General features: G+C 61.8%; 63 protein-coding genes and 2 pseudogenes (1 of these 65 cut by a window edge). 29 read left to right on the top strand and 36 right to left on the bottom strand.

Going from position 1 to position 54,098, the window contains the following annotated elements; genetic code table 11:
• From I6F21_RS06015 to I6F21_RS05990, 6 genes are all read right to left on the bottom strand, one after another.
• A protein-coding gene (locus I6F21_RS06015; protein ID WP_036028939.1) for a peptidase M29 crosses the window boundary here: on the bottom strand, positions 1-801 show its 5' portion. Its footprint begins 246 nt before the window's first position; only the first 801 of its 1,047 coding nucleotides appear in the window; its start codon is at positions 799-801; its stop codon lies beyond the left edge, outside the window.
• 32 nt (positions 802-833) lie between these two features.
• On the bottom strand, positions 834-1,601 hold the full coding sequence (locus tag I6F21_RS06010) for an ABC transporter permease subunit (protein ID WP_225111951.1): 768 nt from the start codon (positions 1,599-1,601) through the stop codon (positions 834-836).
• On the bottom strand, positions 1,598-2,383 hold the full coding sequence (locus I6F21_RS06005; protein WP_225182894.1) for an ABC transporter permease: 786 nt from the start codon (positions 2,381-2,383) through the stop codon (positions 1,598-1,600). Before I6F21_RS06005 ends, I6F21_RS06010 begins: the two co-directional genes overlap by 4 nt.
• A complete protein-coding gene (locus I6F21_RS06000; RefSeq protein WP_050996053.1) occupies positions 2,380-3,225 on the bottom strand; it encodes an ABC transporter ATP-binding protein in 846 nt (281 codons plus the stop codon). Before I6F21_RS06000 ends, I6F21_RS06005 begins: the two co-directional genes overlap by 4 nt.
• Before the next feature lie 94 nt (positions 3,226-3,319).
• Complete coding sequence (gene ilvD / locus I6F21_RS05995) at positions 3,320-5,014, bottom strand: dihydroxy-acid dehydratase (RefSeq protein WP_036007591.1); 1,695 nt, start codon at positions 5,012-5,014, stop codon at positions 3,320-3,322.
• A 74-nt stretch (positions 5,015-5,088) separates the two neighbouring features.
• A complete protein-coding gene (locus I6F21_RS05990; RefSeq protein WP_036007594.1) occupies positions 5,089-6,072 on the bottom strand; it encodes an ABC transporter substrate-binding protein in 984 nt (327 codons plus the stop codon).
• Positions 6,073-6,232: 160 nt separating this feature from the next.
• Here I6F21_RS05990 and I6F21_RS05985 point away from each other — a divergent pair, with 160 nt between their 5' ends.
• Positions 6,233-7,141, top strand: coding sequence for an NAD(P)-dependent oxidoreductase (locus I6F21_RS05985; protein WP_225130356.1), 909 nt, complete (start codon positions 6,233-6,235; stop codon positions 7,139-7,141).
• Positions 7,142-7,148: 7 nt separating this feature from the next.
• Here I6F21_RS05985 and I6F21_RS05980 read toward each other — a convergent pair whose 3' ends face one another.
• The 4 genes from I6F21_RS05980 to I6F21_RS05965 all read right to left on the bottom strand — a co-directional run bounded on the left by I6F21_RS05980 (position 7,149) and on the right by I6F21_RS05965 (position 10,926).
• Positions 7,149-7,712 (bottom strand): flavin reductase family protein, encoded by a 564-nt coding sequence (locus I6F21_RS05980; protein WP_225130355.1) that lies wholly within the window; start codon positions 7,710-7,712, stop codon positions 7,149-7,151.
• Between the two features lie 9 nt (positions 7,713-7,721).
• Positions 7,722-8,927, bottom strand: coding sequence for an acyl-CoA dehydrogenase family protein (locus I6F21_RS05975; protein ID WP_192893130.1), 1,206 nt, complete (start codon positions 8,925-8,927; stop codon positions 7,722-7,724).
• Between the two features lie 89 nt (positions 8,928-9,016).
• Positions 9,017-10,285 (bottom strand): CoA transferase, encoded by a 1,269-nt coding sequence (locus I6F21_RS05970; protein WP_225182893.1) that lies wholly within the window; start codon positions 10,283-10,285, stop codon positions 9,017-9,019.
• Between the two features lie 212 nt (positions 10,286-10,497).
• Positions 10,498-10,926, bottom strand: a complete 429-nt coding sequence (locus I6F21_RS05965) for a GNAT family N-acetyltransferase (RefSeq protein ID WP_225133174.1) — start codon at positions 10,924-10,926, stop codon at positions 10,498-10,500.
• 451 nt (positions 10,927-11,377) lie between these two features.
• Between I6F21_RS05965 and I6F21_RS05960 the strand changes: the two genes are divergently transcribed.
• Together I6F21_RS05960 and I6F21_RS05955 are read left to right on the top strand one after the other, a co-directional pair.
• Positions 11,378-11,593 carry a hypothetical protein gene (locus I6F21_RS05960; RefSeq protein WP_225130349.1) on the top strand — a complete coding sequence of 72 codons (216 nt, stop codon included), beginning with the start codon at positions 11,378-11,380 and terminating at the stop codon, positions 11,591-11,593.
• A gap of 187 nt (positions 11,594-11,780) precedes the next feature.
• Complete coding sequence (locus I6F21_RS05955; protein ID WP_225142900.1) at positions 11,781-13,304, top strand: FAD-dependent monooxygenase; 1,524 nt, start codon at positions 11,781-11,783, stop codon at positions 13,302-13,304.
• A gap of 161 nt (positions 13,305-13,465) precedes the next feature.
• Here I6F21_RS05955 and I6F21_RS05950 read toward each other — a convergent pair whose 3' ends face one another.
• Entirely contained in the window at positions 13,466-14,386 is a 921-nt protein-coding gene (locus I6F21_RS05950; protein WP_225182892.1) for a transporter substrate-binding domain-containing protein, read from the bottom strand.
• 377 nt (positions 14,387-14,763) lie between these two features.
• Positions 14,764-15,207, bottom strand: a complete 444-nt coding sequence (locus I6F21_RS05945; RefSeq protein WP_225130331.1) for a hypothetical protein — start codon at positions 15,205-15,207, stop codon at positions 14,764-14,766.
• Positions 15,208-15,407: 200 nt separating this feature from the next.
• Here I6F21_RS05945 and I6F21_RS05940 point away from each other — a divergent pair, with 200 nt between their 5' ends.
• A complete protein-coding gene (locus I6F21_RS05940; protein WP_225182891.1) occupies positions 15,408-16,220 on the top strand; it encodes a hypothetical protein in 813 nt (270 codons plus the stop codon).
• Between the two features lie 85 nt (positions 16,221-16,305).
• Here the strand turns inward: I6F21_RS05940 and I6F21_RS05935 are convergent, their stop codons facing one another.
• Positions 16,306-16,491, bottom strand: coding sequence for a DUF3606 domain-containing protein (locus tag I6F21_RS05935; protein WP_225130327.1), 186 nt, complete (start codon positions 16,489-16,491; stop codon positions 16,306-16,308).
• 135 nt (positions 16,492-16,626) lie between these two features.
• Here I6F21_RS05935 and ligD point away from each other — a divergent pair, with 135 nt between their 5' ends.
• The 4 genes from ligD (at position 16,627) to I6F21_RS05915 (ending at position 19,016) form a co-directional block, all read left to right on the top strand.
• Positions 16,627-17,550, top strand: coding sequence for a non-homologous end-joining DNA ligase (ligD, locus tag I6F21_RS05930; protein WP_225182890.1), 924 nt, complete (start codon positions 16,627-16,629; stop codon positions 17,548-17,550).
• 118 nt (positions 17,551-17,668) lie between these two features.
• Positions 17,669-18,082: a hypothetical protein gene (locus I6F21_RS05925; protein ID WP_225130323.1), complete on the top strand. Its 414-nt coding sequence runs from the start codon at positions 17,669-17,671 to the stop codon at positions 18,080-18,082.
• A 15-nt stretch (positions 18,083-18,097) separates the two neighbouring features.
• The gene (locus I6F21_RS05920) at positions 18,098-18,757 is read left to right on the top strand and encodes an SOS response-associated peptidase (protein WP_225130321.1); all 660 of its coding nucleotides are present in this window, start codon (positions 18,098-18,100) and stop codon (positions 18,755-18,757) included.
• 82 nt (positions 18,758-18,839) lie between these two features.
• Positions 18,840-19,016: a hypothetical protein gene (locus I6F21_RS05915; protein ID WP_225130319.1), complete on the top strand. Its 177-nt coding sequence runs from the start codon at positions 18,840-18,842 to the stop codon at positions 19,014-19,016.
• On the opposite strand, the gene I6F21_RS05910 is transcribed toward I6F21_RS05915, so the two are convergent.
• On the bottom strand, positions 18,994-19,167 hold the full coding sequence (locus tag I6F21_RS05910) for a hypothetical protein (RefSeq protein WP_225182889.1): 174 nt from the start codon (positions 19,165-19,167) through the stop codon (positions 18,994-18,996). The two genes, I6F21_RS05915 and I6F21_RS05910, sit on opposite strands and share 23 nt — an antisense overlap.
• Positions 19,168-19,496: 329 nt before the next feature.
• Here I6F21_RS05910 and I6F21_RS05905 point away from each other — a divergent pair, with 329 nt between their 5' ends.
• The gene (locus I6F21_RS05905) at positions 19,497-19,697 is read left to right on the top strand and encodes a hypothetical protein (RefSeq protein WP_036007627.1); all 201 of its coding nucleotides are present in this window, start codon (positions 19,497-19,499) and stop codon (positions 19,695-19,697) included.
• On the top strand, positions 19,694-19,918 hold the full coding sequence (locus tag I6F21_RS05900; protein WP_036043971.1) for a hypothetical protein: 225 nt from the start codon (positions 19,694-19,696) through the stop codon (positions 19,916-19,918). Before I6F21_RS05905 ends, I6F21_RS05900 begins: the two co-directional genes overlap by 4 nt.
• Here the strand turns inward: I6F21_RS05900 and I6F21_RS05895 are convergent.
• The 5 genes from I6F21_RS05895 to I6F21_RS05875 form a co-directional block, all read right to left on the bottom strand.
• A complete protein-coding gene (locus tag I6F21_RS05895) occupies positions 19,912-20,181 on the bottom strand; it encodes a hypothetical protein (RefSeq protein WP_036043973.1) in 270 nt (89 codons plus the stop codon). The two genes, I6F21_RS05900 and I6F21_RS05895, sit on opposite strands and share 7 nt — an antisense overlap.
• A gap of 126 nt (positions 20,182-20,307) precedes the next feature.
• Complete coding sequence (locus I6F21_RS05890; protein ID WP_225111967.1) at positions 20,308-20,556, bottom strand: hypothetical protein; 249 nt, start codon at positions 20,554-20,556, stop codon at positions 20,308-20,310.
• A 274-nt stretch (positions 20,557-20,830) separates the two neighbouring features.
• Positions 20,831-21,022 (bottom strand): CsbD family protein, encoded by a 192-nt coding sequence (locus I6F21_RS05885; protein ID WP_225182888.1) that lies wholly within the window; start codon positions 21,020-21,022, stop codon positions 20,831-20,833.
• Between the two features lie 332 nt (positions 21,023-21,354).
• The gene (locus I6F21_RS05880; protein ID WP_036007637.1) at positions 21,355-21,546 is read right to left on the bottom strand and encodes a Myb-like DNA-binding domain-containing protein; all 192 of its coding nucleotides are present in this window, start codon (positions 21,544-21,546) and stop codon (positions 21,355-21,357) included.
• A 185-nt stretch (positions 21,547-21,731) separates the two neighbouring features.
• Positions 21,732-21,959: a hypothetical protein gene (locus I6F21_RS05875; RefSeq protein WP_024343260.1), complete on the bottom strand. Its 228-nt coding sequence runs from the start codon at positions 21,957-21,959 to the stop codon at positions 21,732-21,734.
• Positions 21,960-22,089: 130 nt separating this feature from the next.
• On the opposite strand from I6F21_RS05875, the gene I6F21_RS05870 reads away from it, so the two are divergent.
• The 6 genes from I6F21_RS05870 to I6F21_RS05845 all read left to right on the top strand — a co-directional run bounded on the left by I6F21_RS05870 (position 22,090) and on the right by I6F21_RS05845 (position 26,634).
• Entirely contained in the window at positions 22,090-22,287 is a 198-nt protein-coding gene (locus I6F21_RS05870) for a hypothetical protein (RefSeq protein WP_225111970.1), read from the top strand.
• A 162-nt stretch (positions 22,288-22,449) separates the two neighbouring features.
• Positions 22,450-22,770 carry a hypothetical protein gene (locus tag I6F21_RS05865; protein WP_225175191.1) on the top strand — a complete coding sequence of 107 codons (321 nt, stop codon included), beginning with the start codon at positions 22,450-22,452 and terminating at the stop codon, positions 22,768-22,770.
• 49 nt (positions 22,771-22,819) lie between these two features.
• On the top strand, positions 22,820-23,446 hold the full coding sequence (locus I6F21_RS05860; RefSeq protein ID WP_036028865.1) for a hypothetical protein: 627 nt from the start codon (positions 22,820-22,822) through the stop codon (positions 23,444-23,446).
• Between the two features lie 211 nt (positions 23,447-23,657).
• Positions 23,658-23,843: a hypothetical protein gene (locus I6F21_RS05855; protein ID WP_057028642.1), complete on the top strand. Its 186-nt coding sequence runs from the start codon at positions 23,658-23,660 to the stop codon at positions 23,841-23,843.
• A gap of 151 nt (positions 23,844-23,994) precedes the next feature.
• Entirely contained in the window at positions 23,995-25,281 is a 1,287-nt protein-coding gene (locus tag I6F21_RS05850; RefSeq protein ID WP_036007761.1) for a divalent metal cation transporter, read from the top strand.
• A gap of 138 nt (positions 25,282-25,419) precedes the next feature.
• Entirely contained in the window at positions 25,420-26,634 is a 1,215-nt protein-coding gene (locus I6F21_RS05845; protein WP_225182887.1) for a mandelate racemase/muconate lactonizing enzyme family protein, read from the top strand.
• 94 nt (positions 26,635-26,728) lie between these two features.
• Here the strand turns inward: I6F21_RS05845 and I6F21_RS05840 are convergent, their stop codons facing one another.
• Together I6F21_RS05840 and I6F21_RS05835 are read right to left on the bottom strand one after the other, a co-directional pair.
• Complete coding sequence (locus tag I6F21_RS05840) at positions 26,729-27,007, bottom strand: hypothetical protein (RefSeq protein ID WP_225182886.1); 279 nt, start codon at positions 27,005-27,007, stop codon at positions 26,729-26,731.
• Positions 27,008-27,296: 289 nt separating this feature from the next.
• Positions 27,297-27,506 carry a hypothetical protein gene (locus I6F21_RS05835; RefSeq protein ID WP_036007651.1) on the bottom strand — a complete coding sequence of 70 codons (210 nt, stop codon included), beginning with the start codon at positions 27,504-27,506 and terminating at the stop codon, positions 27,297-27,299.
• A gap of 333 nt (positions 27,507-27,839) precedes the next feature.
• Here I6F21_RS05835 and I6F21_RS05830 point away from each other — a divergent pair, with 333 nt between their 5' ends.
• A complete protein-coding gene (locus I6F21_RS05830) occupies positions 27,840-28,256 on the top strand; it encodes a hypothetical protein (protein ID WP_063888446.1) in 417 nt (138 codons plus the stop codon).
• A 72-nt stretch (positions 28,257-28,328) separates the two neighbouring features.
• Here I6F21_RS05830 and rocF read toward each other — a convergent pair whose 3' ends face one another.
• Positions 28,329-29,306, bottom strand: a complete 978-nt coding sequence (gene rocF, locus I6F21_RS05825; protein WP_225182885.1) for an arginase — start codon at positions 29,304-29,306, stop codon at positions 28,329-28,331.
• A gap of 262 nt (positions 29,307-29,568) precedes the next feature.
• Here rocF and I6F21_RS05820 point away from each other — a divergent pair, with 262 nt between their 5' ends.
• The 3 genes from I6F21_RS05820 (at position 29,569) to I6F21_RS05815 (ending at position 31,275) form a co-directional block, all read left to right on the top strand.
• Positions 29,569-29,829 (top strand): hypothetical protein, encoded by a 261-nt coding sequence (locus I6F21_RS05820; RefSeq protein WP_036007657.1) that lies wholly within the window; start codon positions 29,569-29,571, stop codon positions 29,827-29,829.
• A 328-nt stretch (positions 29,830-30,157) separates the two neighbouring features.
• A complete protein-coding gene (locus tag I6F21_RS38775; RefSeq protein WP_260343353.1) occupies positions 30,158-30,292 on the top strand; it encodes a hypothetical protein in 135 nt (44 codons plus the stop codon).
• A 767-nt stretch (positions 30,293-31,059) separates the two neighbouring features.
• Positions 31,060-31,275 carry a hypothetical protein gene (locus tag I6F21_RS05815; protein ID WP_036028847.1) on the top strand — a complete coding sequence of 72 codons (216 nt, stop codon included), beginning with the start codon at positions 31,060-31,062 and terminating at the stop codon, positions 31,273-31,275.
• A 605-nt stretch (positions 31,276-31,880) separates the two neighbouring features.
• On the opposite strand, the gene I6F21_RS05810 is transcribed toward I6F21_RS05815, so the two are convergent.
• Positions 31,881-32,069, bottom strand: a complete 189-nt coding sequence (locus I6F21_RS05810; protein ID WP_225130304.1) for a hypothetical protein — start codon at positions 32,067-32,069, stop codon at positions 31,881-31,883.
• 186 nt (positions 32,070-32,255) lie between these two features.
• Between I6F21_RS05810 and I6F21_RS05805 the strand changes: the two genes are divergently transcribed.
• Positions 32,256-33,089, top strand: a complete 834-nt coding sequence (locus I6F21_RS05805; RefSeq protein WP_225182884.1) for a metal-dependent hydrolase — start codon at positions 32,256-32,258, stop codon at positions 33,087-33,089.
• Between the two features lie 5 nt (positions 33,090-33,094).
• Here I6F21_RS05805 and I6F21_RS05800 read toward each other — a convergent pair whose 3' ends face one another.
• The 3 genes from I6F21_RS05800 to I6F21_RS05790 all read right to left on the bottom strand — a co-directional run bounded on the left by I6F21_RS05800 (position 33,095) and on the right by I6F21_RS05790 (position 38,036).
• Entirely contained in the window at positions 33,095-35,032 is a 1,938-nt protein-coding gene (locus tag I6F21_RS05800; RefSeq protein ID WP_225111976.1) for an adenylate/guanylate cyclase domain-containing protein, read from the bottom strand.
• Between the two features lie 446 nt (positions 35,033-35,478).
• Complete coding sequence (locus tag I6F21_RS05795) at positions 35,479-36,819, bottom strand: adenylate/guanylate cyclase domain-containing protein (protein WP_036046399.1); 1,341 nt, start codon at positions 36,817-36,819, stop codon at positions 35,479-35,481.
• Positions 36,820-37,055: 236 nt separating this feature from the next.
• Positions 37,056-38,036, bottom strand: a complete 981-nt coding sequence (locus I6F21_RS05790; protein ID WP_225182883.1) for an ABC transporter substrate-binding protein — start codon at positions 38,034-38,036, stop codon at positions 37,056-37,058.
• Positions 38,037-38,207: 171 nt separating this feature from the next.
• On the opposite strand from I6F21_RS05790, the gene I6F21_RS38975 reads away from it, so the two are divergent.
• From I6F21_RS38975 to I6F21_RS05775, 3 genes are all read left to right on the top strand, one after another.
• Positions 38,208-39,056 (top strand): trypsin-like peptidase domain-containing protein, encoded by an 849-nt coding sequence (locus tag I6F21_RS38975; protein ID WP_346656812.1) that lies wholly within the window; start codon positions 38,208-38,210, stop codon positions 39,054-39,056.
• Positions 39,057-39,634: 578 nt separating this feature from the next.
• Positions 39,635-39,937 carry a hypothetical protein gene (locus I6F21_RS05780; protein ID WP_225145324.1) on the top strand — a complete coding sequence of 101 codons (303 nt, stop codon included), beginning with the start codon at positions 39,635-39,637 and terminating at the stop codon, positions 39,935-39,937.
• 659 nt (positions 39,938-40,596) lie between these two features.
• Positions 40,597-40,851 carry a hypothetical protein gene (locus I6F21_RS05775; protein ID WP_225182881.1) on the top strand — a complete coding sequence of 85 codons (255 nt, stop codon included), beginning with the start codon at positions 40,597-40,599 and terminating at the stop codon, positions 40,849-40,851.
• Positions 40,852-40,926: 75 nt separating this feature from the next.
• Here I6F21_RS05775 and I6F21_RS05770 read toward each other — a convergent pair whose 3' ends face one another.
• Positions 40,927-41,157: a hypothetical protein gene (locus tag I6F21_RS05770; RefSeq protein WP_225145323.1), complete on the bottom strand. Its 231-nt coding sequence runs from the start codon at positions 41,155-41,157 to the stop codon at positions 40,927-40,929.
• A 329-nt stretch (positions 41,158-41,486) separates the two neighbouring features.
• A pseudogene (locus I6F21_RS05765) lies at positions 41,487-41,822 on the bottom strand (EAL domain-containing protein); the annotation flags it as partial.
• On the opposite strand from I6F21_RS05765, the pseudogene I6F21_RS05760 reads away from it, so the two are divergent.
• A pseudogene (locus I6F21_RS05760) lies at positions 41,816-41,995 on the top strand (SOS response-associated peptidase); the annotation flags it as partial. The pseudogenes I6F21_RS05765 and I6F21_RS05760 overlap by 7 nt on opposite strands.
• 163 nt (positions 41,996-42,158) lie before the next feature.
• On the opposite strand, the gene I6F21_RS05755 reads toward I6F21_RS05760, so the two are convergent.
• Together I6F21_RS05755 and I6F21_RS05750 are read right to left on the bottom strand one after the other, a co-directional pair.
• Positions 42,159-42,536, bottom strand: a complete 378-nt coding sequence (locus tag I6F21_RS05755; RefSeq protein ID WP_225111983.1) for a hypothetical protein — start codon at positions 42,534-42,536, stop codon at positions 42,159-42,161.
• A gap of 30 nt (positions 42,537-42,566) precedes the next feature.
• On the bottom strand, positions 42,567-42,749 hold the full coding sequence (locus I6F21_RS05750; RefSeq protein WP_225111984.1) for a hypothetical protein: 183 nt from the start codon (positions 42,747-42,749) through the stop codon (positions 42,567-42,569).
• Positions 42,750-43,303: 554 nt separating this feature from the next.
• Here I6F21_RS05750 and I6F21_RS05745 point away from each other — a divergent pair.
• Positions 43,304-43,570, top strand: a complete 267-nt coding sequence (locus tag I6F21_RS05745) for a hypothetical protein (RefSeq protein WP_225111985.1) — start codon at positions 43,304-43,306, stop codon at positions 43,568-43,570.
• Between the two features lie 543 nt (positions 43,571-44,113).
• Here the strand turns inward: I6F21_RS05745 and I6F21_RS05740 are convergent.
• On the bottom strand, positions 44,114-46,855 hold the full coding sequence (locus tag I6F21_RS05740; protein ID WP_225182880.1) for an EAL domain-containing protein: 2,742 nt from the start codon (positions 46,853-46,855) through the stop codon (positions 44,114-44,116).
• 47 nt (positions 46,856-46,902) lie between these two features.
• Complete coding sequence (locus tag I6F21_RS05735; protein ID WP_225182879.1) at positions 46,903-48,144, bottom strand: FecR domain-containing protein; 1,242 nt, start codon at positions 48,142-48,144, stop codon at positions 46,903-46,905.
• A 131-nt stretch (positions 48,145-48,275) separates the two neighbouring features.
• Here I6F21_RS05735 and I6F21_RS05730 point away from each other — a divergent pair, with 131 nt between their 5' ends.
• Positions 48,276-50,072, top strand: a complete 1,797-nt coding sequence (locus I6F21_RS05730; RefSeq protein ID WP_225182878.1) for a POTRA domain-containing protein — start codon at positions 48,276-48,278, stop codon at positions 50,070-50,072.
• 531 nt (positions 50,073-50,603) lie between these two features.
• On the top strand, positions 50,604-50,921 hold the full coding sequence (locus I6F21_RS05725; RefSeq protein ID WP_036007678.1) for a cytochrome c: 318 nt from the start codon (positions 50,604-50,606) through the stop codon (positions 50,919-50,921).
• Positions 50,922-51,208: 287 nt separating this feature from the next.
• Here I6F21_RS05725 and I6F21_RS05720 read toward each other — a convergent pair whose 3' ends face one another.
• Both I6F21_RS05720 and I6F21_RS05715 read right to left on the bottom strand, forming a co-directional pair.
• The gene (locus I6F21_RS05720; RefSeq protein WP_036007681.1) at positions 51,209-51,550 is read right to left on the bottom strand and encodes a phasin; all 342 of its coding nucleotides are present in this window, start codon (positions 51,548-51,550) and stop codon (positions 51,209-51,211) included.
• A 133-nt stretch (positions 51,551-51,683) separates the two neighbouring features.
• Entirely contained in the window at positions 51,684-51,869 is a 186-nt protein-coding gene (locus I6F21_RS05715; protein WP_036007684.1) for a hypothetical protein, read from the bottom strand.
• 570 nt (positions 51,870-52,439) lie between these two features.
• Between I6F21_RS05715 and I6F21_RS05710 the strand changes: the two genes are divergently transcribed.
• Complete coding sequence (locus tag I6F21_RS05710) at positions 52,440-52,796, top strand: hypothetical protein (protein ID WP_036007687.1); 357 nt, start codon at positions 52,440-52,442, stop codon at positions 52,794-52,796.
• Between the two features lie 45 nt (positions 52,797-52,841).
• Here the strand turns inward: I6F21_RS05710 and I6F21_RS05705 are convergent, their stop codons facing one another.
• Both I6F21_RS05705 and I6F21_RS05700 read right to left on the bottom strand, forming a co-directional pair.
• A complete protein-coding gene (locus I6F21_RS05705) occupies positions 52,842-53,417 on the bottom strand; it encodes a hypothetical protein (protein ID WP_036007689.1) in 576 nt (191 codons plus the stop codon).
• A 45-nt stretch (positions 53,418-53,462) separates the two neighbouring features.
• Positions 53,463-53,999 (bottom strand): GcrA family cell cycle regulator, encoded by a 537-nt coding sequence (locus I6F21_RS05700; protein WP_225182877.1) that lies wholly within the window; start codon positions 53,997-53,999, stop codon positions 53,463-53,465.
• Positions 54,000-54,098 lie beyond the last annotated feature (99 nt).

Genomic DNA, 54,098 nt, shown 5'->3' with positions numbered 1-54,098 from the left:
CACGGCATAGGCTTCGCGATCGCCCCAGGCGGCCAGATAAGCGCGCATCATCGCGGCATCCGTGCCCTCGCCTTCGAGTTCCACGACATAGTCGTCCTTCAGAGTCATCTTCACCGGCGAGGTCAGGTAGCGCTTGAAGGTCAGGTTGATGTCGCCGGGCGCCATCACCAGAGTGCCGTTGATGGTCCCGCTCTTGGGAAAGCTGACGACGATGCCGCCGGGCCAATGCGCGAGCGTGCCGGGCTTGTCGGTCCAGCCCCACACACCGACCGTCGACGCTCCGACCATATCGACATCGAGCGCCGTGCCGGCCTTCGAGGAGACACGCATGCGCTTCGTTCCGCGCAGCATTTTGGCCGCCGCACGAACACGCTTTTCGAGCGCGGAATCCGGCACCATGCGCTCCAGCGCTTCGGGATGCTCGTTGGAGATCACCAGGATCCGCGCGCCGGCTTTGAGAATCTCCGGCGTCTCCACCGCATGCATCAGTCCTTCGATGGTGCAATCCACGACGAAGCCGGCCTGCTGAAGCGCCGTGATCACTGGACCAAGCTTTTGGATCGCCTCGCTCGCCCCGGTGGAGCGGACCGGAACGATATGCCGGTTACGTGGCGTCGGCATCACCACATGAAACGGCCGCGCGCCCATCCGCAGCAGGGCCAGCTCCGCGAGATGGACGTTCAACGCGCGTGACTGGGTCTCCGACAGGATCGCCGCGGTATCGCCGGCCTTGACGGCGCATCGCTCAAAGATCTCGCAAAACGCATCGATCCATTTTGCCTCGATACGATCAGCCAGCATGGTTCTCTCCCGGTCTTCAGGATTCTTGTTAGTTACGCTTCGGGGAAGCCCCGGAGCAAGTACGAGCGCACGGCTCCCAGCAGGCCGTTCAAGATCAAGCCCAGCAGCGAGATCGTGATCAGCGGCACGAACATGTCCACGGCCTGGAAGGTTCTGGCCGCAGTCACGAGGGCGTGCCCCAATCCGTCCGTCGACGTGATCATTTCGGCCAGAAACACCACGATGCAGGAAATGACAAGACCAATCCGGCACCCGGTCAGGATCGACGGCATCGCTGCCGGCAGCACTACCTTGAAGAGGATTTCGTAGCGTGACGATCCCGCAGCCATAGCCGACCAGATCAGCTTCTGCTCGACGGTCGAGGCACCGTAATAGGTCGACAGCAGGATCGGGAAAAGAGCGTCGGCAGCCACTAATGTGATCTTCGATCCGTGGCCAAATCCGAGCAGCAGCAGCAAGGCCGGATAGAGCGCGACCTTGGGCAAAGGCGCCAATACGCGCACGATGGGCCGAACCACGGCGTTGATCGCCGGATTGGCGGCGGCGGCAATGCCGATGCTGACACCGAGCACGACAGCAATCGCGAAGCCGGCAAACAGCCTGATCAGGGTCGCCGCGATCTCGTGCTGGAACGTCGAGGTTACGAGTTGCTGGAGCAGCCGGCCGAAGACGTAGCCAGGCGGCGGCAGCAGAACTGCCGGCGCGAAGCCGAAAGATACCAAGCCTTGCCACAGCGCGATCACCAGTGCGATCGGAGCAATTCCAAGAACGAAATTAGGGGCGAGAAGCCGCGACATCATGAGAAGCTCAGCGGCATGTCGAACTGCGGCTCGGACCAGCGCACGAGCCTAGCACGAACCTTCTCGAAAATCGCGTCGAGGCAGATTCCCATCGCTCCAACGATGATGATCATCGCAAAGACGGTTTCGTATTGGCCCATGTCGAGCGCGTTGAACAGGATGTTTCCGGCACCGGACTGACGGGCAATCATCTCACTGGTGATCATCGTGATCAGCGCCAACACCAATCCTGTACGACACCCCGTCAGAATTTCCGGCAGCGCCGCCGGCAGCACGATACGCACCAGGCGTTGCACCGGCGAGAGCCCCATCGCAGCGCCCGACCACAGCATCTTCTCTTCGACCGCCTTGGCGCCTTCGAAGCTGTGATAGATCACGGGCAGGCTGACGCCGAGGAAGATCACGAGCGTCTTCGTGATGTCGCCGACGCCGAGCCAGAGCATGATGATCGGCATCAAGGCCGCCTTCGGCACCGGATAGATCACCATCAGCAGCGGATTGAAGAAGGCCGCAATCGCGGCGCTACGTCCCATCAAGAGGCCAAGCGGAATCGACACGAGCACGGCCGCGCCAAATCCCATCGCCATTCGCCGGAGCGAAGCAAGAATGTTGATCAGGGATTCCTTGTCGCCAAGGATGTCCGGAATCGCTCTCATCGCTCCGATCGCGGTCGGAAAGCTGTCATTCTTCAGCGCCAGTGACGCGACCTGCCACACCACCAGCAATCCGATGCAGGCGAGCACCGGGGCAGCGCGCTTGGTCATGCCGGCCGCCGACATCACGCGGGCGCTCCGGCTTCGTCGCTCTCGTCGAACATGCGCTCGATGTCGACGACGTACTTCTGGTAACGCGGATCGAGCAACAGCTCGTTGCGGCGGCGCGGCCGCGGCAGGTCGATGTCGATGACCTGCCGGATTCGCCCGGGCGATTTCGACATCATGACGACCTTGTCCGAGAGGAAGACGGCTTCGTCGACCGAATGGGTGACGAAAAGCACCGTCTTGCGGTCACGCTCCCAGATGTTCAGAAGATCGTTCTGCAGGCGCGTCCTCGTGTGCGCGTCGAGTGCCCCGAACGGCTCGTCCATCAGCAGCACTTCGGGATGGTAGGCAAGCGTCCGCGCCAGCGCCACGCGCTGCTTCATGCCGCCCGACAGCTCCTTGGGATAGAAGTTCTCGTAGCCCTTGAGGCCGACCATCTCGATCAGGGCCCGGCTCTGCGCTTCGGCCTCGGTGCCGCGAATTCCTTGCTGACGCGGCCCATACATCACGTTGCCGAGCACAGTCTTCCAGGGAAAGAGCGCAAATTCCTGGAATACCGGTCCGCGATCCGGACCGGGCCCCGTGATCGCCTGTCCCTTCATCTTCGCCGCGCCGCTGGTTGGACTGACGAAGCCGCCGACAATGTAGAGCAGTGTCGACTTGCCGCAGCCGGACGGACCAAGGATGGAGACGAAAGCTCCTTCCTCGATCGTCAGCGAAATGTCCGAAAGCGCAACGTGATTCTTGCGTGCCGAGGTTTTAAAGACCTGCGACACGCGGTCGATCTCGATGATTGCGGAAGCCGGGTCTTGTTGCGTCACCGGTCTCACCCATTCGCTCGATCTCGCAGATACTACCGTCATCCCGCCTTCCGTCCCACTCGCACGAGGATTCAGCGGCATCAGCTTAGCAAGAAGCCTGCCAGACAGGCTGTCACTTTCGCGCCCGTGCGGTGCGTCATTCGAACCACGGCCATTCTGCCGGGCCTTCATGCGTCACGGCTCCGCCCGGCGCCTGCCCAACCAGCCGGGCATATTTTGCCAGCGCACCTGCGCGGTGGCGAGGCGGGCGCGGCTTCCAATCGCGTCGCCGTGCGGCAAGCTCCTGTTCCTCGAGCAGGACATCCATCCGTCGATTTGCGGCATCAATCCGGATTCTGTCACCATTCCGGACGAGCGCCAGCGGACCGCCAACAAATGCCTCGGGGGACACGTAGCCGATGCACATCCCGCGGGTCGCGCCGGAGAACCGGCCATCGGTGATCAGCGCCACTTTTTCACCCATGCCCTGCCCGTAGATCAGTGCGGTGACGCCAAGCATCTCACGCATGCCAGGTCCGCCGACTGGCCCTTCATTGCGGATCACGAGAACCTCGCCCGCCTTGTAACTGCGGTCACGAACGGCTGCGACGCAGGCTTCTTCATCCTCGAAAACACGCGCGACGCCTTCGAAGAATTGGCTCTTCAAGCCCGCCACCTTGATCACCGCCCCATCGGGACAGAGGTTACCCTTCAGCACCGCGACACCACCGTCAGGCATGATCGGCGCGCGAGCCGTGTACACAACCTCTCCGTCGGGTGCGTTGGCCACACCGTACTCTTCGGCAAGTGTGCGGCCGGTGATCGACAAGCAGCCGCCATCGATATGACCGCTCTGGATCAGCTCGCGAATGATGACCGCAGCGCCGCCGATATCGTAGACATCCTTCGCCGTATACTTGCCTCCGGGGCGCAGATTGCCGATCAACGGCGTCCTGGCAAAGACCTCCCCCACGTCATCGATGCTGAATGCAATTCCGGCCTCATTCGCGATCGCCGGCAGGTGCAGCGCGGCGTTGGTCGAGCCGCCCGTCGCTGCCACGATCGCCGCTCCGTTCTCCAGGGATTTCCGCGTCACGATGTCGCGCGGCAGCGGCCCGCCGCGGTCCAGCATCTCCATGATCAGTCGGCCGGCGCGTCGCGAAATCTGCGCACGCTCGGAATAGACACCGGGCACCATCGAGACGTTGGGAATGGTCAGCCCCATCGCCTCCGATACCATGCCCATGGTGTTCGCGGTGAACTGGCCGGCGCACGCACCGATCGTCGGCAGGCAGGCGCGCTCGATGCGCTCGAGCGTGGCGCCGTCGATCTCGCCAGTCATGAAGCTGCCGACAGCCTCATAGGAATCGAGCACCGTCAGCGTACGTCCATCCACGCGCCCGGGCAGCGAGCTGCCGCCATAGATGAAGATGGATGGCACGTTGCAGCGGACCATTCCCATCATCACGCCAGGAAGGGTCTTGTCGCACCCGCCGTATCCGATCAGCGCATCGTAGGCCAACCCATGGACCACGGCTTCGATCGAGTCGGCGATCAGCTCACGCGAGAACAGGGAGAACTTCATCCCCTCATGATTCATGCTGATGCCGTCGGACACCGAAACAGTCGAGAACTCACGCGGTGTACCGCCGGCCTCCTCGATCCCGGTCTTGGCTGCAGCTACCTGGAAGTCGTGGGTCATGTTGCAGGGCGTCTGCTCACCCTTCATGCTGACGATGCCCACCATCGGCTTCGCAATCGCAGCGTCGTCGAGCCCCATGGCGCGCATGAATGCACGATGCGGCGCTCGGTCGAGGCCGTCTGTGGTGACTCGGGATCGCAACTTCTTCATATATGCATCTTCTTCGTGCAGCGTCCCGGATGGTCCGGAACGCTACGATGTTGGTTCGGTAATTCGTCCCGCTTCTATTGCAGCGGCGCGACGATCGACGGATGCTTGAACTGTGCGACATCCAGCTTCGGCAGCATTCCTGTTTCTGCATAGATATCCAGCATCTTCTGGATCGCCGGGAAGTTCGGCGCAGCACCCGGATCGCGGCCGAAATCATTGTCCTTGAGCAAGTAGGTCTCAAGCACCGGGATGGGGGCTTTCAGCACTTCATTGACGACCTTGAGAGTCTCCTCGCGGTTCGCGAGTGCCTTCTTCATGCCCGAGGTAATATCGCGGACATAGGCCTTGACCAACTCAGGGTTCTTGTCGACGAAATCGGCACGGCAGGCTTCCAGGATGTGCACGATGTTCGGCATGGCCTGGGAGAGCGAGAACAGCTTCCTTGTGCCGCCCTTTGCCTCCGCGCGCGCAGCAAACGGCTGGTTCATATTGACCGCGTCAACGCGGCCTTGGCGCAGCGCGTCCTCGGAGACGGCAAAGCCAACCTCGACCAGCTTGATGTCCTTGGCCGGATCGACGCCATTCTGCTTCAAGAGCAGATTGAACGGCCCTTGCGTACCGCCACCGATCACGGAAATGCCGACGGTCTTGCCCTTGAGATCCGCGATTGTCTTGATGGGCGAGTCATCCTTGACGGCCCAGTAGACCGAGAAGCCGCCGGGCATCTCGAAAACATGCTGCGCGACGATATAGGCCTTGAGATTGCCGCCGACGACCCCATTGGAGAGGGAGAGCGGCGCCTGCGTCGCGCAGTCCAGCGCACCTGCCGCCAGGGCCTGCGTCATCGGCGCGGTGCCCTGGAATTGGGTCCATTCGATGTTGTAGGTCTTGCCGAGATTGGGAAACTCTGCCGGCCTGCGCATCATCCAGTACTTGGACTCCTCCGCAGGGATGGTCCAGCCGACGCGGATCGTCTGCTGCCCCCATGACGGGCTTGCGCCCGCGCTCACGGCGGCTGCCGCCCCCAAAGCCAGGATCCACTTCGAAACGGTTCGCATCGTTCCACTCCGCTGCTTCGGGCGCCGACTGGCGCCCCAACCCGACCGCCTCAAATGTTTCATGGTTCAAACAATCAGGCAAGCCATGCGAGGTGGGCGATCTTGCCGGCAGGTACGCAATGTATGGTAAAGCGGCGTCTGCGACAGAAGGAGGCAACCTATGGCTGACGACAGCAAGAACGGCACCGAGAAGCTCGGCTATCTCGGCCTCGGACTCATGGGAACGCCGATGACCCGACGCCTGCTGAAGGCCGGCTATCAGGTCGCTGTCTGGAATCGCTCGGAGGGCAAGATGGCGCCGCTGGTCGAGGCTGGCGCCAAGCGCGCGGTCACGCCGCGTGATCTCCTGGGGAGCTCGGATATTGTCTTCTTGTGCGTTACGGATGCGGCGGCGGTGGAGGAGGTGATCTTCGGGCCCGAAGGTCTGGCAGTGGCCCCTGGCGCGGGCAAGCTTGTGGTCGACTTCTCATCGATCCATCCAGACGCAGCGCGCGACCTCGCAACGCGATTGAAGAACGCGAACGGTGCGGGCTGGATCGATGCGCCGGTGTCCGGGGGCACGAAGGGCGCCGAGGAAGGCACGCTCGCCATCATGGCGGGCGGAGAAGCTGGTGACATCGAGAGGGTGCGGCCCTATGTGCTGGCCATGGCGCGCAGGTTCACGCATATGGGCCCGGTCGGCGCCGGCCAGACCACAAAGCTGTGCAACCAGGTGATCGTCGGATGCGCGATGGCCGTGCTCGCGGAAGCAACCCGCCTTGCCGTGAACGCCGGAATTGACGCCAACCGGTTGCCCGAAGCGCTCGCAGGCGGCTTTGCGGATTCCATCCCGCTCCAGCTGTTCGTGCCGCGAATGGTCAACGGCATTCACAGCCCGCCGCTCGGCCACATCGCCACGATGCTCAAGGATCTCGATACGGTCGCCGATGTTGCACAGGCGACTTCGACGCCAGTGCCGATGGCCGCGCTTGCCGGACAGCTTTTCAGGCTGGCGAAGGCCGCGCGAGGTGCGGACGCGGACGCGCTGGAGATCTACAAGCTTTCGGCGGCAGAGCGCAAAGCGCTCTAGGGGCGCATTACCGCCTGTTCTTGCGCTCATCGTCGGCCATGAAGCGACCGAACGCTCCTCGCGCAAAGAGCAGCGGCTCTTTCGCATTGTAGGTATATGCCTCGACCGCGCCGAGAAAGATCACATGGTCACCGCCATAATAGCGATTCACGGAGCGGCATTGAAAGTTGGCGACGCTCTCGGCGAGCACTGGAGCGTTGCCAAGGCCGGGGGTCCAGTCGACGCCGGTGAACTTGTCATCCGACGATTTTGCGAATTTGTTCGCAAGCGCTTGTTGTGAAGCGCCGAGAACGTTGACGCTGAAATGGCTGGCGTTCTGGAAGATGGTCAGGCTCGAGGAATAGACGACGAGGCTCCACAGAACCAACGGCGGATTCAGCGAGACCGAGGCGAAGGAATTGCACGTCAGTCCGTACGGCTTGCCGTCGGGCGCTGCCGCTGTGATGATCGTGACGCCCGTTGCATAAGTTCCGAGCGCGTTGCGAAAGTCGCGAGGATCAATCTGCGAGCTGTCGCTCGCGAACTCATTGGCGGGATCCGGCGCGCGAGGCTGCTTCGGCAGGTCATTCATCGGCCGACCTCACAGCGTGAGATTCTCGGAGGGCAGGCCGAGGGCCACCCGTCCGTAGTTGGTCCCGGCCGCATCGAAGTTGAACGCGAGATGTGAGTTGATCGCGTGCGCATCGCGGAACTGCCGCTGTAACACGCCGCTCGTGAACAGCCCGCGCGCGCCGCTCGCGGCAAACAGCATCGAGACCGCGTCCGTGCACAAGTTCACGGAAAAGGATCCGTCGCGGCGATATCTGGTCTTGGTCGCCATGTCAGGAATATGGCCGCGCCGTGCGGCTTCCATGGCATCGAGACAGGCCGACCGCATGATCAGGCGCGCAGCGTCGATCTTGGCCGAGGCCTCCGCGATCTTGATCTGCGTGCTTTGAAAATCGCTCAGCTTGGCGCGGTTGTACGTCGAAATACGATGACGCGCGACCTCCGTATAGTCGTCGAGGCACGCCTGTGCATTCCCCAGCGCGACACCGGAGAGGACGTAAGGAAATAGCGAGAAGACAGGCAGCGTGTACAGAGGATTCGGATTGACCGCGCTTCCCGGCGTGGGGCCACCTGAGAGGTTCCCTACGGCGACCGTCATATGGTCAGCCACGAAGGCATCCCTGACCTCGACGTCGCACGACCCCGTCCCGCGCAATCCGGCGACGTTCCAAGTGTCCAGCACCTTGTAATCGCCGCTCGGCAGCAGAAAGATTCGATACTCGATGCCGTCGGCATCGTCGTCGGAATAGACCACGCTCGCAAGCATATTCCATTCGCAGGAGGCAACGCCCGAGGAGAATGGCCAACTGCCATGCAACTGGTATCCGCCCTTGACCCGCGTGGCGCGTCCGGCGGGGAAAATGAACGAGGACGCGATCAAAGTATCCGGATTGCGGCCCCAGACCAGATCCTGCGCCTTCGGCTGGAACATGCCGAGCATCCAGTGATGGCTCGCCAGATTGGCGAGATTCCAGGCAACCGACGCATCCGCCTGCCCGAGCAGCTCAGCGCAATCGACGAGGGCGACATAGTCGAGCTCAGCGCCACCAATCCGGGCCGGTTGCAGCATCCGGAACAGGCCGGCATCGTGGAGATCCTTTTCGGTTTCCGCCGGAAGATGCCGCAGCTCCTCCGTCCGTGCCGCCCGCTCACGGAGTCGCGGCAGAAGCGCCCGGGCCCTCGCGATCATTGACGCATAGATCTCACCGCCGGCTTGCAAGCCTGCGGGCTGGGTCATGCTCGGCTCCTGGCCAGGCGCCATTCGTGTCCCTCGCTTTCACACATTTATGCGGCGGGACCTTCGCCAAATCAAGCCGAGCCAGTGCCTCAAGTCGACCTTGGAGGCTTGACCGGGCCAAAGGCGCCCTTCTCGCCAAAATCCGCGATCCGACGTTCGTCGTAGCCGAGCGTATCTTGCAGGATCTGCTTGGTATGCTCGCCCAAAAGAGGTGCCGCGACGGGGTCGACCGCGGCTGTCAGGCTCATCGTAATCGGTGGCTCGATGTTGGGCACCCACTCGGCTGTCGGATGCGGAATCCGGTTCAAGCGATGGCGCTCGCGAGCCTCGGGGGCGTTGAAGCCCTCCTCGACCGTCCGGAGATAGCCGACGGGGATATTTGCCAGCTTCATCTTCGCCATCCAGTTTTCGAGCGTATCGCTGGCGAAGACTTCGGCGATGGCTGCCCGCAGGAGCTCCTTGTTCTCCGAGCGGGCTTTGCGCGTCGCAAACCGCGGATCGGTGATGAGATCGGGCCGATTCAGCAGCTCGACCACAAGCCTGCGGTAGAGCCGGTCGTTGGCGCAGGCCATGTAGAGCGGCCCATCTGAGGCCTCGTAGACGCCGACGGTTGGAGACCCGCTCGGCGAATTGCCGAACCGGCCGGGGTTTTCGCCGTTGATGAGATAGGCCATGCCGTAGAAACCGGTCATTCCCATTGCGACGTCGAACAGGGCAACTTCGACATGCTGCCCCCGGCCGAGCCGCTCCCGCGCGAGCAGCGCCAGCAGGATGGCATTGCAGGCGGACATCCCCGTCGCCATGTCGACAATTGGCGGGCCGGTGCGAACCGCCGGGCCGTCGGCAAATCCATTAAGCGACATGAAGCCGCTTTCCGCCTGGGTGATCGGATCGAAGCCTGGCCGGGAGGCAAACGGTCCGCTGCGTCCGTAGGCGGAGATCGAGCAATAGACCAGCCGCGGGTTGAGCGGCGCGACCGATTCATAGTCGAGCCCGAACTTCTTCATGACCCCGCTCGAAAAATTCTCCACGACCACATCTGCCTTGCGGATCAGATCCAGCGCGATCTCGCGCGCCTCCGGCACGGCAAGATCGAGCGCGATGCCGCGCTTGTTGCGGTTCAGGCTGAGAAAGGCGGCGCTCTCGCCTCCAATCTCCGCGTGCTCATAGGCGCGCGTGTCGTCGCCGCCATCGGGATTCTCGATCTTGATGACGTGCGCACCGTAGTCGGCGAGCGTCTGGGTGCAGGCCGGGCCAGCGACCACACGCGTGAAATCAACGACCAATAGGCCATCCAGCGCGGTCGGGCCTCCCATCCCATGCGAGGCACGTACCGGCAATTGAGGCTTGGTGGGCATCGATCGCGCTCTCCCTTACATCGGCTTATGGCCGCCGAATTTCCTGCAAGAGCAGACTTAAAGCCCGGCGCCACCGACTTCGCAAGTCCCACGCCGGCATCGCTTCAATACGCAAAAAGGACCCGGCAGCCCCAGGCTGCCGGGTCCTCGGACGTTCCAGACGCGTACTGGTCATTAGATAGACGGCGCGTTCCATGCGGCGGCAAACCTGCTCAGTGCAGCCACTTCCGCCAATAGAGCGTATGCGCCCAGCCCCAAGGGGTCTCGGGCTCGAACAGCCGATAGCCCGACTGAATGAAGTTGTTCGCCGATACCGGATTATCCGTCGTATCAGAGACGATGCTGTCCCATCCGATACGCCGTCCCCTCGCCTCGACCACACGCATCAATCTGCGTTGAAGGCCGCGTCCCCAATGCCGTTGCAACACGCCGACTCTGGAGAAATAGCCGCCATTTCGAACGTGCGTCGAGGGCACAATTCCGGCGAAGGCGACTGCTTCCTCGTCGTGATAAGCTAGCCACCACGCGCCAAGGTCGAACGTGGGCATCGCCGCGGCATCGAAGAACGTGAGTCGATGCAGATCAGATAGGGTTTCAGCAACGTCATCATCGGACGCATCGACGATACGAATTCTGTACATGAGCCACTCATTGCGCAGCAGATCTTGATCGGACCCGCGGCGACGTCACCGGCGCCATGAAGGCTCATTTGCCCAGGACCACCTTGACACCAAGCCAGACGGCACCCATCAGGCCAGTGGCAAGCGCCGATCGGCGCTCTCTCAACGCGTTATCAAGCGAGTGCGTGGCCGCAATGCGCCGCCGCCGTCCGATTCCAAAATCGAGAACGAAAAAACCCGCGGCGGATCGCGTTCCGCGCGGGTGAACCAAACTCGTCTCGATGATGGCATTATGCCGGTGTTTTGCCCGACGTGTCAAAACCTTCCGCTGAATTGAAAAAGCCCCGCGGATTGCGTCCCGCGCGGGCCATCTCAAACTCGTTTCGATGATGCCATTCTGCCAGTGTTTTGCCCGACGTGTCAAACGAACGAATTCGCACGAGCCGCGTTGGACAATCAGGAGCGACCGGCCATGACAATCAAGACGACCTCACCCGGCACAGCGCAAGACGAGACGTTGCGAGATCGTCCGGGCTCGAAGCCGCGCATCGACAAGGAACGCGCCACGCAGCAGGCGATCGTCGAAGATGCCGACGTGACGGCGGACGACGGCCGCGATCTCGCGCATGGCGAGGGCGGCACCATCGATCTGCCTACACAACCCGGCGATTTGGCGAAGGACGATTAGCCCGCGGCACAAGCGGCGCGCATCTCGATGATGCCATTGTGCCGGCGTTTTGCCCGACGTGTCAACGCGCCGAACAGGCGAGAGCCTCATCTCCCACCTCGATATGTGGTGCGCAAGGGGCTTGCTTCAAGCCCCCGGTGATCGCGTAAGACCCCTCGGCCTGAACAACCAGTCGAGGGGTCACGACATGCCTTTCCCGCTTCCGACGTCACGCTCGCGCGGCCGAACCAGCGCGGAACGCGCAACTGCCGCCGGCCATGCAGTCGTCATCGCCGGCGCCGGCCCGACCGGCTTGATGCTGGCCGCCGAGCTCGCGCTGGCTCAAATCGACGTCGCAATCGTCGAGCGGCGCGCGAGCCAGGACATCGTCGAGACGCGCGCCGGCGGACTTCACGCGCGCAGCATCGAGATCCTCGATCAGCGCGGCATTGCCGAGCGCTTCCTGCGCGAAGGACAGATCACCCAGCTCGCCGGCTTCGCCTGGACCAGGCTCGACATCGGCGATCTCCCCACCCGCCATCCTTATGGGCTCGCGCTGCGGCAGAACCAGATCGAGCGCCTGCTGGCCGAATGGACCTCCGAGCTCGCGGTGCCGATCTATCGCAGCCGCGAGGTGACGGGCTTTGCGGAAGACGCGAGCGGCCTCGACATCACACTGTCCGGCGGGATGCGCTTGCGCGCGCTTTACCTCGTCGGCTGCGACGGCGGCCGCAGCCTGGTGCGCAAGAACGCCGGCATCGACTTCGCCGGCTCAGAACCTTCGCTCAGCAACCTCATGGCCGAGGTCGAGATGCGCGAGGCGCCCCCATTCGGCCTGCGTCACGACGCGCTCGGCTTCCACGGCCTCAGCAAGACGGGAAGCGGGCGCGTGCTGGTCGTCGTGACGGAAGCCGAGCTCGCGCGCAGCGGCGAGCCGAGCTTGCGCGATCTCAGCGCGGCGCTCGAAGCCGTCTACGGCACGGACTTCGGCGTCAACAATCCCGCCTGGATCTCCCGCTTCACCGACGCGGCGCGGCAGGCCGCATCCTATCGCAGAGGCCGCGTGCTGCTCGCCGGCGATGCCGCCCACATTCATCACTCCGTCGGCGGCCAGGGCCTCAACCTCGGTGTGCAGGATGCGGTCAATCTCGGCTGGAAGCTGGCGCAGGTGGTCAAGGGCATCTCGCCCGAGAGCCTGCTCGACACCTATCACAGCGAGCGTCATCCCGTGGCCGCGCGCGTGCTGAAAAACACCATGGCGCAGATCGCCCTGCTCCGCCGCGGCGACGACGGCCGCAAGGCCGCGCGCGAGGTGATCGCCGAGCTGCTCGCCATGGACGAGCCGCGACAGCGCCTCGGCGCGATGATGAGCGGGCTCGACATCGCTTACGATCTCGGCGAAGGCCACGCGCTGCTCGGCCGCCGCATGCCCGATCTCGATCTCGTGGCGGGCGGACAGAAGCTACGATTGTTCACGCTGCTGCACGGCGCGCGCGGCGTGCTGCTCAATTTCGGCCAGCCGGGCGGCCTCGACATCTCTCTCTCGACGGAGCGCATAGGGATCGTCGATGCCGATTACGACGGCCCGTGGCTGCTTCCGGCCATCGGCGAGGTCGCCGCGCCGAGCGCCGTGCTGGTGCGGCCCGATGGCCATGTGGCCTGGGTGGGCGACGGGAGCGGCCGCGGACTTGCGGAGGCGCTGACGCGGTGGTTCGGGCCGGGCGGCGCGTAGGGGGTGTACGCCTCGTTTGGTTGCTCCAGATGTCCGCTTCTCCCTCTATAAGAGCCCAAATGGGGGAACATCTTTGATGTCGCCGATGGGCCAATAAGCGAAGAACTCTCAAGGCCTTCCAGAGTTGCTGGAGCAGGCTGTAGTCTCAGTCGCACGCATCCTCACTGGAGACCTTGACCGGAAGAGGGTAGATAGGGAATGCCATACTTCGCGTAAATCTGCGCTGGAATCCGCTGCTCGACCAATTGCGCCAGCGCAGTATCTACCGCTGCAAGCAGCGCATCGTCCGCTCGGCGAAGCCCGACTGAAACACCCCAACGCAGTGCCAGTTCTGGCTCGTATCCGTCGGGTACTCTTACCGCCGTGCTCGGGTGTTCGTGCCGATACCAGCCGATAGTCACCGGGTTCGTAGTGCCCACTTCGATATCGCCCGCCTCGATCGCGGCAATTATGTCCTCCTGAGAGGCGAAGACCGAAACGCGGAAGTCGCGTTTGGCCAGCCACTCGTGCTCAATGGTGCCAACTATGACGCCAATCTTCTGACCGTGCAAATCGTTAAGCCGACGAACGGAAGATCGAGATGAAACCACGAGGACGACACCGCTGTCTGCGTAAGGTCTCGAAAAACGAAGAGGTAGATGGGTTGTCAGCGGTCCGGTAAGTCCCTCCCGATCGTAGCTTACGGCGGAGGCGACGGCGCCCATCGAGACATCGCAATCCGAGTTCTTAAGTTCACCGGCGTTTCTAACCCAGGTTACACCGAGCTCCAATCCCATCTCGTGCGCCAACGCTTCCGCGAGTTCGACTTCGAATCCGGCAAGACCGCCTCTATCGGTGAGGTTCGAATAAGGAAGTGCGGATGGGTTGGCGCAGAGGCGTAGGATACCGGTCTGCCGCACCTCCGCCAGTGATCTGGCGTCCGCACAATTTCTTGTGCCTGCGGCGATAAGCGTCGCGAGTACGGCAATGCCAAGCATCAGACCACAATGCACAATGTGACTCCAGACCCGAAAGTCGCAAGCCGAGGAAAACATTGTAGTCGCGATGTCGACAGGCAGACAACCCATTACTTGCGTTGCCATGTCACGATGCGTGCCCCGAAACCGCATCTGAGATTCGCATCAGGTGCTAACGGTAGCGTGTGGTGAGCAAAGGTCGGCTCCGGGTCACAAGCTGAAATGCTCTGGCTCTTAGAAGATGTCCACTCGGCCCCCAGCAGCCGACATCGGCTGTCAAAAGCCCGCGGTCTCCTGCGGGCTCAAGCTTCAAGTGTTCCTTATTCGGGTCAACGCCCGATAATCATCTCGCCTGTTCGGGCCCGCTGGGACCGTTTTGGGCGGTGCTTTCACTTGCACTGCGCTCTCGGGCTTGTATGCAAGCGCCTCGGCGATCCATCGCGGCCATTCGGGTTTCGGCGCTGGCTGAACCCGCGTTTGAAGCAACTTCCGAAGTATGTCGCTCATGCCTGCTCCTGCGATTGCAACCAAAGCTCTTCGTAAGAAGCATCGCCGTCGCGCACCGCGCCGACGCTACCGAGGACACTGATCGGCGCTTGCTGCACGCTCTCCTCGATATGCGCCTCCATCGTCACGTCGTCGCCAGGATGCACGATGACGCGCTCGATGCGGTGAACGAAGCGAATGGGGTTGTCATCTTCGCTCGTGATCGGCTGCAACGGCTTGCCCCATCCCCGGTCGAGGATGGCGTTGGCCGCCATCACGCGGGCATGGGCGGGAGCTTCCTTGTCGCGCATGATCTGCACGAGGGTCTTGATGGCGAGGTTCGTATGCGTCCGCGCCAAGGATTTGATTTCAGTTAGCGTCCGCTGCTTCAGGGCGCGGCGAGCCGCCGCCCTGGCGAGAGCATTTTGGGAAAGAAGGTTGTAGTTCACCGCTTCGGTCATGGGGGAAATCCATCTGAAAATTACTCCGGTCAATCTTGGATCGAGACACAAAAAACCCGCGTCGGAAAACCGGCGCGGGCCAAAAACAAACTCGTCTCGATGATGCTATTCTGACAGTGTTTTGCCCGACGTGTCAAACCGGGGTGTAGCCGTTCCAATGCATATTGCGCCTCTCAGCAACCCAGCGTAGAGACATTGGCATGGGGGACAGAAAGCGACGCAAACAAGCATTCCTTGCCGCACATCCGATCTGCTGCTTTTGCGGCGGTAAAAGGCCTGCTGAAACTGAAGATCATGTACCCGCTCGGGGTATCTTCGACGAGCGAAGATGGCCGGACGGCTATAACTTCCCCGCTTGCACCGCCTGCAACAACCTCACGCGTCACGACGAAAAGATCGTCGCGATGCTCGCCCGCATCATGAACGCTAACGATCTCACCACGGAGACGCAAAATCGCGAGATGCGTCGCGCCATGGCCGCTGTACACTACGCCTTCCCGGAAGCGTACAAAGGCATGCGGCTCTCCGCAAATGAGGTCCGACGCTTTCTTAAAGAGACCGGGCGATCCATAGACGGCTATCAGACACTCGGGGACTTTCCGCTTATCTCAATTGGTCAGCCAGAATTTTGGCAGGCGTTGCGGGCTTTTGGCACCAAACTGTTCTGCGCGCTGCACTACAAACACGCTGGGCGGATCGTTCCGGTTGAGGGTGTAATCGTCATACGATTTTTCAGCAACGTTCAAGTGATAGACGGCAAGATTCCGAATGAGATACTTTCGGTGCTGGGCCGGACGCCTATTCTTCAGCGCGCAAATACCAGCCTTCACGAGCAATTCGACTACGAATACCAAGTGACAGTGGACAAGTCGATGAGCCTATTTTTATGCGGCTTTAGGCGATCATTCGCACTACTCGGGCTGGTCTGCGATACTGACGACCTTCCAGAGGCGTTCAATGAAGACATCCAGGCGGGCAAGTTTCGCAGCAAACCGTTTATGCATCCCGGCTGATGCTGGTTCCCCGACCGGTTCATCGCCTGATGATGTCCACCTTATCACTTCCTGATCCCAGCGCACGGCCGCGGAAGTTGTTGGTTTACCGGCCCAACTTCCGCTCCACCTTCTTCCGGCTGCTGCCCACCTTCTTGACCGCCTTCTTCACCGCCGAGGCCGAGCGGCGGGTCTTCTTCGCCTCGTAACGAACCTCGTAATCCTGCCCGCCCGCTACGCGCGCGCGGTCCTGCTTGCGACCACGAGCGGTCGCCTTCTTCGCCTTAGCCATATCGCACCTCCATGCCTTGCGAAAACGAATGGAGATTCAGTTTGTTCCTTGTGTCTCGTTTGGTCGCGCCGCGAGGCCGGAACGAATCCCCGCAAAAAGATTCGAATCAAATGAGTTGTTGCGTGGAGTGATTGAGTGGCGTCCCAGCGTCAGCGAAGGGCACCGGCGATCGGCGTCAAGGCGCCCTTCCCGGGCTTTATCGAACCGGCCTTGGCAACCTCCGTCCCGAGGGTGCCCTCCGGAGATCGGTGGATTCACGAAATCAAATTCGACGGTTATCGCGTCCAGATGCATTTGGCGAACGAGGCCGTGACCATCTACACGCGCCGTGGGCACGATTGGACCCGGCGCTTCAAGAAGGTCGCCGAGGACGCGTGGCACATCAAGGCAGGCTCGGCGATCATCGACGGAGAGATTGTCGTCCCGGCTGCTGACGGTACGACCGATTTCTCGGTGCTTCAGAATGAGCTCAAGGGCACGTCCTCCAAGATCGTACTCGTGGTTTTCGACCTCCTCTATCTCAATGGACGAGACCTCCGCAGCCTGCCGCTGGTCCAGCGCAAGGCCGAGCTGAAGAAGGTCGTCGCCGGCACCGACGTGCAGTTCAGCGAAAGTTTCGAAATGGACGGCCGCCAGATGTTCGCCCATGCCTGCAAGGTCGGGCTGGAGGGCGTGGTCTCCAAAGTTCGCGACAGCGTCTACAACTCTGGCCGGAATAACAACTGGACGAAGACGACGTGCGCGCAACGCGAAACCTTGACCATCGCCGGCTTCGCGCTCGATGAAGGCAAGTGGGACGGCGTGTATCTCGGCCGCCGCAAGGGCGATGATCTCATCTACGCCGGCAAGGTCGACCACGGCTTCGACAAAACGTCAGCCGCCGAACTGCGCAAGCGCCTGGAGCCGCTACGACGCAGGACGCAGCCTTACGCCAAGCGCATTGCGCACAAGGGTATCTGGGTCGAGCCAAAACTGCTTGCTGAAATCGAGTACCGCGCCAAGTCGGCTGAGGGAAAGGTGCGGCATCCATTCTTCAAGGGATTGCGGGAGGACCTGTGACAGCGAACGGCCAGGCATGGTTTTCCACAGCCACGAGAGGCAGTAGCTCGCCGGCTCCGTCGCCTACTAGGAATCGATAATTTGCCAAACCCTGTTGGCTCATGCCTTTGATACCCGGATGTCCACAAAGTCGCGCCAATATCTCTTCGGCACTCAGATCAAGATGGCGGCCGAGCGCGCCAGAGAGGCGCGCAAGGAAGCTGACAAGCTGGCCTGTGTGGCGTGGAACAGCCGGATGCTCGGTTACAAGGGACCGGCGCAGCCCTCGCCGACCATCGGCGATGCGATCAATGGAGGATACCCCTACCTCGAGGTCCGCTGTCATGGCTGCGATACCAATCAGACCATAGCACTCGAGATCATTCGGCGACCAAAGACGACTCCGATCCACGAACTTGAACGCTACATGCGCTGCAAGGATTGTTCGCAGATGCGAGGGCACCCCTACAAGCGCAGCGAGCTTGTGGCGCTGCGGCCAACAAAGATTTCAGCCAGCCAACCGCCCACGACCTGGTGGCCGGGCGAGCGATAAGAGACAATCCCACTCATGTGCAATCTCTATTCGATTACGACCAATCAGGTGGCCATCGCCGACCTCTTCCGCATCGTCCGTCGCTACGAAGGCAACTTGCCGCCGATGCCCGGCGTCTTTCCGGATTACCCCGCCCCCGTCATTCGCGACGCGGGCGGCGAGCGCGAGCTGGTGATGATGCGCTGGGGCATGCCGCCGCCGCCCCGCACTGGCGGGCCGCCCGTCACGAACATCCGCAACACCTCGTCACCCCATTGGCGAGCCTGGCTCAAGCCCGAGCACCGCTGCCTCGTGCCGGCGAATAGCTTTGCCGAGTACGCGCCGGAGCCGAATCCGGAAACCAAGAAAAAGGACGTCGTTTGGTTTGCGCTCGCGGAGGCGCGACCTCTGTACGCGTTCGCCGGCATCTGGACCACGTTCAACGGTGATCGCGGGACGAAGTCTAAACCCATTCCGGGACCGCATCAGGTCTATGGGTTTCTTACGACTAACCCGAACGCAGTGGTTGAACCGATCCATCCCAAGGCCATGCCGGCGATCCTGACGACCGCTGAGGAGTGGGACGTGTGGCTCCGGGCACCTTGGGACGAAGCGAGTGCGTTGCAGCGGCCGCTCGGAGACGACGCCCTGAAGATCGTCGCGCGAGGGACCGAGAAGGAAGACGTGATCGCTTAAAACAGGTTCGAGCGCCCCCACCAGGAACAAACGGCAACCCATCGCGTTCCCTCGCATGCACGGATCAACGGACGATCCCCTGTTGGCGCGCGCCGATGCCGCCCTCCGCGAAGCCGAGCGGCTTCGCCTCGCCTTGCTCCGCGAGCGCTCCATTGCACAAGCCATCTGCGACAACGCCGCGCAAACCCGCACCCTGCAGGCCGGCCTCTCGCCGACCATCGCGATTGCGCTGACGGTCAACGCTCCTCGTTCGGCGTAGCGTCGCCCTCGCCCTGGAAAGGCTCGTGCGTCCTGCGTCCCAGAAACGTATCGGGTGGCGATTGCTTCAACAGCTCGCGGCATTCGCGCACGATCTGGCGCATGTATTCGGTCTGCTCACGGTCGGCTGGCAACGGCCGATAGACGGTCATCGCGGTGCTCCCTTACTTTGCAGGCGGGAGCGCGCTCGGTCTCTCAGCCACCGACGCCTACGGACAAAGCCTTGGCCGGTGATGCAACATCAACTAACAGAGGTCGCTTCTGTTCAATATTGAACTTTAGGACTCGCGCGGCGCAAATTGAGTAAGCCGCTCAACACGCTCAAGCTTCTCGCGAAAATTAATCCGCGCACCATATCAAATGATGTGACTCCGCTGTGCCGGAGGCGTAAGGTAAATTCATCACCGCAAGGCCCGTGGCATCGATCGGTGATGAGAACGCCAGTTGCGCTCCCGCCCTACTCTCATGAGGGAGCACGCCCATGCAGAAGCGGCGTCGTTTCAAACAGACCACCACGTTGCGCGAGAGACTCGCGGACGAAGCGGAGCGCTGCCGCGAGGAAGCGCGCAAATTGGCCCCTGGCCCCCGCCGCGACATGCTGCTGCGCCAGGCGCGCCGCGACGAAACCGCCATGCAGATCGATTCCTGGCTGCGCTCGCCCGGCCTGAGGGCGCCGACATGATGCAATATCGCGCTTATCTCATCGGCGAGAACGGCGTCTTCCGCTCCGCCGAAGCGTTCGAAGCCCCGTCCGATTCCTCCGCGGTCGATTTTGCGAAGCGGTTCACACGGCTCGGCAAGGTCGAGGTCTGGCAGCTCGGCCGAAAGATCGCGGTGCTGGACTCCGAGCAGCTTTGCCCGCCCCTGCCCGAGCCGTCCCGCCCGACGCTGACGCGTCAATGACCGCGTGACTGCGGGCGCGACCTGAGATCTTCGATCTGGAAATTGAACTTCACCTGCATGACCGGGCCGCTCGCATCGCGCACCTCGATCGCCATTTCCTGCCGGTCGCCGGTGGGCGGCGCGCCGAGCATCGCATCGCGCGCAAGGTCGGCGACGGACTTGGCGGCCTCGGCCTGAACCGCACGCGCACTGGACAATTCCAGTCCCTCCTCGTCCAGCGCAATTCCCTTGTCGTCGCGAAGGTCAAAGTAATATCGCGTCATGACCGTAATCCTCTTGCCCCCTATAGCGCAGAGGGCAAGCGAAGGTTGCAAAGAACCGCAAAAAATCACTTTGGAAATCAGCAGGTTCCGGGAACACCGGGCGGCACGCGATCGGGCCGCGCCGGCTCACTCCTCCGCGAGCTTGTGCTCGATATAGGCGTCCACCGTCTCGGCGAACGAGCGCTGCACGCCGACCGCGGCATCGTGCTGGTCGAGCGCGTCGCGTTGGAGCACGCGCAGACCCCGCCCGCGCATGCTTAACGGTGCGGTGTTCAGGTACTGGTCGATGGCGCCCTTGGCAAGCGGGATGGCCTTGGGATCGCCCCTGGCGATCAGAAGCCGGAGCAGGCTCTGGCATTCGGCCAAACCGGGCATGGCGTCACTCACCTCTGCTGCGATTTCGGCTTCGGCCGCTGCGCCGGCTGGGTATGCGTTCCAAACAGCGCCAGCAGCAGCGCGACTTCTTCCTTCGAACCGATCTGGATCATGATTGTCTCTCCGTTTCGCTTCGTTGGTCGGCCCCGGCGGGCGCCGAGTTCAGGACGATCTGGTTTCAGCACTGTTTCAGGCGTGTTTCGTCGTCGCCGTGGGCTTGGCAGAAAAGGAAAAGCCGCCCTGAGGCGGCCAGTTTCAGACTTTCCTTTTTTGGTTATTTCTTGAGGGCGTCAGAGGCGTCCCGCGCTGCGTCCTTTACATTCCCAGCGACGTTGTGGGCGGATCCCTTGGCCTTATCCATCTTGCCTTCGGCTTCGAGGTCCTTGTCCCCGCTAAGCTTGCCAGCCCCCTCTTTGATCGCGCCTTTTGCCTTGTCAGCGGCGCCCTTCACGTGTTCACGGTCCATGATCGTTATCCTCCTTGTCTAGAAGACGAGCACAACGAAAACGCTGCGCTGTCGTTCCTGCGAGACGCGCACCACACGAAGAACGGTCGATTGCGATGTCCATGAGCTGTTTACGCAGCTTGTACTTGTTGCTCGCCGCGAGTGTGCAAAAGTGGACAGACAGGGCCGTTGAGGTTTGGTTTAGCTCCTGCATTGGACTTGTAATTCTTACTTGCGATCGGCCCGGACGCTCACACTCCGGGTTTTTCGCTTGGTGTCCTAATCCGCCTTGAGCGTGAAGCAGACACCGACCCGCTGACCGAGTGTTGACGAGTCCACGCCCCCAGCACGCGCTATTTGCCGCGCCTCTGCGTCACGCCGCGCAGCGCGATGCCGTGCTGCCAGGCCCGCACCCGCACGGCGGCTTCGCTCCGGTTGAGCTCTGCGGCAATCTCGTCGGGGCGGCGTCCGGCTTCGGCCAGCGCTTTCAGCCGCTCATGCTCGTCCGCCGTCCAACGCTTCAGCAAGGGATAGCGTGATTGCATGGTCGGAGTTGGCTCACCCGTCATTCAAGTGCGACGACAATCGACCGGGACGGACCAAGTTCCTATCTGGCCGCGCGTGGCGGACCGACACTAATGAACTTTGCAAAAATAAAGCCCGCGGCGGATCGCTCCGCGCGGGCTTTGTTTCGAGCGCAGGCTCGGGTGAGACTTTCGCTCTCAGTGCATCAGTTCGAGGTGCAGACCTTGACGGTCTTCATGCCGGCCTCGGCTTCAGACCTGGTCTTGTACACGGTGTCGCCGCTGACGACGGTCGTTTCCGTGGTCGTCGGCTTCGACTCGGTGATGGTGCACTTCTTGGTCTTGACGTCCTGCACAACGTAGAACGATTGCGCAAACGCGGGAGCCGCAACCGACGTCAGCACGGCGGCAGCAATGATCGCTTTGATGTTCATCGTGTCCTCCTCCAGCAGCCCGGTCCTCCAGGCGTGTGTTCTACAAACCCGACAAATTGCCACTTGTTCCCGGCCATCGCCCCCGAACCAACTCCGGGGGATTGCGTTAGCACGCAAACAGGAGGCTTCGATGCTGGACGTGCGGCTGATGACAACTTCCCTGGCGCTGCTGGTTGCATTGATGAGCGTAGCGCTGGCCGAGCCCGTCAAGGAACAGGCCGCACCCGTGGTTCAAAGCGCCGCTGAAGCCCGCCCCATCCGCGTGATCCTTCCGGCGCCGTGGGAGCCCACCAAGGGCCAAGCCGAGTCTGTGCAATCTTCAAAGTAGCAGGTGGCGGACGCATGTCCCTGCGGCCGCGGCGGCAACTCGCTCGTCGTCGTGACCAAAGAGCCGCGGCCGAAGAGCCGCAGCAAACTCATTCAAACCAATAGCAACCAATCCGACTCTCACTTGTTGTCGCCCGCACAATCACTTGCAGGAGACAACAACATGAAACGTCTGACAGTGCTGGCTGCAACCTTGGTGCTGCTCGGTTCGGTGCCCGCGGGCGCCCAATCGCAGCCGGCGCAAAGCGGGCCGGGCAACAACGCCGTGAACAGCTCCGACCAGAACAACTCCAACGCGCCGGTCGCGGGCCGCAACAGCTTCACCGAGGGACAGGCGAAATCGCGGATCGAGGGCGCGGGCTATTCCAACGTCTCCGGCCTCCAGAAGGACGACAACGGCGTCTGGCGCGGCAAGGCCGACAAGGCCGGCACCAAGACCGACGTCAGCGTCGACTTCCAGGGCAACGTCAACCCCGCCAAGTAATTCGCGCAAGTCATCGCGCAAGTCATTCGCGACATCAGGAGATCCAGACATGACGACGACCATCTCTCGCCTGTACGACAATTACGCCGATGCCGAGCGGGCCGTGACCCGGCTCGAAAGCGCCGGCGTGCCGCATTCCGACATCAGCCTCGTCGCCAACAATTCGGACAATTGGTACGGCTCACGCTCCGGCAAGGTCGATCGTGACCGCGACGGCACCGATGATCGCGCCGAAGGCGCCGGCACGGGTGCCGGCATCGGCGCCGGGCTCGGCGGCGCCGCCGGCCTGCTCGCAGGTCTCGGCTTGCTCGCCATCCCCGGCCTCGGCCCGGTGGTCGCGGCCGGATGGCTCGCCTCGACCGCGGCCGGCGCGGCTGCCGGCGCGGCCACCGGCGGAATCATCGGCGCCCTGACCGAGGCCGGCGTCTCCAGGGAAGACGCATCGCGTTATGCCGAGGGCGTCCGCCGCGGCGGCACGCTGGTGTCCGCGAGGGTGCCGGACCAGGACCGCGCGCGCCTCGATGCGCTTCTGCACGAGCGATCGGTCAACCTTCAGGAGCGCAGCGCCGCATGGCAGAAGTCCGGCTGGACCGACTTCGACGCCGCAAGCCCGCCATTGTCGCCGGAGGATGTCGTCCGCGAGCGCGAACTCTACGGCGTAGGCTCGCGGCGATAGGGCAGCAAACTCTGACACGACAAAGGCCCCGCGATGCGGGGCCTTTTTGTCATCGTGACGCCTGCGCGCGTCGATGGTGCCATCTTGCCGGTGTTTTGCCCGACGGGTCAAACTTTATCTCAAATGCCGCAAAGCGGATTGGCCGAAGTGAAATCTCTTCGCCTCATGCTGGGACATGTCGCCTGGACGGGGCAAGCCGGAGAGACCTTCGATGTATTACGTCGCCGCTGCATTGCTGGTGCTGTCGGGACTGTTCTATTCCGCCAGCCGTCATGAGCTCGGCCAATTCGGCGCGGACGTGTGCAGCTACGGCGGCACGTTCTGCGACAACCCGGTGGTTCTCTTCACCGGCGCGGCGCTGGCCGCCGCCTGGGGCATGTTCGTCAGCATCAGGTAGGCCGATGATGGCAATATAGCCCTGTTTTGCCCGACGGAGCAAACTCGACTTAGCATTTTCGGAAATCAGCCGCCCGCTTCGGCAGCGGGAACTTATGGTATTCGATTCGCATTTGCTAAAGACGACGTCCCGCACCCGTTCGAGCCCGTTGATGAGCGACAGCGCCCTCACCCCGACGAAATCCGCGCCGACGCTGTTGCAACGGCTGGGGCCCGGCCTGATCACCGGAGCTGCCGACGACGACCCGTCCGGCATCGCCACCTATTCGCAGGCCGGCGCGCAATTCGGCTTCGGTCTGTTGTGGACCGTGTTTCTGACCACGCCGTTCATGATTGCGATCCAGCTCGTCAGCGCGCAGATCGGCCGTGTCACCGGCAAGGGGCTCGCCGCCAACGTCATGCGCGTCGCGCCGCGCTGGGCGGTGCTGGCGCTGGTGTCAATGCTGGTCGCCGCGAACACGTTCAACATCGCCGCCGACATCGCCGCGATGGCCGAGGCGCTCTCGCTCGTCATCGGCGGCCTCAACCACGAGCACGCGCTGATCTTCGCGGCCGGCTCGACCCTGCTGCAGGTGTTCGTGCCCTATCGCCGCTATTCGCCGGTGCTGAAATTCCTCACGCTGGCGCTGTTCGCCTATGTCGCGACCGCCTTCACGGTGCAGATTCCCTGGAGCACAGCGCTGCTCGCCGCAGTCTGGCCGAAGCCGAATGTCAGCGCCGATTATCTCCTGATGGTCGTGGCCGTGCTCGGCACCACCATCAGCCCCTATCTGTTCTTCTGGCAGGCCTCGCAGGAGGTCGAGGAGATGAACCAGGGCGAGCGCGACAAGCCGCTTCGCCAGCTCAAGCGCGGCGGCGATCACGAGCTCGACCGCATCAAGACGGACACCATCTCCGGCATGCTGCTCTCGAACGGCATCGCCTTCTTCATCATCCTGACCACCGCATCGGTCCTGCACGCCAACGGCATCACGAATATCGGCTCGGCGACGGAAGCGGCCGAAGCGCTGCGGCCGCTGGCCGGCGATTTCACCTTCGCCCTGTTCGCGACCGGCATCATCGGCACGGGCCTGCTCGCCATTCCCGTGCTGGCGGGCTCGGCGGCCTATGGCGTTGCCGAGATCTTCGGCTGGCGCGCCACGCTGGAGGCCAAGCCGGACGAGGCGGCCGGCTTCTACACCATCATCGCCGCGGCAACCCTGATCGGCTTCGGCCTCGGCTTCACCGGCATCGACTCGATCAACATGCTGGTGTGGAGCGCGGTGCTCAACGGCATCGTCGCCGTCCCCATCATGGCGATGATGATGCTGATCGTCTCGAACCGCACCATCATGGGCCGCTTCAGGGCCCGCTCCTGGCTGATCGCGCTGGGCTGGCTCGGCACCGCAGTCATGGCGCTCGCCGTTCTCGCTTTGCTCGGCTCGTCGGTGATCGGCTGACGCAAGGCCTGCTTCGGACGCGCTGCCGCGCCGCATCTCTGCATCTTCCCGCCGCCCCGCGCTTGGCTTAACAATGCGGTCCGGGCCCGGCTCAAGATCGGGCGACAAGAAAAGCCCGGCCGGGCGACAGGGAGCGACATGACCAAATCTTCAAAAGCAACGGGCCTCGAGATCCTCGCCTGCGATGCCGGCTGGAGAAACTATCATTTCGTCAAGCTGACGACCGAGGACGGCATCGTCGGCTGGAGCGAATTCGACGAAGGCTTTGGCTCGCCCGGGGTCGGTGCCGCGATCCAGCGCCTCTCGGCGCGGGTCATCGGGCAGAACGTCTTCCAGCACGAGCGCATCTTTGCCGAATTGTTCGCGGCGACGCGTCCTGCGGCCGGCGGCGTGGTGGCGCAGGCGTTAGGGGCGATCGAGAATGCGCTGCTCGATGCCAAGGCGAAATCGCTCGGCATCCCCTGCTATGAGCTGCTCGGCGGCAAGATCCGCGACCGCGTCAGGGTCTACTGGTCGCATTGCGCCACGTGGCGCATCAACCACCCGTCCTGGTACAAGCCGGCGATCGAAACTCTCGACGGCGTCAAGGCGATGGGGCGCGAGGTGCGCGAGAAGAAGTTCACCGCGCTCAAGACCAACATCTTTTCCTATGACGAGGGCAAGCCGACCGGCTGGCGTCCCGGATTCGGCTCGCCCTTCGCGCCCGAGATCAACGTCGACCGCAAGATCCTGCGCGACCTGCACATGCATCTGGAAGCGATCCGCGACGGCGCGGGCCCCGACGTCGACATCCTGCTCGACTGCAACTTCAACGCCAAGACCGAAGGCTACTTGAAGATCCTGCGCACCATCGCCGACCTCGACATGTTCTGGGTCGAGATCGACAGCTTCAATCCGGAAGCGCTCGGCTATATCCGCAAGCAGAGCCCGCACCCGATCTCGTCCTGCGAGACGCTGCTCTCCTTGCGTGAATTCCTGCCCTACTTCCACGCGCAGGCCATGGATGTCGCGATCATCGACACGCCCTGGAACGGCGTCTGGCAGTCGATGAAGATCGCCGCGGCGGCCGAAGCCTTCGAGGTCAACGTCGCCCCGCACAATTTCTACGGCCATCTCTGCTCGATGATGAACGCGCATTTCTGCGCCGCGCTGCCGAACCTGCGCATCATGGAGATCGACATCGATCGTCTGTCCTGGGATCGCGAGCTGTTCACGCACGAGCCGGAGATCGAGAACGGCCATCTCATCATCCCGAACCGGCCCGGCTGGGGCACCGAGCCGAACGAGGAAGCCTTGCGGGCTCATCCGCCGAAGACGAGTGGCGGGCTCCTCAACTACGGCCGCAAGAGCTGAGAGGCTGAAGCATGATCCGGAAAAGTGTCTAGCGGTTTTCCGAAAAGATCATGCTCAAACGATAACCTAAAGCGCGATGACGATTCATCGCGCTTTACGGCGTCACGGGATTGACGGTTGGAGACGTCTTCGGCCGCTGCGGCTCGATCGGCGATTTCGGATCGGTCGGGAGCACCAGGGCGCCAGCGGCCCGTGCCGCTTCGCCCGTGGTCGCGTACATCGCGACGTGGGCCGGCTGTGTCTTGGCCCGGCTCCACGGGCCGTGGTCGACGATCAGCATGGCCGCAATCGTCACCCCCGCCACGATCAACGCCATCACGCCGGGGTGACGCAGGGCTCTGGACATGGAGTACGCGAAGCGACCGTTTGGCATCGAAGGGTCCGAAATTTTCCTATCGCAGGTTAATTCGGTCGAGCCCCCTCCGGTTCCCCTACTGTTGCAGCTCGTAGCCTTGGGCGATGCCGCGCCGGTCGTGGCCTCGCGCGAGGCGACGGGGTTGCTGGGTGGAGTTCCCGGCACTCCGGGCGCAAGCTCTATCCCTCGCACACGACGCGCAAAACCGTCACGATGGTCGCCGAGATGAGACATGAAATCGCAAGCAGGGTCCAACTCGGCCTCGTGCTCGTGCGGGCCACGCGGACAACGAGCATCTTCATGCACGTCAACATTCATCCCTGGGAAGGCGGTGCAGGTAGGCTATCCCGAAAGAGGCGAGCTCTTCGGTATCGCTTGGGTGCTCTTCCCACCTCCTCTGCAGATGGCGTTCCAGCAGACAGCGCCTTGTGTCGTGCGCGGCGACCTCGGGGTGCCGCGCCCGGTACACCGTCCAGGCGGTGTCCGCGGCGTTCTTCAAGACCATGTCGTCGTCCATGCCTGCTCTCCGGAAATCCGAACCTCGTGGCGTCCCAACTTAAGGACACGCTCCAAAGTTTCCGGTTTTTCCCGGTGTTCGACCATTTAATGATTCAGGGGCGATTTGATCGGATTCTTTCTCGGCGCGCCGCGCGCCACTCGGGGCAGTCCCGAACCTCTTGGAGGCATTTGGTCGAACTGATGGGAACTGCAGGCGTCGCAGTCCAGGCCCGAATTCTCGGTGACGCCGTCCCGACGCCGAGCACCCATTCGCTCTCGCCACCGGCCAGCAGCAACCATTGCTTATTCTTCCCGTTATTCCCTAGGGCAATGTGATGTGAGAGGTATGTTGATGAAGAAGATTGCAATGTCAGCCCTGATGGCCGGCGCTCTGGGCCTGAGCTCGATCGCAGCAACGTCTCCCGCCGAAGCCCATTGGCGAGGTTGGGGACCTGGCATCGCCGGCGGCCTGGTCGCAGGCGCCGTCATCGGTGGCCTTGCCTCCTCCGCCTACGGCTGGGGACCTGGCTATGGCTACTATGGCGGTCCCCGCTATTACAGTGCCGGTTACTACGGCGGCCCCTACGCCTACGGCTACGGATACGACGAACCCTATCGATGGGGCGGTGGCTACACCACCACCTACTACACGGCGCCTGTATCCTACGGCTATCGCTATCGCCGCGTCGTGCGCCCCGCCTACGCCTATTACGGTGGGTCCTATCCGGTCGTTCGGCACCACTGGCATCGGCACCACCGCCATTGGTGAGAGCAGCCGATCAGGCGCCACGAGAGCCGCGCTCGACATGGGCGCGGCCTTTCGCTTGCAGGCCAGCGGCCATCACTCGCCTGGTGCGATGGCATTGCTCGGCGTCGGCCGGTCGGTGATCTGCTGACCGAACAGGCTGCCGATCAATTCGACCGCCGTGCGCGCGGTCCGACCGCGTTCGTCCAGGAACGGATTGAGCTCGACGATGTCGACCGATCCGACGACGCCGGAATCGTGCAGCAGCTCCATGATCAGGTGCGCCTCGCGATAGGTGGCGCCACCCGGCACGGTAGTGCCGACGCCCGGCGCCACGGAAGGATCGAGGAAATCGACGTCGAAGCTGACATGCAGCACGCCATTGCTTGCCTTGACCCGTTCGATGACGCGGCGGATCAGGACAGCGACACCGAACTCGTCGATCTGGCGCATGTCGACGATCCTGATCCGGCGCGTGCGCATCAGCTCCTTCTCGAGCTTGTCGATCGAACGCGCGCCGAACAGATCGAGCTTGTCCGGGCCGATCGAAGCGCGTGGATCGTCGCCGAGCAGGCCGTCGAGCCCGGGCTCGCCGCACAGGAACGCGGCCGACATGCCATGCATGTTCGCGGTGATCGTCGTTTCCGGCGTGTTGTAGTCGGCATGGGCGTCGAGCCACAGCACGAACAGTTCTCGGCCGCGCTCCTGCCAATGCCGCGCCATCGCATTGACCGACCCCATCGACAACGTGTGATCGCCGCCGAGAAAGATCGGCAGCGCACCTGATGTCGCGATCTCATAGCCTTTGCGGCTGAGGACGCGCGTCCAGCGCTGGATTTCGCGGTAGTGATTGGCCTTTTCGGGCGGCCGGTCGGCGAGGTCCCGGACTTCGGCTATGGACAGATCGCCATAATCGACGACCTCGAAATCGAGGCTTTCCAGCAATGTGGCAAGGCCGGCGGTGCGCAGCGCCGCAGGCCCCATCAAGGTGCCGCGCTGCGAAGCCCCCATGTCGATGGGAGCGCCGAGCAAGGCGATGCGCCGGGGTCGATCCGTCATGGTCCGGTCGGTCACGGCTGCCTCCTGACGTCAGCAAGGTTCACCCAGCCTAACAGAGATTCGCACCCGTCGTTTCCCGGGGAGCGCGCAAGCCGCCGGCATATCATCCGGAACAAAATTCCCTGCGCTGAATTGCCCATCCAAGGCCGGCACCCGCCGTCAATCACGGCGCCTGTCGCGGATAGCCAAAGGTCACCAAGACCCGCTGTTCAAAACGAGCGCTCGCGCGGATAGCCAAAGGTGCCGGCTTCGATCATCACGCCAGGAGGTCGCGTCCTTGAGCACGGAGATACCGCAATCCTCGTCCCAGCCCGGCATGGCCGAGCGTGCCATCGATACGGCCGCGGACGTCTCCCGCACCATTGGTGAAGTCGCCGGAGGCCTGCACGCAGCGGTCGATCGCCTCACCTCCGCAGTCGAGGAATCGCGCAAGCCCGGCGGGGCACTCGCGACGGTTTCCGCGATCACGCGCGAAGCACCGCTTGCCAGCCTGTTCGTCGCCTTCCTGTTTGGCGTCGCGGTGGCGCGCCGGCGGTAGCTGTTCTGCGACCGCCCCCTCGGTGAGACCGTCCTGCGTCAGGCCTGGCTCGGCGCTGCGGTCCGGCCCCGGAGCCGATCTACGTCAGAGCCAAGCGGAGTGCTACTTTTACCAACGAAAGGTCAGCGCCACAGAGTGTGGCGCCAGCATCGCCTTATACGGTCGAGAACGGCTAATCTACCTGATGCTTCACGAAAGCGGCACTTGCGTGAAGCTGCTCGCCCCCGGCGAAAATCTCCTCGCTTTATAATAGGAACGTCTCCGTTCCGGATGCTTTCCGGAAAGCAACGAGCCGGAGCTCCGCCAACAGTGCCGTGCTGCTGTTCACTTGCAGGGCAAGCCCGACGGATCGGCCCGCTATGCCGAGCACGTCAATTGCTACGTCCGCAATGGCGCGGAATATCCCAGCCTTGCCGCCCTGCTCCGCGCGATCGAGGCCGAACACGCTTACAACGAGACGTGATATGTAGGTGGTCCTCAGAACAGTCCCTACGCTCTTCTTCACTGGCTCAGATCAGACCCACGATCATCAAGACTCCGATCTCAATCATGAGGAGCGTAGCCGTTGCCGCGGAGATGAGAAACAAATCACCTAATGACAGGTGCATGATTTGCCTCACAATTTGCCCTAGAAGCGGCCCTTACATCCTTGGAACGGGGCGACAGGGCGGGATGATGGGGCCGCTTCTAGGAGGTCCTTGACGCGTTCATCCGGCGCCAAGCGGCCCTCATTCTAATCCAAATTTAAATCTCGTCCAGCATTTAATTCATTTAAAATGGCGTATTATATTAATATTTAATTGCGCCAGGACTTGAACGATGCAGTCCGCTGGGGAATTAGTTTCTTTACGGCGAGCTATCTATCTGCCCGAGCATGCGAGGGACACAAGCTGTGGCTGGCGACAGCCGGCAAGCAAGCCTCCTCGGGGCCTGACTGGATCCAAGACGATGACCGAATGCTGGCATGCGTGACAACGAGCGCGTGCGGCTGCTCTCTCTCGCAATGGCACCGAGGGACCAAGCGGTACCTGGATCGATGAGGCGGCTCTGAAGAATCGCCAGACAAGGAACCAGCCCGGCGCCAGCGCAGTGCTCTGCGGGCACAAGCAGCTTTAATCTGCCCGGCGCATGAGATTGGCTTCGGCGAAAAGCGGTGGCGAGCGGGAACGTTGAGACGGAGCTGAGGTTGATCGAAAAAGAAGAGATTGGCGGCGCCAGCTGAGCACACTGATGGACAAGACCTTCGTCTATGATGCGTTGAGGCAGGTCGAGCGCGATGTAGTTGAAGGAGAACGACGCCTTGCAGAGCAAGAGAGAGCGATCCTTCAGTTGAAGCGGGAAGGAAAGGATACCGCTACCGCTGAAATAGAGTTGGACACATTGCGCCGAGCCCAGCGTGTTCTTGATCAGGACCGACAACGCCTCCTTTCGCTGTTACAGCCTTGAACGGGTGACGGCATTCGACGCCTCTGTGCGTTAGAGCATGATCCGGAAAAGTGCGTAGCGGTTTTCCGATAAGATCATACTCAAACAATAACCTAAAGCGCGATGACGATTCATCCTAATCGCATCGCGCTTTGGTGCATCGTGAAAATCGCTTCGGAGCCAAAGCTGACGCGAACTAATGTCCCTCAACGCTGTTGTCTGCGACCGCCCCCTAGTGAGACCATCCTCCGTCAGGACTGGCTCGCGCTGCGGTTCGGTCCCGGAGCCGAGTACCGAAGGCACTATTCGTCGCATTGCCGCGGTGGCACCTGCCAACGGTAGACTTCACCTTGAAGGGTCGGATGCTGAGCGCGGCTCGCGCAAGCGTCCGCCGATTGCGTTCGCGATGTCGCCGTGCTTTAGGCAGCAGCACGGCCGCTTGAGCAACTTGCCAACGCGAACAGCCTAACGTCTGCCGTGGGGTCATAAGCGCGCTTCACGCGCGAGCCGCCCCTTTCCTTGGCACGAATAGCCAGCGCAGGCAGATCATCGCCTCATGCGTAAACGCCGCGCAGTCGTTTGAGGGGGCGTTCTGTCAGAAAGCCGGGACGGGTCTGCTGGTGGATTCAGTCTTTTTGTTTCTCGCCTGCGCTTCTTCCATCAGAGCTTTTCGAGCGCTCTTCGAAACGATCAGCGCCCTTAGCTAGATCCTGCCCCATCTTGCTCTCGGTTTTTTCTTCCTCCTTGGAAGCTGCTTCGCGCAAGCCTTCAGCGGCCCGTTTCCCCGCTTTTGATGATTTTCGTTCGTCGTCCATTTTTGGCTCCCTCCTCATCAAGATGCTTACCAGCTGCTGGTCCTCAGCTGAGATGGACAACGTTCCAATTAGATCGTCTGAACATGGTTCCAAGTTCCGCGGGGCTCTCAGTCGGATCGCGTGCGACTCCGTCGAATACCGTGATAGAGTAATCACGAAAGCAGAAGCGGTTGTTCGGAGTTTCCAATGAAAGCCAAGTGGGCTCTCTTTGTGAGCCTCTTTCTCGTGATCGTCCCGGGCTATCCCGCAGCCCAACCGGTGGAAGTGCTTTGGCTTGGGCACGCAACGACCCGCATCACTAGTGTCGCCGGCAAAGTGATAGTGATTGATCCCTTCCTCACCAGAAACCCGAAGACGCCGCCTGAGTACCGGGACTTGAAGGCGATTGGAAAAGTGGACCTGATCCTAGTGACGCACGGCCACCAGGATCATATTTCCGATCTCCTCGATCTGGCACGTCTGACGGGCGCCAAGGTTCTTGCCAATTACGAGTTCGGACGAAATCTTGTCGCGCTGGGTCTCCTTGAAGAGAACAACGTCATTGCCATGAATAGGGGCGGCATGGCCGAGCCGCTCGGCCGGGGCGTCAAGATCCATATGGTGCCGGCCGATCACAGCTCGTCGCTCGACTACAATATTCTCGGCATAAGGAACCCTGACCAGTCAGCATCCATCCGGCAAGGCGGAGGGGCCGGAGTTTCCGTTGGCTACGTGATTGAGATGGAGAACGGCTTCAAGGTCTACCACACGGGCGACACCAGCGCCTTTGGCGACATGGCGCTCATTCGGGAGCTCCACAACCCGGACCTCGCGCTGGTGTGCATCGGGGGCTTTTTCACCATGGGGCCTGACGAAGCCGCTTACGCGGTTCGGGAGCTGATCAAGCCGAAAGCGGTGATACCAATACACTACGGCACCTTTCCGGTGCTGAACCGAACCCCGGCCGAATTCAAGAAAGCTTTAGGATCTACTAGTGTCCAGGTCTTGGACGTCGCCCCAGGTCAGGTAATGAGATTTTGAGGCCGCTAATCGGGCACGTTGGCGAGTCTAAGGCCCGTCGCCATGCGTTCCCAATCCGCTGAATCCTTGAAGGGATACCAGAAAGCAGTTCCTCGAATAGAGAGTGGGTCTAGTCCCTGTCGATTCTTCTCGGCCAACGAAAAGATCCGTTCAGCGTCCGCTTTCCGGCCCAAATGGCCGTAGGCGGCGAGAAGTACACGATAAGCCCATCGGTCGTCTGAATTCAGAGCGATAGCCCGCTCCAAGCTTGCCGCTGCACTTTGAAATTGCTCCAACCCGAATTGGGCCAATCCGAGTTCATAAAAGTAAGAAGGTGGGGAGAATGGATTGAGCCGCATGCCATGGAGGACGAGCTCAAGAGCCTTGGCCGGCTGACCGGCTAAGCTCAACGCTCCAGCGAGCGCGACGTAGGCGTTCGCGTCGTTGGGATCCATGCTGATTGCTCGCTCTCCCTCTTTGATCGCCTTCTCGTGCATTCCTTGCTGAGACAGAATGGCCGAAGCGACCTGATGATTGAGGGAAATCGGAGACTGTTGTGCTTTTGTGATGTACTCTTCAGCCTTCAAGCGCGCATCGTGCACCGATCTTAGCCCGAACCTCTCTTCCTGCCATTGTCTCCTTGCAATCTGCCAGTATGTGGCCGCGAGCGCAGCAAAAGCACGAGAGTAATTCGGCTCGATTTCGATCGCTCGCTCGAAGTGGCCGATCGCCTCGCGCGCGGCCTTCGGATTCTGCTGAAGGTACCTGTTCCAACCCTTCAGGAATTCGTCGTAGGCCACCGGGTTTTCGGTGCGCTTGGTGGCGATTTGCCCCTGCTCCTTGGATGTCAACTGAACCGCCAATGTTCGCGTGATCTTGCCGGCGATTTCGTCTTGCAGCCCGAAAACATCTCCCATCGCGCCCTCGTAGCGATCTGCCCAGAGCTGCCCGCCGCTCGCCGCATCGACCAGTCGAACGTTGATGCGAATCCGGTCCGCGGCTCGGCGCACGCTGCCTTCCACCACGTAGCGGACCCCGAGATCCGCAGCGGCCTTTCGCACGTCCACGGCAGTGTTCTTGAAGGTAAAGGTGGAGTTGCGGGCGACGACGAAGAGCCCGGCCACTTTGGAAAGCTCGTTGATCACATCATCGGTAATCCCATCCGAGAAGTATTCTTGGGCTTTGTCGTCGCTGAGATTGGAGAACGGCAGCACGGCAACTGAGGGTTTGTCGGACCGCACCGGGGTGCTGTCGCCCGCGTTCTGCACCCCGCCTCGCTGCTGGGCCCCCATCCACCACACGGCTCCGCCCGCGCTCGCAAGCACCAGGGAAGCGACGGCGATCGCAGCAAGGGCAATGCTTCGCGCCCGCTGCGACGCGCCATCGTGCGCGGTCGGGTCGGCGAAGCCCGTCCGCGCCGAGCCCAGGCTCTCGCTCGAAACAGCGTAGGCCTGGACCGCTCGGTCGATGTTCTTGAGTTTTTTAAGACCCAGATTCTTGAAAGAGAATGGGAGCGCCTTGTGGACCTGCTCGTAGACGGCGCCCGAGATGCACACGCCCCCTGGCTCGGCGACTTCTTGGAGCCGCGCGCCGACATTGACCCCATCTCCAAGCAGATCTCGCCCGCGCGCTACGACATCCCCCACGTGAATACCGATCCGGAACTGGACACGCCGGTCTCGAGCGATCTCTCGTCCCATTTCTAGCAGTCGACCCTGGACCGCAACGCCGCATTGAACGGCATCGACCGCGCTCGGGAACTCCGCCAGGACGCTGTCACCCGCAGTGTTGGCAATCCGGCCCCCATGCTCCTCAATGAGAGTGTCCATGACCTCACGCGCGCTGGCGAGGCCTTTCAAGGTGCCAAGTTCGTCCAGGCCTACCAATCGCGAGTAGCCCGCGACGTCCGCCGCAAAAATCGCGGCAAGGTGCCGCTCAACCCGTTGTTCCTGCCGCAGCGGCATCCATCGTCAGCCTTTGGGGTGCCTGGCAATTCTGCAGCTTGAGATGCAAGGTTTCAAGGCACAGCGGGGTACGAAGCGAGGCTTTGGTACGCGAGGGTCGGCTGTCCGGCGAGTCGACGCCACCGCTGACACTTGGACCGGCTTGAATCAGGACTGATGTACTCCGTCCGGACCCCAGTCGCTGACGTCCGACCGGTGATCCGTCGTCAGGCAGGAAAGCCTAGCCGGGTACGTTCGAGTAAGGCCGTGTTGGCTCGGGCAGCTCCTTGTCGTCTGCATTCATTCCATTGCGGCAGGTCGGCTTTGGGGCAAAGGCTGCCCTCGGCGGCTCCGGCGACGGTTTCCCATCAGCCCTCGGAAGCGGACGCTGCGAGCCTAAGAGGCGAAGTCAGCGGTGGGCCAAAAGCGGTCATCGGTCCGTTGACCGCATGGCGGGTGAAGACGTGCTAGGTCGTTACCGCACGGAACAGACGCCATTTGTCGGGCACGCCTTTGAGAATGTGGCGGCCGCGCTCCTCAAACGTCAATCCAGAGCCTGCCACGAGATCGCGAACCGTCTGTGAGACCAGAACTTCACCCGGGGCAGCTAGCGCCGCCACACGTGCACCAATATGCACGGCAATGCCAACAATATCGTGAGCGACGAATTCGCACTCGCCGGTATGCAAACCGCAACGGACCTTCAGATCGAGTGGGCGCACCGCGTCGCCGATTGCGCTTGCGCAACGCACAGCGCGCGCAGGGCCATCGAACGTGGCAAGGAAACCGTCGCCGGCGGTATTGACTTCGCGGCCGCGATACTGGCCGAGCACGCCCCGAGCTTTGGCATAGAACGCATCCAGCAGCACGCGCCAGGCGCCGTCGCCGAGAGCGGCCGCGCGCTCCGTCGATCCCGCAATGTCGACAAACAGCACAGTTGCAAGCACCCTGTCCGGCTCCGCTGCTTGCCGATGCCCGGTGACGAACTCTTCGACCTCATTGATAATTGCATCCTGATCGCCAACCCAGACCATATGGTCCTGACCGCTGAGCTCAATCAGTTTGGCGCAAGGAATCTGCTGCGCCATGTAGCGCGCATGCTTCACGTCAATGACGCGCTCATCGGTGCGATGCAAAATCAAGGTCGGCACACGCGTCACGGGTAGGATGTCCCTGACATCGATCTCCCGGTTCATGCGCATGATCGCCGATGCCGCGCCTGGGCTTGCCGAGGCCCTGAAGTAGGCGGCGGTTTGCTCAAGTGCCTGCTTATTGCCAGCGAGGCTAGGCGCCCACATCAGCAAACTCATCGCATCTGCCGAACCCCAATGGTGCTCAATGTCATCGAGGAAAGCGCTCCACTGCGCATCGGTCCATGCGAATGCGTAGTCAGGGGCCCACGAGCGTCGCGCATAAGTGCCACAAAGCACCAGAGCTGACGTGCGTTCGGGATACGTAGCTGCATAGAGCAGCGACATCGGACCGCCCTCGGACACGCCAAACAAGGTGGCCCGCTGAGAACCAACCTGGTCCAGCACCGCCTGCACGTCGTGCATCCGCTGTTCAAGCGTGAAGATCTGGGAACCGCGATCGGACATTCCGGTGCCGCGCTTGTCGAACGTGATGACCCGCGCAAACGTTGCAAGCTTGCGGAAAAAGGAAGCGCGTGCCGGCGATTGCCAGAGCGCTTCGACATTGGAGACAAAACCTGGGACGAACAGCAGGTCGCGCGGACCGTCGCCCATCACCTGATAGGCAATATGGACGTCGTCACTTTTGACATAGTGAGTGGCCGGGATGTCAGCCATGGTGGCCTACTGCGTGACAAACCGCGGGCGCGAGTGTCGCACCCCATTCCGCGTCAGGCTAGCGAAATTCGGTGGAGAATTTGGCTGCCGCCCACCCGTAAGTACCGGGCGACTGGGGAACCAGGTGCGGCCGCGATGTGCGTTTCGGGTCAAACGCGACCGGTCCGGCCGATCTTGCTCACCAATGTGACACGATGGGCCATGAACGGACTCATGCACCGCAGCAAACAACAGCTCTATTCGATCACTTCATCTGCGCGGGCAAGCATCGACGGCAGCAAAGCTAGGCCGAGGGCCTTGGCGGTCCTCAAGTTTACGACGAAGTCGAACTTGGCCGGCTGCTCCACCGGAAGATTAGCGGGTTTTGCTCCACGCAAAATCCTGTCGACGTATTCGGCAGCGCGGCGATACAAATCCGTAAAATTCGGCCCATAAGACATGAGGCCACCCGCTTCGACGTGCTCTCTGGCGTTGTAGATTGTTGGCAGTCGCGCTCCCATTGCTAAAGTCTGGATCCGATCGCGGTGGGTATTCACAAGCGGATCGGCAACTATATACAATGCCCCTGCACCACCTTTTAGCGCCTCGAAGGCAGACGGGATGTCCTCTGCTTGACGAATTCTGAGGATGTCGGTCTCAAGACCAAGCCTCGCCGCCGCCGCTTGCACTTCACTAAGCTCCAGTGCGGACAAGGAATTGCCAATGTTCCCAATAGCTGCCAAACGCCGAAGACTTGGAATGGCCTCGCGCAAAAGTTCTAGGCGCTTGCCGGCAAGATCGGTTGCTACCGTCGAGAGGCCCGTGACGTTGCCGCCAGGTTTCGCCAAACTCGCAACCAGTTTGTTTGCAACTGGGTCTCCCGCCACCGCGAACACGATCGGAATAACCGATGTTGCCTGCATCGCCGCGATAACGTTTGCGGTCCCCGAGGTTACAATGACATCGACTCTAAGCCGAACGAAATCCGTCGCAAATTTGGCGAAGCGTTCACTGTTTCCTTCGCCCCACGCATACTCAATCGCGACTGTTCGCCCCTCGATCCATCCGAGTTCACTCAGTCGCTTCAAGAATGCAGCAAGCCGTTGGCGCTCGATCGAAGGGGTGCTCTGACCCAAGAACCCGATGGTTGGCAATCGAGGGGATTGCTGCGCGCGGCCCGTTACCGGCCGCACGGCCACCAGACCAGCAAGAGCACCAAGCAAATCCCGGCGCTTCATACCTACCTCAACCGCAGACGACGGCATCATATGACTGAGGCCAGCGTTTTGGTAGGGATGAAACCGGCTTCGCCGCGGTCCCTGGACTTTATCGTCGACGTCGCAAAAGCCTACGGGAAGCCACGTTGTGAAGGACCGATTGGGCGTTGATCTCTAGATTTCTGGAGTCCGATAAGAGCCCTTAGCGGACTCCAGCGACTTTCCGTTCAGATCATCAGCAGGAAGATCACGATCGATGGCGCCCCTACCGAAGCGATTTCTTACTTTTCCCGTTTTGATCGATGTCGCCGGCATGGTAGCGGCTTCTTCTATTCCGACGAAGCGAACCTGTTTCTGGTCAGCGCCAAACACGTCCTTTTTAAAAACAGCCTGGAAACGCACACCGCAGAGCTGCGACTCACTGCTCTCGACTTCGCGCTAAAGGATCGGGTTTACTTCCAGATTGACTGCACAACCCTTTTCGCAGACGGAAATTTGCTAAAGCACTCGAATGCGGACGTTGCCGTCGCGCGGATTGCGACCCCTGAAAAGATAGCAGAAGGCAAGCCGCACAGCGGAAAGTACGACATTCTCGAAATGCCGGGCTTAGCTGGAACTTGCCCAGCGATCGAAAACTGGAATGTTGCGGGACTATTTAGGGAAGACACGAAACTGCTCAAGGACGTGCAGCTCGGCGATGATATTTTTCTCCTCGGCTATCCGACATCTTTAGCCGACCTCGATTTCTTCGAGAAGAGTACTCCGTTGCTGAGAACGGGCATCGTTGCAGGCATTGTCAACGACGCCCACGTTGTCATCGACTGCCCGGTCTATTTTGGTAACAGCGGCGGTTTTGTGCTCGAGAAGCGAGCCCAGGGCGAGGTGGCAATTGGTGTCGCGTCCCGCATGGTCCCCTTTCGGGAAAACCTTTTCAGCATGGAATTTCAACGTCAAGTGGGCACAAGGTACGAAAACTCGGGGTATTCCATTGTCGAGCCGATGGACAGAGTGTTTGACCTCATCAGCCAGCTAACTGGCTAACAGTGCAACTATCCCAAGAGTCCGATAACCGCCCTTAGTGGACTCCAGAAGACCTTGTACGCGTTGGCTCACCCTGAGGAAGTGGACAGCTCAAAACGAACTCAGACCCCTCTTGACAGCTTCAGATGCTAGAACGAAAACTTACATTCAATCTCAACGAGATACTTTTTTATGACGCAGCCTTTTATCCTACTGTCAGCACTTTCGATCGCGGCATTGCTCAACCAAGCTCACGCGGCAGATCTGAGGGCGTCACCGCCGCCACCTTCTCCAGCTTACGATTTCAGCATCCACGGAAGGATTCTCTCGTCAATCGGACCGGTAGCCTATCGAGTGTGCAGCAGGAAATCGCCCGCCAACGCCGTCTTCATGTGGGATCCAACCGATCCGACGATCTACGCTGAAGCATTCCAATCTTGCAGAGACATCCGCATCGCTAGACAGCTCGCTGTCAGGCAGAAGCCCATGTACGGCGGTTATCCAGAGTCCCTGCTTCAGGGCACATTTCAGTTGCTCCCCGTGCGGGCGAAACGACCAAGCCATCGCAGGCTATGATCTTCCCTGAGGAGACTGCTGCTGTGAACCCAAAAAAGCGCATCGTGCTTACCCTCAAGAGCGCACTAAATTATATCGCGCGCCAGCAAGAAGTGCTCTCAAAGCCAGAAGTGACGACGAGGGAAGTCCTACCGACGCTAATGTTGATGCTCGCCTCAATCTTCCTGTTCGACTGGATCGAGGAAAAGCTGTTCGGCCGCACGACTGGCATAGGCATCGCGGTCGGATGGATTGTCGGACTGTCGATCTGCTATGGAGCAAGTCAGTTCCGAAATTCAAAACTAGACTCACTCAAAGGGGGACGCCGGGAAGCCGGAGAGGAGTGAACGGCGGCCCTGAGAGGAGCGAACCCGGTGCCTGAGGGAGCGAACGATCAGCTTGCGCTGTAGTCCCTGAATCCGTTGTAAAGCATGTACGGCGTCCCGACAGGGACTTTACCCTTCTGCAAGCCCCACAGCGTCGAACCCTGCAACACGAGATGGGCGGGCGAGAACGAATGCACCTGTGCCCCGTAGTTCGGCATGGTCGGGTCAAGCCCCATAAACTGCTTGTAGTAAGTAGTGATTGTAAGCCTTGCGGCAGGACTATCTTTCCATGCCTCAATTGCCGCGTTGATGGACGCATTTGGACTCGTGCCGGTAACGCCAAGCGTCAGGAATCGCTCGTGGCGATACGGCTGAAACGGTAGGTGCCGGCCGCGACGATCATCACCGCCTTATTGCGCGCGCCGAGACTGTCGACCTGGAAGTATTGCCCAGCGTCGTCCCTCAAAGGATATCGACCTGGACGTTCGGTCCGAGGTCAGGCCCTAACGTATCCTTCAGGCAGTAGGTAATGGGCGTGCTGGCGGTGACGACCTGGTCGGCCGAATTGGCTGCGCCAGTCCCAATCGCAAGAATTTCGGTCGGCATTGCCCAAGCCCTCTTCTAGAGAAAATCGCTGCGTTGTCGCGGCGGTCGTATATCGCGAGCGTGTCGAGCTGCACGTGGCGGCTCTGCTTCTTGACCATGAGCGGATCGGCACGGCGATCGAGCGCCTCGGTGACGAAGCCGGCGCGCATCGAATGGCCGGAGAAGGCCGCTTCATCCAGGCCGGCCGCGTTGATCGCCCGTTTCACGATCCGGGCGACGGATCTGTCGGACAGCGCGCCGGCGCCGACGCGGCCGTATCGATCGACTTCGCGGAAGATGAGGGCGCTTGTCGGACGTCAGCCGTCGATTGCCAGAATGCCCGCGAGTGACCCAAGGAGGACGTCGCGTTGATGTAGGGGCAGTCCTTCGCCGATGCGATCTCAGCGCGCACAGCGTTGCCCGAGTCAATACTCAAGCGTGCCCTTGCCTTGAATGGCTCCTGATCTTGCGCAATGAACGGCACCTTCGGCAGAACGATGGTAAGCACGCGCACGATGGCTCCCCATTCTAATTCTTTCGCTCACCGGGGATCGTCGGGGGTCATCTTCTTCATTCTCTCCCAAAATGCCGGGATTGTGGTCCTCTAACAGCGCAATCGCTTCCTGGATCTGTTCGTCGGTATAGAACGTACCCACGAGGAAAACACCTGCCGGCTGTGGGGGACATCGTCACTTGAGGGTGCCGTCTCGCTTCATTGCCGACTTCATTTCGGCCATGGTTGCGCTTGCGGGGAGGCGCCTCTTGAGAACCCAAGCACCGCAGAGCCAAGGGGCGATCCGTACTCGGCCCATACCAAACGTTCCGACGAAAGGGCGACCTTCGCCCCGGTGAGGGCGTTGCAGAGTGCGCGCCCAAGCTGGGTAAGCCGCCATTTGGATTCATCTGGAAGAGCATCCGTTGAGCCGCAGCGCGAGCTGAAGCGTTCGCCGACGGTGCGGCGGACCTCCCACGACCAGCCGCCGTCTCAGGCAGCGCTGACGGCGGCGAGCTCAGCCGCCAGGAACTGTTTCTCAAACGCCTCGGCGGGCATCGGACGGCCGAAGAAATAGCCCTGCCCTTCCTCGCATCCCATGCTGACCAGGAAGTCGGCCGTTGCGCGGTTCTCGATACCTTCGGCCACGACGGTGAGACCGAGCTGCTTGCTGAGGCCGATGGTCGAGCCGACGATGGCGGCGTCGTCGGAATTCGACAGAAGACCGAAGACGAACGACCGGTCGATCTTGAGGCCGTCGAGCGGAAATTTCTTCAGATAGCTCAGGCTCGCATATCCGGTGCCGAAATCATCGAAAAGGATCCGGAGTCGTTGAACCGATCCATCCCAAGGCCATGGCGGCGATCCTGACGAGCGCGGAGGAATGGGACGTGTGGCTGCGGGCGCCTTGGGATGAAGCCGAGGCGTTGCAGCGGCCGCTTGAAGACAACATACTGAAAATCGTGGCGCGAGGGGCTCAAAAGAAAGACGTGATCGCCTAGCGCCAGATGATGCCATCCTGCCGGTGTTTTGCCCGACGTGTCAAATGATGGGTTAGCGCGTCTACTTATAAGAGCCGCCAGGTCCGCTTATGCCCCATGAGCGGCGCGGACGCTGACGTTGCGCGAGGTCCGAGAAGGGCCGGAACCGGAACTGCGCTGGGTCTCAGACTTGAGACCGCGACAAGTCCAGCGTGAGGGAGACCACCACCAGCGTAAGAAGGAACAGAGCAAAGATCGAAATTTTCACGCTTCGTCCCCAGTCGGTGACCACCCGCGCCAACCACAACATGGCAACGAGAGACGAGCATCCGGAGACACCGATGGCCAGGGCGTCCGCCTCGCGGGTAAGACCTAGCGGGAGTTTTAGTCCAATGTAGACCACGAACCCCGCCATAAAAATCGACCAAGCCACCCATCCAATCGAAACCGCTTCCTCTAGCGATAGCTTTCGGCCGAAGAACCACTGAGCGCGCGACACCATGAATGCAGAGGCGGCGAGCACGGCCGCAGAGACTGTCCCAAGGTGTTCAGCAGGGGTCATGGCGTTCCCGGTCGTAGGATTTTTGAGGTCTCAGATGAGGCCGAAAGTGATCGCGATTAAAAAGAACACGGTCAGCCCGATGGCGACCATCTTAAATATGTAAGCGGCCTCAACGTCGTGCCCAAGCCATTCGAAGTCCGGCCCCCATAGGACGGTCGCGACGAACCCCAGAACGAGAGTCGTGATCAGCAGGATCACGTAGACGGTGTCCATATGGAACGACCTTTATCGTCACTGCCACGACCACTCACCCATGACGCCGATAAACCACCCGGCATTGAAGGCGACAACAAGCATAAGGAGGCAGGTCAACAAAGAGGGCTCGACGTCCTGAACACCTTGGGCACGCCAAATTGCGAGTAGTCCCAGCGCACAAATTCCCGAGCAAACAACAGGCCAGATCGCTGCGAACCGCCCCCGATGGGTCCGTGGCAGACGCCTGGCACGGCGAGATGCCACCAAGGCAGTCAAGGCCAACACAATCAGACAAGCGGTGAGCAAGTACATTCGACGGGATCCCTGGCGCAACCGCCGCCATCTCGAGGGCGCTGGCGAACCAATAGCGCGCGTTGATTTCCTCAACCTTAAAGCGATGGAGAAATTGTTAGTCGTCCGACGGCCAACCTCTTTGAGCGCATATCGCAAGCTTTTACCTATCTTCAGACGCTTTGGCTCACGTTAGGCACGGGCAGACGCGCCTTAAAGGTATGCAAACCTTGTTCGTATAGCGGCGCGAGCCTAGGCGGCTTTGTGTTACCATGGTGAGCATGTTTCGCATCAAAATCCCGCCCACCGTTCTCCTCTTCCTTATCGTCGGGGGCGCGTCCTGCATTTTCGTGTTTTACGGCCTCTATCTACTGATCGCGCTGATTGCCTTGAATCTGGCCTGCCTGCTGTTCGCCCCGATCGCGAGGCGGCGCGGATGGGGCGCAGAAGGGCGGCTCACGAGACATCTCAACCGTCCCCGGATGGAACACGAAAGCCGCAGGGCCATTAGGCGCGAGAGCGTACGTACCCTGCAGGAAGAGCGATGACTGCTTCAGAGGAAGTCCGAATTTGGCGGTTTCGAGTGCGCGGCTTTACGCTTGCTGGAGTTGCATGTCTCGCCTTGATTTTCTTGCTGAAGATTCTCGATCCAATCGAGCTTGTGAAAAGCTTCCTTAGTGCCCTTGTTCTGTTTTTCGCCTTCCTTTGGCTGTGCGGGCTATATTGCACCTACCGGTATTGGAGAGGTTTCAGAGAGGATGAAATACGGCGCGGCGGATCAGCGGAAACCGCTCGCGCAAAATGGCATGAACTGCACCCGCCCCCTGACTAGATGGTGGTGGGCCGCTTTGGGTCAAAAGCTGCCGTGAGCAGCTTCAAGATGCCTTTCCGCTCAGCTTTCGAAAGCAGACAATGGCCGGCCAATCCCCGTGGCGCATTCCCGCGCTGAGATCGCGCTGCGACCTCGCAGAAAGCAAGGATGCGCATCGTCACTTGGAAGCCGAATGCCAGGTCGATGTTGCCCCCCGGGACACCGCTCGCCAAAACAACGAGCCTCCTAGGAGTGCTGGTGTCAAGCGAACGCCGCCCGCTCAGGCCGCGCTGACGGCGGCGAGCTCAGCCGCCAAGAACTGCTTTTCGAATGCCTCGGCGGGCATCGGACGGCCGAAGAAATAGCCCTGCCCTTCCTCGCATCCCATGCTGACCAGGAAGTCGGCCGTTGCGCGGTTCTCGATGCCTTCGGCCACGACGGTGAGACCCAGCTGCTTGCTGAGGCCGATGGTCGACCCGACGATGGCGGCGTCGTCGGAATTCGACAGAAGACCGAAGACGAACGACCGGTCGATCTTGAGGCCGTCGAGCGGAAACTTCTTGAGATAGCTCAGGCTCGCATAACCGGTGCCGAAATCATCGAACAGGATCCGGACGCCGAGCTCCTGAATTCGCTTGAACATTTCAAGCACGCGGCGCTCGTCATGCAGCAGGATGTCTTCGGTGACTTCGATCTCGAGCAGCGACGGCGTCAGCCCGGTCTCTTCGAGCAGCGCTGCAACGGAATGCGCGAGGTCGCCGGACTGAAGCTGCGAGGGTGAGAGGTTGATCGCGACGCGCACATCGCTGCCGGACAATTCCCAAGCCCGCGCCTGGCGGCAGGCGGTCTCCATCACCCAGTTCGCGATCCGCTCCGACAGCGCAGAGGTGTTGACAACAGGCATGAATTCGGCCGGCGAGACGTAGCCGCGCACCGGATGCCGCCAGCGGATCAGCGCTTCGGCTCCGACCAGGCTGCCGTCGATCAGGCGAACTTGCGGCTGGTAGAACAGCTCGAATTCGCTGCGATCGGCGGCAAGCGCCAGCTCGCCCTCCAGCCTCAAGCGGTTCTCGAGCTCCTGCCGGATCGCGGCTTCGAATACGACGTGGCCGCCGCGCCTGGTCGCCTTGGCTTTCGTCAGCGCGAGATGGCCGTTGCTCAGGAGATCATCGGCGTTGCTCCCGCCTTCAGGATAGACGGCGACGCCAACGCTGGTCTTGACCCGGTGCTGGCGCGTGCCGGTTGCGAGAGGGGCTTCGAACGCGCGCGCGATTCGCTCGGTCACCGCCGCGACCGGCTCGGTGATCTCTGCGCAATCGATCGCGATGGCGAATTCGTCGCCGCTGAGCCGGGCGACGATCGCCTTGCCACCGACCTCGCTCCGCAGCCGCTCGGCGACCGCGCGCAGCACGAGATCGCCGGCGGAGTGGCCTAGCATGTTGTTGATCTCTTGGAATCCGTCGAGCCCGAGCACGAGCAACGCGACGCTCGAAGACCGTCGCTCCGCCGCGGCGATCAGATCGGTCAGGCCCACATGCAGCATGTTCCGGTTGGCCAGCCCCGTCAGCGCGTCATGTTCGGCGAGATATCGAATGCGTTCGGCTTCACGTTTGCGCACAGAAATATCGCGCAGGATGGCACCATATTGAAAGCCGTCCGTTCCCTGCCAGCCCGAGAAGCTCGCCTCGACCGGGAAGGTTTCCCCGCTCTTGCGCCGGCCTTCGAACTCGACGACGACGGCGCCGCCCGGAACCAGAAGCGCCTGGCGCGCGGCGTCGTGCATGGACGGTCTTGCACCGGCGTGTGCCGGCAAAGCGCACAGCGTTTCGAACGGGCGGCCGATGATCTCGGCCGGCATGTAGCCGAAAATCGCGCTGGCGCCGGGATTCCAGACCGTGATGCGGTGATCCTCGTCGGTGCAGACCAGCCCGTCGCCGAGCGACATCGCGATGCGATGAAAGCGGCTCTCGGCGATGCGTCCGAGCAGGCTGCGGAAGTCGATTTCGTCGAGCGCAATCGCGGTCAGGTAAGCGACGATGGCGATGTGGAACAGCGACGTATCGATGACCAGGGGCCATCTTGCCTGCACAAGGATTGCGGCCAGCTCGACCACCGCCCCGGCTGCGATCAGGATTGCGACGCGAAGTCCTGGCGCGATACGGCGCCACGAATACAGCATCAGCAGGCAGATTGCGCCCAGTCCGACCACCATGCCGACATCGGAGGTCCAGCGCAGGGTCCGGTTCTGAAGGATCGATTCAGCGGCGAGCGCCTGGAGGACTGGCCCCGAGATGATACTGCCGTTGGGAACGCTGAAACGGTCGCCGAGCTCGAGCGCCGTGGCGCCAATGATGACCTTCTTGCCTTTCAGCTTGTCGAGCGTGGCGCGATCGCCACGCAGCACGTCGACATAGGAGACGGCGAGAATGGAGGGCGCGCGAATGCTGAAATCGATCAGAAAGGGCGGTCGCCGATTGGCGTCCTGGCCCGCCAGCACGACGGCCATCGAAGACATGAAAGCGTCGCCGAGCTTCTCGCCGAACGGATAGCGGCGAACCAGCCCGTCGGATTCGATTGCGACATTGACGAGAGCCGGCCACGACTGGTTGCTGAACGCCTTCAGCGGCCGGTTGACGTGGGCCGGGCCGCCCCTCGGTGTCGGCTGCTTGAAGGATGGCAGGATCGTCGAACCGCCGGCGTCTCGCAATGCCTTGGCGAAGGCCGCGTCGGAGGCGGGATCCGACGGCGTGCTGAAATCGACATCGAAGGCAACCTCCTGCGCGCCTGCCGCTTCCAGCCTTTGCAGCAGCTCGGCATGCAGACGCCGCGGCCAGGGCCACACCCCGATCTGGTCGATCGACGGCGCATCGATACCGACCACGACGATGTCGCCGGTGGCCGCACGCGTTTGCCACTTGAATCGAAGATCGGTGAGCGCATTGCGAAGCGCAGCGTGCCAGCCCGTGGACAACACCACCGCGAGCGCGATCACGACAAGAACATGCGGCCGATAGCGTTTCACCCGAGCCTCCCCCCACACCCGCCCCGACGGACGCGTCCACCTAGAGTTCAGCGTCTGCCGTGCCCATTGCTGCCATTTCCGTGGCCGTGGCCGTTGTTGCCTCTGCCATTGCCGGTGGCGCCGTTGTCGGCATGGCTGCTGTTACCGTGACCGTTGCTGCCGCCGTTACCGCTATTGTTTGGATTGCCGCCGTTGCCGCTGTTGCCGCCGTTGCCGTTGTTGTTACCCGAATTACCGTTGCCACCGTCCTTTCCGTTGTTTGCTCGCGGGGCATCGCTGGATGCGCCGGCCGTCGTTGCGGCGATCGTGGCGTTCGCGCTGGCGGCACCGCTGCTTGCCGCACCGTTGGATGCAGCCGGGCTCGTCTGGCCATCGTTCCAGACCGTCTGACTGTCGCCCCTGGCATTCGCGTTACGTGCCTGCCCCGGCGGAACGCCGCCGTGCGCAAGGCCGCGCGTCGCCTTGTGGACGTTCAGCTTGACCTCTCCCAGCGCGGCCGAAATGCGCACGGCTCCTGCCTTGGGGGCATGCCCCCCGGCCGCCTGCCCCGAGGCCTTGGGTGCGCCGGCCGCCTTGCTTCCCTTGTCGATGGGGCCGAGCGCATGGATGGCATGGCCATTGGCCGCATGGCGCGGCGCCGACAGGCCCGACTTCGGCACTGGGACACGCTCGATCGTGGGTGCACGGGGCTTGCCCTGCTCGATCGGATTGAGCGTCCCCGCACCGCTGAGGCTGAGACCGGGCTTGCCGTGTTCGAAGACGGTGGCCGCTTGTCCGGGCATCACTTGCGCAATCTGTCCCGTCTTGAAATCGGAGACTTCGACCTGGCCGCGGAGCACGCCGACCTTGGTGCTACCGGCACCGACCGTGACGCTGAACTGCGTTCCCTTGACCACGGCGGCGAGATAGGGCGTCTCGACCTCGAAATGCTTGACGTTGCGCTTCTCGACCTCGAGCAGGATCGAACCCGCCTGCTGGATGATGGTGGTCGACAGGCCGTCCTTCTTCTCGGCCGGCAGGCCCACCACCGAATTGGGAGAGATCAGGATCGTTTCCTCGCCGCGGACGAGGAGAACGCGCCCGTTGCGACCGGTGCGAATGGTATCGCCAGGTTTCAGCGTTCCTTCTGACGTCAACGACACCTGCTGGGCGCCGCTCGTGGCAAGCCAGACCTCGCCCGAGGATTTGCTGACGGACCACACACCGTCGTCCGCCGCGAATGCGCTGGAGGCCGATCCCAGGATCAGCGCCGCCGCCAGGGCGCGCCGCATTCCAACTCTGCCGAACATGATGATCCTCAGCCCGCGTTTACAGCCAAGCCTGAGGGGTATCCGAAATCACTCAAGATAGGATTATCGGAAAGCGGCCAGCGGAGCGGCCGGATTAACCAATCGTTGACCATAAAAACCTATGAAAAATCATGCGGCTAACGAACCCTTACCGTCCCGTGGCAGATCCTCCGTTGAACTACGGAGACAAAGTCGACGCGCGCGGTGAGACGCGGCATCGCCTTACCGCATTGGTATCGGCGGCAGTAATTTTGGCGGCAACTCCAGCGGCATTTGCTCAACAGGCGAACCAGCCGGGCTTCGATCCGCGCCAGCCCGAGAAATATTTTGATAACCAGACCGAGCAGGAATCGCTCGGCCGGCCGCCGGTCCGGTTGCCGAGCGTCGGACAGCCCACGACGGGCGGCGATACCAAGCCGCAATTCGTGCTGCGCGGCGTCAGCGTCGGCGGCGCCCATGCGGTTTCCCCTGATCGCATCGCCGCTGTCTACCAGCCTTATCTCGGCCGGAAGGTCTCGCAGGCGGATCTGGCCGCGATCGCAGGCGCCATCAGCGACCTCTACCGCGAAGCTGGCTTTCATCTGAGCCGCGCCATCGTGCCACCACAAGACATCGCCGACGGCCGTGTCCGGATTCAGGTCCTGGAAGGTGCGATCGTGCAGGCCGAATTGAAGGGCGACGGTGCAGAGCGGTTCGGCATAAGGCCGATGCTGGCGCCGGTTCTGACCGAACATCCTTCGCGACTGGCAACGCTCGAACGCCAGCTCTTCCTGATCAATGGCAGGCCGGGCGTCCGGATCACCGACACTGCGCTGGAGGAGATCGGCGGTACGACGGGCCGCTTCCGCCTGACCATCTACTTGAAAACCTGGCACGTCTTCTCCTCGTTCGGCCTCGACAATCTCGGATCCTCGTCGGTCGGTCCCTGGCAAACCTACGCCACCGGCGCGTTCAACTCTTACCTCACGCCCGGCGATGCATTGGCGGTCAACCTGTCGACCATTGCCAACGACCCCCGCCAACTCGGCTTCGCACGGCTGTCGTACGATGCGCCCGTCGGCGTCGACGGTGTCCGCCTGGGTGCTTCCGTGCTGTACAGCGCGGTAAGGCCGGGCGATATGCGCCGGCTCGATAGCGACATCACCACGACCCAGGCGTTCGAGCTGCGTGCCAGCATGGTCCCGTTGCAGTCGCAATCCTCCACGCTCACGCTGACCGCCGCCACGACCTTCAGCAATGTGTCCGAGCATGACCTTTACGGGCCCTGGTACAACGACCACATCAGGACGGCGAGCCTGACCGCCGACTACCGGCTGTTGGATCCTTTTGGCGGCACCAATTTTGCGACTCTGACCTACCGTCAGGGGCTCGACGTTTTTGGCGCCTCACATTTCGAGGACGATCTGTTGTCACGCGACGGAGCCTCCTCGAACTTCTCGGTCCTGAACCTCTGGTTCACGCGCTACCAGACACTCAACGATGTCTGGTCGCTCAAGCTCGCTGCCGCGAGCCAGACGGCGTCGCGCCCGCTGTTCACTTCGCAACAATTCTATCTCGGCGGCGCGGCCTTCGGCCGTGGCTATGGCGCAGCCGAGATCAGCGGCGACAACGGCCTTGCCGGCTCGCTCGAGCTGCGCTTCGACCAGAAGCTCAATTTCCGCTACTGGACCGGCTACCAGCTCTATGCCTTTGGCGACGCTGGCGCAGTCTGGAACCACGGTTATCGCCTGAGCGACGGGCTGTCGCTGACATCGGCCGGAGCCGGTGTGCGCTTCTTCCTGCCGGACGACCTCCAGGCCGATTTCGGCGTCGCCGTCCCCTTAAGCTACCGGGCGCCGGACAACGAGCGTCGCAGCCCACGCTTTCTTTTCACGCTGTCGAGCGCGTTCCGGCTCTGCCCCGAAAGCGGCCGGGCGAGCTGTCTCTAGCCGCCCGGTCCTTCGGGCGGGATGTCGCATCCTGACAGCTTTTCCCCGCGGCCATCCTTCGAGACTCCCGCTTGAGGCGGGCTCCTCAGAATGAGGCCGGAGTGCGCGGCCGGAGTTTCCACGGGCACAGACGCTGATGAGCCTCATCGTGAGGAGACGCTCGACCGCTTCCTGCGTGACAGCGCCAGCAGCGCGCTCACGCCCGCGGATACGAAGAGCCCAATGATCATGAACCCGGGCGACTATTGGCCGGGACGCTTTGCGGCAGATCAAGGCGGCTCCGACACGGCACGGTAAGAAACCACATGCTGTCGGAGAGACACGTGTCGCACTATACCGGAAGTCTTGGTACGAAAAGCCTTGTTCCGAAGGTCCTGCCCGCGGCGAGAGTGCCGGCATTCATGCGGCATCTCTATCGTTCGACCCGCAGGCTGCTGCGCTCGATCGTCGCTCGCATCGATCTCTCGCAATTTCCAGGATCGTGCTGCGGATGAGCGCGGCAGCCGCAAGCGAATGCAGAAAGATTGCCCTATGCTCCGACATGTGAGACGGATTTTCCTGCTGCTTGGCCTCGTCTCTGGCTTCGGCTCGTCGTCCGCTCTCGGTGCTGATGCCGGTCACGGCGCCGAACTCGCCAGGCGCTGGTGCGCGAGCTGCCATGTCGTGGCGAACGGACAGGCTCAGGCGAGCGCCGACGTCCCTTCCTTTGCGTCCGTCGCGCGTAGGCCGGATTTCAGTGCGGAAAGGCTCGCATTCTTCCTGCTCGATCCGCACCCGAAGATGCCGAATTTTCCACTGAGCCGAACCGAAGCCGGCGATATCGCGGCCTACATCGCATCGCTGCGTTAGATGCCTGATCGGCCGCCGAAGGCCGCGCTCGCGCAAACCGAGCGGCGCGCTTTTCCGAAGGTCATACTTCAGCAATAGTCTGAGCTTCATCCCGGATGGTCACGCCGGGCTGCACGAAGGCTGCAAATGCAAATCCCTGCCGGTGGACCGGCAGGGATCAGCAGAAAGGATGACAGACGGCGAATGAGATCATTCGGTGGCCCATCATGGACCTGCACCGGTATCGAAGCGCGGATCTTCACGTCATACAAGATCAATTTGTGGGCACGCTGTACACAGACCGAAAATCAGGACTTGCCCTTGCCGGGTTGCATGAGACTGCCGGTCATCTGACGCATGTGATCTCCGGCGCTGGTGAACTGACTGCGGAGGAAATCGGATTGGATTCGCATCGCCTCCTGGAGGTCGGTGGCATGCACCAGCTTGCGCGCATGCTCGAAGGCCGACTTCATGTTCTGCTCCGTGAAAGCCAACGCCTGCTTCGACACCTCTGTCCCCGCCCCCGGAACGGACGACATCGATTTGGTCGCCGCTTCAAAGAACATGCCGAAGGCCTTTTCGGCCTGGTCGATGGTCTTCTCGGCCAAATCACGCAGTTCGGCCGGAACTTCGATTTTCGGTTCGATCATGGTCTCACTCCTCCCTTTTTCCGTCTGAATACCACATTTGCCTGACCGCCATCCAGCCGCCAGCGCTCCGGCGAACGATGCCGGGGAGCCTGCTCTGGCAGGAAAATGGGCAGGATGGGCGCGCGGCCGGGCTCTAGGATAAGGGGTGCTCGGGAAGAGCTTCGTCGGTGGCGAGATCTTCGACCAGCTTGATCACCTCGAAGCGCTGTCGCGGCGCGAGCTTCAGGAAGGCCCGGAGCAGACGCAGACTTTCCACGGTGCTGCCTGCAGGCACACCGAGCTTGAGATGCAGCTCAGCCGCGAAATTGAGGTTTTTCATCTCGCACCTATGACAAGCATCGGTCGTGATCCGCTCGAGAACCGAACGCCGCAACAGAACTATGGCGACGAACGTTCGGCCGAAGGGACCCGCCGGGTTGCAGGCTGAACCGCGTCCAAACGACGGCTTCCATCTGGTTGCAACTATGCCAAGCAACAACCCATCCGGCAAGCCCAACCGTGGGTATAGCGATGCTTGGTCTGCATCGCGCCACAGCGTTTTCCGGATAACAGGAATATCGATCGCCGTCACCCACCTGCGTCAAGAAGCGTCATCAATCACGCGCACAGCCCCTCTTGCTGTCAATCAACACGGGGTTTCGTCGTGTTTCCGATGTTAAATGCACGTTAGCGCGCACGAATTGGCGATTCTTCAGCAAGATACACGCATTTGTTGAATCCGTCCCGGCGGTTGCATTAGGCGCGTGAAAGTCGATCTCGCGGCCGGTCCACCGTGAACCGCCGTCCACGCGCGAGCGACCAAGCCGTTGCGGCACGGCCACGCAGACACGGGCGCCATGGCTGAAAACTCTTCGATTTGGGCGCGCCTCAGCACCAAAAGGACGACGGCATGCTTTCTCGCTGCGATCTCATCAAGGGCGCCGCAATCGCGCTTCTCACCCTCTCGACACAAGGCGCATGGGCGCAGGAGACCAAGATGAACCTGTTCAAGATCGTCACCGTCAAGGACGAAATCGTCGTCGGACTGTCGGCGCAGGAGCTTCAGGCGCTCGGCGGCAATGATGCGAGCGCCGTTGCACACGCGCTGGCGCAGAAGGGCGATCTCACCGTCTGGCAATACAACGTGCATCGTGGCCCCAACGGCGAATTACAGCAGGCACCGACAGCCAAGATCGGGCTGCTGGCCCATGCCTCGCTGCGCGTCGAGCCCTACACCACGCCTTACCAGATCGTCCCTCACCCGTAAGCAATGGGCGGGACGGCGGCGGCCGAGACCGCCGGCGCTCCGCAATCATCCACGTCGGCCCCCGCGCGCCGTTCCCGTCTCCGTCGCGAAGCCGTAGATCAGCGCCAGCCGGTCCAGGCATTCGCGGAAACGCCGCGCGAAGTAATCGTTCCAGCGTTGCGTGCGGACGGCACGACGCTGCCCAACCTGATCCATGGTCAGACCCAGCACCAGCACGTCGTGCACCAGCGCGGCGCCGTCGGTGCCGAGCTCTCGTTCGATCCTGTTGAGCCGCAGCACCGCCTGGCGCTGGCTTTCGGTGACGGGCTCACGCGTGCCCGTCCCATCGACATATTCGCGCGTCGTATCCACCGCCTGCGGGCCGCGCTCCGCCCGCTCCCAATCGTTCTGGAAGGCGCGGCCGCCGCGGTACTGCGCCTCGTCGATCTGATGGTGCGCGTGCAGCCGGCCAAGCGGATCGCCGCGGACCGATCGGATCGCCAGGATCTTCTCGCCGGAATCGAGCGCGAGCGGATTGTCGACCTCCACCTCCGCGATCTCGGCGTTGAACGGCACCTCCCGCGACCGCCGGTCGTAGATCTGCGCCAATTTGTAGGACTTGTTGCGTCGGGCACGAGCCACTCGGATCTCCTTGCAAGACTGAGAGTTGAACGGAGGGCGGCACCGTCAGAGCGCCGAGACCAGCTTCAGCACGACCGGGCCTGCGGCACGGGCCGCCGACGCAGCCTCGGAACGGCGCGTCAGACGGCCATGCGGCGCGCAATAGCTCGAGCCCGGCTGGCGCGGGTGGCCGCAGAAGGTGATCTCCTCACCGTCCTTGTCGCCGCCATAGGGATAGCGGCAGTCGGCCGGCTCGAGCTCGACCAATTGGATCAGGCGCGGCTGGATGCCGACACAGCGCAACTTCACCCGCGCCGCAGGCTTCATGGCGGACTTCGGCGGCAGATTGACGCTCGGCCACGCCACCCGGCGCGGCGAAAGCAGGCTGGGTTCACCCGGCAAGGGCGGCGCGAGCGCCGGGCTCGTCATCCATTGCGGCACGATGAGCCGGAGCCGCTTGGCGCGGCCGACCACCGCGCTGCGCGTATAAGCCGTTCCAAACCTTGCGTTTATCTGTCTTCCGATCTCCGCATAAGACATGCCTTTGTGAAAATAGTCGCGAAGCGCGTCCGAGTGCTCCGACGGCCAATGGCCCGGTTCCATGCTGCTGTCCTGTGATGCGCCTCCACCCGGGAGGCGAGACGCACATTCCGTTATTCCGAATATAGAGTCAAGCCGTATTTCTGATATTCATAATTGCAT

This window comes from Bradyrhizobium sp. NBAIM03 (genome assembly GCF_020194055.1).
Taxonomy (GTDB): domain Bacteria; phylum Pseudomonadota; class Alphaproteobacteria; order Rhizobiales; family Xanthobacteraceae; genus Bradyrhizobium; species Bradyrhizobium yuanmingense.
The sequence above is the reverse complement of the archived record's forward strand: the minus strand, read 5'-3'. Positions and strand labels throughout refer to the sequence as shown.

Coding starts and splice junctions, on each gene's coding strand:
- I6F21_RS06010 (WP_225111951.1), bottom strand. CDS start 1,601: ATGATGTCGCGGCTTCTCGCCCCTAATTTCGTTCTTGGAATTGCTCCG.
- I6F21_RS06000 (WP_050996053.1), bottom strand. CDS start 3,225: ATGACGGTAGTATCTGCGAGATCGAGCGAATGGGTGAGACCGGTGACG.
- ilvD (WP_036007591.1), bottom strand. CDS start 5,014: ATGAAGAAGTTGCGATCCCGAGTCACCACAGACGGCCTCGACCGAGCG.
- I6F21_RS05990 (WP_036007594.1), bottom strand. CDS start 6,072: ATGCGAACCGTTTCGAAGTGGATCCTGGCTTTGGGGGCGGCAGCCGCC.
- I6F21_RS05985 (WP_225130356.1), top strand. CDS start 6,233: ATGGCTGACGACAGCAAGAACGGCACCGAGAAGCTCGGCTATCTCGGC.
- I6F21_RS05980 (WP_225130355.1), bottom strand. CDS start 7,712: ATGAATGACCTGCCGAAGCAGCCTCGCGCGCCGGATCCCGCCAATGAG.
- I6F21_RS05975 (WP_192893130.1), bottom strand. CDS start 8,927: ATGACCCAGCCCGCAGGCTTGCAAGCCGGCGGTGAGATCTATGCGTCA.
- I6F21_RS05970 (WP_225182893.1), bottom strand. CDS start 10,285: ATGCCCACCAAGCCTCAATTGCCGGTACGTGCCTCGCATGGGATGGGA.
- I6F21_RS05965 (WP_225133174.1), bottom strand. CDS start 10,926: ATGTACAGAATTCGTATCGTCGATGCGTCCGATGATGACGTTGCTGAA.
- I6F21_RS05960 (WP_225130349.1), top strand. CDS start 11,378: ATGACAATCAAGACGACCTCACCCGGCACAGCGCAAGACGAGACGTTG.
- I6F21_RS05955 (WP_225142900.1), top strand. CDS start 11,781: ATGCCTTTCCCGCTTCCGACGTCACGCTCGCGCGGCCGAACCAGCGCG.
- I6F21_RS05950 (WP_225182892.1), bottom strand. CDS start 14,386: ATGGCAACGCAAGTAATGGGTTGTCTGCCTGTCGACATCGCGACTACA.
- I6F21_RS05945 (WP_225130331.1), bottom strand. CDS start 15,207: ATGACCGAAGCGGTGAACTACAACCTTCTTTCCCAAAATGCTCTCGCC.
- I6F21_RS05940 (WP_225182891.1), top strand. CDS start 15,408: ATGGGGGACAGAAAGCGACGCAAACAAGCATTCCTTGCCGCACATCCG.
- I6F21_RS05935 (WP_225130327.1), bottom strand. CDS start 16,491: ATGGCTAAGGCGAAGAAGGCGACCGCTCGTGGTCGCAAGCAGGACCGC.
- I6F21_RS05925 (WP_225130323.1), top strand. CDS start 17,669: ATGTCCACAAAGTCGCGCCAATATCTCTTCGGCACTCAGATCAAGATG.
- I6F21_RS05920 (WP_225130321.1), top strand. CDS start 18,098: ATGTGCAATCTCTATTCGATTACGACCAATCAGGTGGCCATCGCCGAC.
- I6F21_RS05910 (WP_225182889.1), bottom strand. CDS start 19,167: ATGACCGTCTATCGGCCGTTGCCAGCCGACCGTGAGCAGACCGAATAC.
- I6F21_RS05905 (WP_036007627.1), top strand. CDS start 19,497: ATGCAGAAGCGGCGTCGTTTCAAACAGACCACCACGTTGCGCGAGAGA.
- I6F21_RS05900 (WP_036043971.1), top strand. CDS start 19,694: ATGATGCAATATCGCGCTTATCTCATCGGCGAGAACGGCGTCTTCCGC.
- I6F21_RS05895 (WP_036043973.1), bottom strand. CDS start 20,181: ATGACGCGATATTACTTTGACCTTCGCGACGACAAGGGAATTGCGCTG.
- I6F21_RS05890 (WP_225111967.1), bottom strand. CDS start 20,556: ATGCCCGGTTTGGCCGAATGCCAGAGCCTGCTCCGGCTTCTGATCGCC.
- I6F21_RS05885 (WP_225182888.1), bottom strand. CDS start 21,022: ATGGACCGTGAACACGTGAAGGGCGCCGCTGACAAGGCAAAAGGCGCG.
- I6F21_RS05880 (WP_036007637.1), bottom strand. CDS start 21,546: ATGCAATCACGCTATCCCTTGCTGAAGCGTTGGACGGCGGACGAGCAT.
- I6F21_RS05875 (WP_024343260.1), bottom strand. CDS start 21,959: ATGAACATCAAAGCGATCATTGCTGCCGCCGTGCTGACGTCGGTTGCG.
- I6F21_RS05870 (WP_225111970.1), top strand. CDS start 22,090: ATGCTGGACGTGCGGCTGATGACAACTTCCCTGGCGCTGCTGGTTGCA.
- I6F21_RS05865 (WP_225175191.1), top strand. CDS start 22,450: ATGAAACGTCTGACAGTGCTGGCTGCAACCTTGGTGCTGCTCGGTTCG.
- I6F21_RS05860 (WP_036028865.1), top strand. CDS start 22,820: ATGACGACGACCATCTCTCGCCTGTACGACAATTACGCCGATGCCGAG.
- I6F21_RS05855 (WP_057028642.1), top strand. CDS start 23,658: ATGTATTACGTCGCCGCTGCATTGCTGGTGCTGTCGGGACTGTTCTAT.
- I6F21_RS05850 (WP_036007761.1), top strand. CDS start 23,995: ATGAGCGACAGCGCCCTCACCCCGACGAAATCCGCGCCGACGCTGTTG.
- I6F21_RS05845 (WP_225182887.1), top strand. CDS start 25,420: ATGACCAAATCTTCAAAAGCAACGGGCCTCGAGATCCTCGCCTGCGAT.
- I6F21_RS05840 (WP_225182886.1), bottom strand. CDS start 27,007: ATGCCAAACGGTCGCTTCGCGTACTCCATGTCCAGAGCCCTGCGTCAC.
- I6F21_RS05835 (WP_036007651.1), bottom strand. CDS start 27,506: ATGGACGACGACATGGTCTTGAAGAACGCCGCGGACACCGCCTGGACG.
- I6F21_RS05830 (WP_063888446.1), top strand. CDS start 27,840: ATGAAGAAGATTGCAATGTCAGCCCTGATGGCCGGCGCTCTGGGCCTG.
- I6F21_RS05815 (WP_036028847.1), top strand. CDS start 31,060: ATGGACAAGACCTTCGTCTATGATGCGTTGAGGCAGGTCGAGCGCGAT.
- I6F21_RS05810 (WP_225130304.1), bottom strand. CDS start 32,069: ATGGACGACGAACGAAAATCATCAAAAGCGGGGAAACGGGCCGCTGAA.
- I6F21_RS05805 (WP_225182884.1), top strand. CDS start 32,256: ATGAAAGCCAAGTGGGCTCTCTTTGTGAGCCTCTTTCTCGTGATCGTC.
- I6F21_RS05800 (WP_225111976.1), bottom strand. CDS start 35,032: ATGCCGCTGCGGCAGGAACAACGGGTTGAGCGGCACCTTGCCGCGATT.
- I6F21_RS05795 (WP_036046399.1), bottom strand. CDS start 36,819: ATGGCTGACATCCCGGCCACTCACTATGTCAAAAGTGACGACGTCCAT.
- I6F21_RS05790 (WP_225182883.1), bottom strand. CDS start 38,036: ATGAAGCGCCGGGATTTGCTTGGTGCTCTTGCTGGTCTGGTGGCCGTG.
- I6F21_RS05755 (WP_225111983.1), bottom strand. CDS start 42,536: ATGACCCCTGCTGAACACCTTGGGACAGTCTCTGCGGCCGTGCTCGCC.
- I6F21_RS05750 (WP_225111984.1), bottom strand. CDS start 42,749: ATGGACACCGTCTACGTGATCCTGCTGATCACGACTCTCGTTCTGGGG.
- I6F21_RS05745 (WP_225111985.1), top strand. CDS start 43,304: ATGTTTCGCATCAAAATCCCGCCCACCGTTCTCCTCTTCCTTATCGTC.
- I6F21_RS05735 (WP_225182879.1), bottom strand. CDS start 48,144: ATGTTCGGCAGAGTTGGAATGCGGCGCGCCCTGGCGGCGGCGCTGATC.
- I6F21_RS05730 (WP_225182878.1), top strand. CDS start 48,276: ATGCGGCTAACGAACCCTTACCGTCCCGTGGCAGATCCTCCGTTGAAC.
- I6F21_RS05725 (WP_036007678.1), top strand. CDS start 50,604: ATGCTCCGACATGTGAGACGGATTTTCCTGCTGCTTGGCCTCGTCTCT.
- I6F21_RS05720 (WP_036007681.1), bottom strand. CDS start 51,550: ATGATCGAACCGAAAATCGAAGTTCCGGCCGAACTGCGTGATTTGGCC.
- I6F21_RS05715 (WP_036007684.1), bottom strand. CDS start 51,869: ATGAAAAACCTCAATTTCGCGGCTGAGCTGCATCTCAAGCTCGGTGTG.
- I6F21_RS05710 (WP_036007687.1), top strand. CDS start 52,440: ATGCTTTCTCGCTGCGATCTCATCAAGGGCGCCGCAATCGCGCTTCTC.
- I6F21_RS05700 (WP_225182877.1), bottom strand. CDS start 53,999: ATGGAACCGGGCCATTGGCCGTCGGAGCACTCGGACGCGCTTCGCGAC.